This window comes from Acinetobacter sp. ANC 3903 (assembly GCF_002135315.1).
In the GTDB taxonomy this organism is placed as follows: Bacteria; Pseudomonadota; Gammaproteobacteria; order Pseudomonadales; family Moraxellaceae; genus Acinetobacter.
The window spans coordinates 172,374-227,230 of sequence record NZ_NEGA01000002.1; the positions used below are offsets into that span (position 1 = coordinate 172,374).

A 54,857-nucleotide genomic window follows, 5' to 3' on the forward strand; every position below is an offset into this window, starting at 1 on the left:
GCAGAACAAAGTCGCAAAGCTTGCTACTTTGGCAGATAAATACAGCGCAGCGAGTTCCTCTGGACTTAACATCTTTTAGCCATCTCCCCCGTGATCTGCCTAAGATTTCAGGCTAAAACCATATTTTTTAAATACTGCTTTGGCTTGAGCACTTTTTTCCACAAACTGTTCAAATTGCACTGCCTCTTTATTCTTTTCGCCCTGCTTGGTTAAAGCCAGTGGATACGCAATCGGGCTATGTGAGTTTGCCGGAAAAGTACCGATGATTTTTACTTTCTGGCTGATCAAGGCATCGGTTTTATAGACGATCCCCACTTCACATTCACCACGCTCAACAAAAGCCAAGGCCGAGCGCACATCATCCGTTCCGACAATCCGTCCATTTAAGCTATTCAGCCAGTTCAGTTTAATCAGGCTCTGTTTAGCATATTTACCCGCAGGCACAGATTCCATTTGTCCTGTGCATAAATGTCCTTTAAACGCTTGGGCAAACTTAAAATTGGACTGTGGCTTAAATGAAATATTTAAATTTTTTGGACTGATGGCCACAAGCTGGTTAAACAATAGAGGTCGAACCACAGCTGCATTGACCATTTTGTTTTGCACTAGATAACTCATCCAGTCCTGATCGGCCGAGAAAAATACATCACTGCTCGCCCCAGCCTGTACCTGTTTGGCCAAAGCTGAAGATGCACCAAATACCGGTACAATTTTTGTTTGAGGATGTTTGGCCTGGTAAATATGGGCAATATCGGTCATGGCATTGCTCAGACTGGCCGCAGCATAAATTTTCACTGTTCCGGCATGGGTTGCAGAAAATATCGATGCAAAACAAACTGATAAAAACAGAAAATTTTTCATGTGCATTTTCCTCATCAGTGAATAAATAAGCCTTGGACGATATCCCCTTCAGCCAAACTTTGCCCTGCGGGAATACGCACCAGACAATTGGCCTGCATTAAATTGCTCAGCATATGGGATTGCTGTTTGGACAGACTTTTTACTTTTAAAACCGACTGGTCAAAACTGGCGGACATTCTTAAAAAACGTTCTCTGCTGTCCATTTTTAAATCATGGGTGAGTACTGCACTAAACCAGTTGGGCTGCTGCTTTTGTCCTTGTAAGGCATTTAATAAAGTTGCCGTATAAATTTGCATGCCTACATAGACTGCTGCGGGATTGCCCGGTAGTCCCAATAAATAGCAACTTGTTCGGTCATTTCGGGTTAATTCTGCAAAGAACATCGGCTTGCCCGGTTTCTGTTTCACTTTCCAGAACAGCTGTTCAAAGCCTAAATCCAGTGCTACCGGTCGAATAAAATCATAATCTCCAACCGATACTCCGCCGGTGGTTAAAATCAGGTAATGACTTTCCGATAATTCCTGAATGAGTGCCTGAACTGCATCTTCTGTATCTGCGACATGGAATATTTCAACCTGTTGCCCTGCATTTTGAAACCATGCTTCAATCAAAGGCCCATTGGCATCGAAAATTTTTCCTGCTGTAAAGTCAGCTACACTTTCTGCGACCTCATCTCCAGTAATCACCACTGCAACTTTAGGATATTGAAAAACTTCAATGCCTTGAATGCCCGCCATACTTAAAGAGGCGATTGCACCTACAGACAGTTGTTGTCCTTTATTTGCCAATAATTGTCCAACTGAAATTTCTTCACCCACATCACGAATGTCGGCATTGGCTTTTAAGTGTTCCGTTATTTCAATTTTGCCTGAATCGATGAGCTTGACAATTTCCTGACGCGCCACCATGGTGGTTCCAAATGGAATTTTGGCACCGGTAAAAATCCGTACCGCTTGCCCATCTTGGAGTCGCAGTTCATCCTGTTGACCCGCCCGAATTTCACCGATCAGTTCAAATTCACTATGCGGCTCAATTGCAGACTGGGCAGATAGCGCATAACCATCTACCGCACTTTGCGAAAATAAGGGCAGATTGATGGCAGCATACACATCTTGCGCCAAATAGCGGTTTAAAGCCCGATTTAGGCCAAGACTTTCCGTGGCGAGGCTCTTGGTCTTCTGCAAAATTAAATTTAAGGCCTGATCTACCGTAATCAGGCCTTGTTCTGCTCCGCACCCAGACATTATGCTATTCATTGATAACCGCCTTGATGTGGAATATTTTTTTGCACATCAAATAAATGCACCAATGCAGGCAGCACGGCAATTAAGGATTCTTTGGCGCCTTGGCGACTTCCCGGCAAGGTCATGACTAGGCTGTTATCAATATAACCGGCCACACCGCGACTTAAGGCCGCATAAGGTGTACGTTTTTGACCAAAACTACGCGATGCTTCCATCAGTCCTGGAATCTCACGTTTTAATAAAGGCTGAATGGTTTCGACAGTTAAGTCTTTCGGCCCCAGCCCTGTTCCACCTACGGTTAGAATCAGCGGATAGTCATTTTTTTGCTGTTCAATCAGTGCCAGCAACTGTTCAGGGCTGTCAGGAATGACGCAGTAAGCAATATTGCTAAAATTGGCTTCCTGCAAGATTTCCAGCACATTTTGCCCTGCCGTATCCGGCTTTTTGCCTGCGGCCACGGTATCCGACAGCACAATGATAGACGCCGGCAAAGATTCTTTTAAGGCACGGGTAAAATGGGACTTGCCGCCTTTTTTCTTTTGTAATTTAACCTGATCCAGACATAGGTCTTCCGGTTCACAATGCGGTTTCAGCATGTCATACAAGGTTAACCCAGCCAGACTGACTGCGGTCAAAGCTTCCATTTCCACCCCGGTCGGCCCAATGGTTTCCACCGTGGCAATAATTTCCACATGTGCATCAAACAGTTCATATTCCACATCGGCACGGTAAATCGGTAGCGGATGACATAGCGGAATCAGTTCATCGGTACGTTTCGCCGCTAAAATTCCGGCAATCCGTGCAGTTTTCAGTGCATCACCTTTTTCAGTATTGCCATTACGTAACAACTCAATGCAATGTGGCGGTGCATGCAGAATCCCTGTGGCCACTGCAGTCCGATAACTCTCTGCTTTCATCCCAACATTTTTCATTGCATCTTTCCTGAATTCATTTTTACTTTAAATATTGCTGTTGACTGACATCTACTCGGGTTCAATAAGTAGATTAATCTGCTTTTAATGATGACAATGTGCATGATCAGCGTGTGCAGATTGTTTATCTGTATATGGTTTATCTGCATGATGATGTGCGTGCCCCTGCTGCGCTGTATCTTTACGGATACAGCAACCTTCTACATATTGGCTGCTGCCATCCATGTAAAATTCTTCTTTCCATACCGGAACTTCATGTTTTACCCGTTCAACGGCTTCTTCACAGGCAGCAAAGGCTTCGTGGCGATGTGCAGCATAGGCAATGGCAATAATGGCCTTTTCCCCAATATCCAAAGCGCCAATCCGGTGAATTACTCGCACATAAGAAACCGTATATTTGGCTTGAATCTCCTGCTCGATCTGACGGATCATTTTTTCCGCGACAGGTGCATAAGCGGTATATTTCAGCGCTTTAACCGCTTTACCTTCATGATGATTACGCACGGTTCCAATAAACACGCCAATCCCGCCACATTCAGGAAAATGTTCAATCGGGTCAAAGCTGTCTAGGCTTAAGGCGGTATCCTGAATTCTGGAAAATGTTTTCAATACTGTCATTTCAACCTCCGGCCACTGGGGACAACAGCACGAGGGTACTGTCTGCATTCAACTGGGTTTGACGTGGAATAATGTCCTCACCGATGGCACAGGCACAGCGTTCAAGCATGGTAAAAGCTGCCGGATAATCCTGTCCGACTTGTACTAAAACCTCGGCAACAGTGCTCCGAGCACTGCATAACAGGGCTAAATTTGCGGGTAACTGTCGTTCTACCGCACCGAAGGCTTCAATTTGAATTTTGATCTGTGGCATTTCAACCTCCAATCATATGCATGCTGATTTTACGGGATGGCTCATTTTTCAAGCGTTGTTGAATGGCATGAAAGCCCTGTTCTTTATTCCAGATATAATTTGATACAGTGCGATGCAAGCCCAGTTCACTCAAAGGTGTAGATGCAGCCAGGGCTTTAATTTCAGTTTTTAGCTGCAAACCTTGCGGTGCAAACAGGCAGTTATAAAATTCGCCTTGTGCGGTTAAACGCAGCCGATCACAGCTGCCACAAAATGAATGGGTAATGGTAGAAATAATGCCAATTGGATGACCATCAATCAGATATTGTCTTGCCGGATCGGAAGTCGAATGAGCTGCATGATGCTCTTGGCTAGTCACGATAAATTCAGTGCTTAGGGTATCTAAAATCTGCTGTTCGCTGACCACATGTGCAGTCGACCATTTACGCTCACCGTCCAGTGGCATAAATTCAATAAAACGGAGCTGGATATTTTGCTCAACGGACCAGCGTGCCAACGGCAAAATCTGATTGTCATTGATGCCGTTCATCAATACGCTATTGATCTTGATAGGCAAACCGACCTCTTGTGCTGCACGAATTCCGGCAAGTACGGGGCTTAAATCTTTTTGGGTCAGCTGTTTAAATTGATCAGCATCCAGACTGTCCAGACTGATGTTCAAATCATCCAGTCCGGCCTGTTTTAAAGCCTGTGCATATTGTTTGAGATAATGACCATTGCTGGTCATGGAGATGCGTTTCAGTCCCAAGGGTTTCAGGTTTTGCAGTTGTGCCACAAAATGCACTACCCCTTGACGCATTAAAGGCTCTCCCCCGGTAATGCGAATCGCTTCTATGCCACGATGCACCATAAAAGCACAAAAATGATAAAGCTCTTCAAAACTGAGCAAGTCGTGTTTTTTCATCCATTCAGGATGTTCCGGCATGCAATAGGCACACTTAAAATTACAGCGATCGGTCACTGAAATTCGCAATTTACGCTTGCTTCGACCAAACTGATCGACAAATCGCGCATCGGTTTCAAGTTCTGTCATCATATTCATGTGGAACATCCATCTTCAGGCATCTTGTTGTAATTGCACAGATGTTGTGCGCAAGATTTAAAGTGCCCAATCTTGTTATTGTTAGAATTGCAATAAGTGTTCCAACTTTGTGCCAAAGGCAAAAGATTCTGTTTTAATGCAGAAATTTAAGTTGTTGATGCTGCTGTAGCTCATCCAGTGAATTAATGCTGTGAAAAAATAGGGCACGATTTTTAAAACTTGCTACTTGGGCGTGCAAGTCGGCAAAACAGTGTTTTAGACTGCGCTGTTTTTGTTCGAGATGATTGATAAAGGTAGGTAGACTACTGCGTTTAAGCAGACAAAATGGATACAGGGCCGTACCATTAATTTCCACATAGGCCACCTCTGCCAGACTGTTTTTCGCCAAAACCTGATGCAACTTGAGTAGAACTCGTGAAGGGATATAGGTCACATCGCAGGGGACAAATAGCACATAGTCGGCCTGTACATGTGCCCAAGCGCTTTTCATGCCCATCAGTGGACCTAAAAAGCCGCTTTCATCATCCTGATAGCAATGAATGCTGGGAATAATTTTCTGGTAAATCGAATCATCCCGGTGGCTGTTAATCCAGACGTGCGCTACATCGGATTTTAACTGTTGATGGATTTTGATCAGTTGAATCTGGTCATCAAATTTCTGTAGCAGCTTATTGATGCCATTCATGCGCCGTGCCTGCCCCCCAGCTAAAATCACCAGATCGGTGCTGGGATAAACAGCATTTTTTAATGTTTTTCTCATTCTACCGCCTCCATTTGACAGGCTTTAATCAGGCCACGAATTTCAGGCAAACATGAACCGCAGTTACCGCCCGCTTTTAGGCATGCAGTAACCTGTTTTTCATCAGTGATATTTTTGGTTTTGATGGTATCAATAATTCGGTTTTTACCGACTTTAAAACAGCTACAGACCAGTGGACCTTCATTGTTCGCCATCGACATTGGCTGTCCTGCCAGTAAGGCTTTACGGTGCATTGCACTTAAACGTTCACGCTTAAACAGGCTTGCGACCCAGTCGCGGTCTGGCAATAAAGCCTTCGGTGCAATATACAGGCTGGCAATCAAGTGCCCATCCTTCAACACCACACTGTGACTGATATGCGCAGTTTGATCTTCAATGTTCAGCCATTCAAAACTTTCATCCTGAAACGGCAACAGCTCTTTTAACTGTTCAGTGGTCTGGGTAAATTTTTTACGGTCGGCCAGTTCATAACGCACAGCTTTGGCGGTGGTGATTTTGGTCCACCACACGGTATTTTGAATGGAAGATTGCACGATCTTTTCAAAACCCTGACGCACATAAAATACGCCTTGCCACTGGCTATAAAATGGGTGAATGATCACCGGGGTATGCTTAAATTCGGGTTCACCGGAAATGGCATCCACCACTGGATTAACGACCTTGCCAATCCGTGCATCCGATGCCACCTGATCATTCCAGTGAATCGGTGCAAAGACTTGTCCACGGCGAATGTTGTCACTCACCGTGGCACGAAGTACACAATTGCCCCACTTCGATTTAACTTCCACCAGCTCGCCATCTTTCACCCCATATTTCAAAGCATCATGCGGATGAATTTCACAATACGGCTCGGCGCGATGGCTAGCTAAATTGGCAGAGAGTCCGGTACGGCTCATGGTGTGCCACTGGTCACGAATCCGTCCGGTATTCAAAACCAGTGGAAACTCATTACAGGTTTGATGAACCGGATTTACCGCCGAAATAGCAATAAATTTGGCTTTAGCATCAGCATGACTAAATTGCCCTTTGGAATATAATCGAGCTACAGAGCCATCTGCCTGATCTTTGTTCCAGACTGGCCATTGCACCGGTTGCAGATCATCATATTCAACTGTATTTAAATCGCTTAAACCGCTTAGATTGAAATAACGGAAATTTTCCACTTCATGGCGATGGGCCAAGTCTGAGTTTTGTTCAGCCGACAATTGCGCATGTTCCAGGAAAATTTCATGACTATTTTTAAAATCAAAGCCATTGAAACCTAATTTTTTTGCGACCTGACTGATCGCCCACCAATCCACTTTCGCCTCTAGCGGTGCATCTAAAAAAGCACGCTGTCTGGAAATACGGCGTTCAGAGTTGGTGACAGTACCGTCTTTTTCACCCCAGCCCAGTGCAGGTAACAGCACATCGGCATATTGCGTGGTATCGGTGTCCTGACAAATATCGGACACCACCACAAACTCGCATTTTTCCAGAGCACGTTTCACTTGATCTGCATCGGGCAAACTCACCACAGGATTGGTGGCCATAATCCAGATGGCTTTAATCTTGCCACTTTCTACAGCATGGAATAGATCAACCGCCTTGAAACCCGCTTGCTTGGCAATATAGGGACTTTGCCAGAAGTTTTGTACCAGCTGTTGATGGCTCGCATTTTCCAGTTCCAGATGTGCTGCCAGCATATTCGCTAATCCCCCCACTTCACGCCCGCCCATGGCATTCGGTTGCCCGGTCATGGAAAAAGGTGCAGCACCCTGTTTGCCAATTTTCCCCGTAAATAAATGACAGTTGGTAATGCTGTTGGCCTTGTTCACCCCTTGGGAGGACTGATTCACCCCCATAGAAAACAGGGTCATCACTTTTTCGGTTTGGGCAAATTTTTCATAGAAAGTTTGCAGTTTTTCAATAGAAATACCGGTGCGATGAGCTACATCTTCAATTGAGACTTCGCTTTGGCTTTGTGCTAAAGCCTGTTCTAAACCTTGCGTATATTGATCAATAAAATGTTGGTTAGCATGACCATTTTTAAATAGATATTGTAATAGGCCATTAAATAGAGCGACATCCTGCCCCGGTAAGATCGGCAAATGTAAATCCGCAGCTTCACAGGTGCTGGTAAAACGCGGATCAATCACCACCACAAACAGATCACGCTGTTCTTTGGCTTGCATGATGCGTTGATACAGCACCGGATGACACCATGCCGTATTAGAACCGACCAATACCACCATGTCGGTATGTTCAAAATCTGCATAGCTGGCTGGAACGATATCTTCACCAAAGGCACGTTTGTGTGCCGCAACTGCGGAAGACATACAGAGTCGTGAATTGGTGTCGATATTGGCCGTACCCAAATAACCTTTAACGAATTTATTCACCACATAATAGTCTTCCGTCAGCAATTGCCCGGACACATAAAAGGCAATACTGTCACGCCCGTATTGATCAATGTATTGCTGAAACTTATTGGCAATTAAATCTGTTGCGGTATTCCAATCAGTCTTTTCACGCTGATTCTTTCGGCCCAGCATTGGATGAAGAACACGTGTTTCCAGGCCAATGGTATCAGCCAAATTACTGCCTTTAATGCACAGTTTTCCATAGTTGGATGGATGATTTACATCCCCGGTAACCGAAACTTTTTGACCTAAAGCTGTGTCCTGTACAGTCGCAGTGACACCACAACCTACACCACAATAGGGACAGGTAGTGTGCGTGGTCTTAGTTTGTAATTCTGTGGAGCTATGCAGTTCCATCACAGGGATACTATTCATAGAGACTCCTTAAGTTTTGAAATATACAATTTGATTCATTTCAAATAGATTCATTACGACGGTGTCTTTTCAATAGAACTTATTTTTCTGGATTAACCTTCGGTTCAACCTACTTTTCTTTCGGGAAAAGTAGGCAAAACCATTGTCATCCGCAAAACTCGTTCACATCCGTCATTTAACAAAAAATTCGCAGAAACATTCATTTTCATATTTTGTCCTGACTCAAACAGTTGCGGATGACGTTTCCGCGTATCCTGTTTTTTGGTACATTACAAAATGGATTTTTCTTAACCTGCTTTTTTTAATGCAAAATCTTTACCAAACAGCAATTTATTACGAATATTACTGATTGGTGTTTGATCAGAAATCAGTTCTGCATACCAAGCCCCATCTTCAGTATCACCAAACAATACTGCACCAATCACCTTATCTTTTTGAATAATAATGCGTTTATAGATCTGACGTTTTTCATCATTCAAGATAATATCTTCGTAATCGTCCTGCGGTTCGCTATTTTCTAAATCAATTCGGCCTGCTGAAAATACATCACAGCCGCTGACCTTGAGCTGGGTTGGAACCGTCGGTGCCTTAAAGGTCAGGCTGCCATGCTCTGCCAAATGTGATGCACAAATGAAAGCCTGGCCCCAAAGTGGTTCAACCAGACCGAAGGTTTGATTACGATGCTCGATACATTCACCCACCGCATAAATACTTGGGTCAAAAGTTTGCATGGTGTCATTCACCATCACGCCACGGTTACAGCGCAAACCTGCACTTTGTGCCAATGCCATATTCGGGCGGATCCCGACAGCAAAAACCACCAGATCAGCCTCTAAAACAGTGCCATCTTTAAGTTTAATGTGGGTCACATGACTGTCTTCGCCAATCAATTGTTCTGTATTGGCTTGAGTAATGATGGTGATACCCTTCGCTTCAATACTTTGCCTTAACAAGCTGCTTGCACGGCTATCCAGTTGACGTTCCATGATGCGATCCATCAAATGTAAAACTGTCACATTCATGCCACGTTGTTTCAGGCCATAAGCCGCTTCAAGACCCAACAGACCACCACCAATCACCACGGCATTCTGTTTGGTTTTGCAGTAATCCAGCATGGTATTCACATCATAAATATCCCGGAAACTGAGCACGCCTTTCAAGTCACTACCCGAAATGGGTGGAACAAACGGTTTCGAACCGGTCGCCAGAATCAGACGGTCATAATCCACGATTTCGCCTTTTTCTGTATAGACCTGCTTACGCGGACGGTCGATTTTGACCGCAGCATCACCGGCAATAAAGCGAATACCCTTCTCTGCATACCAGGCATGCGAATGCAGCATGATGTCATCAATAGTTTTATCACCTGACAGGACTGGCGAGAGCATGATGCGATTATAGTTACCCCAAGGTTCTTCACCAATCACGGTCACTTCATAACGCTCGGGTGCCATGTCGAGTAGGTCTTCCAGGCAACGCATACCCGCCAGACCATTGCCCACCAATACCAGTTTCATCTTTTCCTGAGCGGTGCCATTGTTGGTGATATAGGTTTTTTGCGGCGTTGGATGAACCCAGACTTTGCCTTGTTCAATTTTGCTTGGAAATACCAGCAGCTTTTGGTCTTTATCTTCCAGGCAACGCCCAGTTGCCAGACTGAAATGCTGTTTATAAATTGGAGAGGCAACCACACGCTCACCTTGTAAATCACCCACAATCCCGCGTGACATCACAAAGGCTTGGCTAAACGGATCCTGATTACTTAAGGCATAAACACGTTTTTCATTGCCGACACGGAACAGCGCAATTTGTTGATCGTTGATCAATGCACCCACCCCGGTATTGGGCGTGATGTCATCCAGACTACACACTTCGACCCAATCCAGCTCATTGGTTTTATTCATCTCTTTAAATATTGTCATCTTCTTTCTCCTTTATTCTTTTAAGCTTCAACAACAGGAATACGGGTCACATCACGTTCAGCCTCGGTTTTTGGGCGGATTTGACCGCGAACCTCAGCGAATTGGATGTGTGGATCGTTTTGTTGTTCAACTTTTGCATTGATAAAGGTTTTAAAGCGTTTACGCACTTCCGGATCTTCCACCGCAGTGCGCCATTCATCCTGATAGGTGCCGACGACATGCTCCATACGGCGTTCCAGTTCAGCAGCAATGCCTAAAGAATCTTCAACCACAACAGCTTTAAGATAGTCCAGCCCGCCTTCCAGATTGTCGCGCCATACCGAAGTACGTTGCAGGCGATCAGCCGTTTGGATATAGAACATAAAGAAACGGTCGATATAACGAATCAGGGTTTGTGTATCCAGGTCAGATGCCAACAGTTCAGCATGACGAGGCTTCATGCCGCCATTACCGCAGACATACAGGTTCCAGCCTTTTTCAGTCGCAATCACGCCCACATCTTTACTTTGTGCTTCGGCACATTCACGGGTACAGCCAGACACTGCCATTTTCAATTTATGTGGAGAACGCAAACCTTTGTAGCGATTTTCCAGGAAGATCGCCAAGCCCACTGAATCATCTACACCATAACGGCACCAGGTACTGCCGACACATGATTTCACGGTACGTAAAGACTTGCCGTAAGCATGGCCCGATTCAAAACCAGCATTGATCAGTTTTTCCCAGATTTCAGGCAATTGATGGACTTGCGCACCAAACATGTCGACACGTTGGCCACCCGTTAATTTGGTATATAAGCCATATTCTTTAGCGATTTGACCAATGGCAATCAAGCCATCTGGCGTAACTTCGCCGCCTGCCATACGTGGCACAACAGAGTAAGAACCGTCTTTTTGGATATTGCCCAGATAATAGTCATTGCTGTCTTGCAGGCCGGCATGGCTTGGCTTTAACACAAAGTCATTCCAGCAAGATGCCAAAATATTTGCCACCGTTGGTTTACAGATATCACAGCCCAGGCCATGACCATGCTGCCCGATCAGATCATCAAAAGTCTTGATTTCATTAACACGAACCAGGTGATACAGCTCTTGGCGTGAATAGGCAAAGTGTTCACACAGATGGTTATTGACCGTCACGCCTTGGCGTTGTAATTCAGACTTCAATACTTGCGTGACCAAGGGCGCACAGCCACCACAAGCTGTTGCAGCTTTAGTGCATTTTTTTAGTGCACCGAGTGAAGTTGAACCGTCTGCAATCGCACTGCAAATGTCGGCCTTAGACACGTTATTACATGAACAGATGGTTGCACTATCTGGCAGTAAATCGACACCGCTGCCACCGGCTTTGGCGCTTGATTGTGCATAGCCCGGCATAATCAGGCTTTCAGGATTTTCTGGAATGTCCAATCCATTCAGCATCATTTGCAGCAGGTCATTATATTCTTTGGCACAGCCCACCAGCACTGCACCAAGTAATCTGGTTTTTTCCGCATTCACCACAATCTTTTTATAGATCAGGGCATCTTCATCGGCATAAAAATAGCTGAGTGCATTCGGGGTCATGGCATGGGCATCACCCACCGATGCCACATCTACACCCATCAGTTTCAGCTTGGTACTCATGTCCGCGCCGGCAAATGTATTGCAGGCTTGGTCCATGACATGTTTTGCTGCAATACGCGCCATGTCATAGCCCGGTGCAACCAAACCATAGATTTTATTTTGCCAAAGCGCACATTCACCAATCGCGTAAATGTCCGCATCTGAAGTTTGGCAATAATCATTAATCACGATACCGCCACGCTCACCAAGCGCCAGGCCACTTTGACGCGCCAATTCATCCCGTGGGCGAATCCCCGCAGAGAATAAAACGATATCGGTTTCAAGTTCAGAACCATCGCCAAACTTCATCACGTGCGTGGTGTTACTGCCTGCCTCGATGCATTGAGTAGCTTTTTGGGTATGAACTTTTACACCCAGGTTTTCGATTTTTGCACGTAGAACCTTGCCCCCCAAGTCATCAATTTGCACCGCCATTAAGCGAGGTGCAAACTCGACCACATGCGTTTCCAAGTCCAGATCACGAAGGGCTTTAGCCGCTTCAAGACCTAACAGACCACCGCCAATCACCACACCGGTTTTTGCATTTAAACTCGCAGCACGAATGGCATCCAGATCTTCAAGGGTGCGGTAAACAAAACAGTTTTCACGCTCATTACCCGGAATAGGAGGAACAAAAGCATATGAACCGGTTGCCAGCACCAATTTGTCATAACTAATCACATCGCCATGATTGGTGGTAACCGTTTTATTTAAGCTATCAATGGCAGTTGCCTTGGTACTTAAACGCAGATCAATCCCATAAGCATCAGCAAAATCTGCACGGCAAAGTGTGAGGTCTTTGGCTGATTTACCGGTGAAATATTCAGTTAAATGAACACGGTCATAGGCTAAACGTGGTTCTTCTGCCAAGATGGTAATTTCAACTTCATCACCAGCATGCTCAAGCACGGATTCAATAAATTTGTGTCCTACCATGCCATGGCCAATCATTACCAGTTTCATATTGCTTCTCCTATTCTTTTAATCTATTGATTTAAGCCATGTTGTTTCGTTCAAGCACTGCTTGTTCATACAGTTTTTGTTCCTTCTCTTTATGTTCAACCGAGAAGCGGATCATCAGAACAAAACTTGCTGCAAGGACTACAAATCCCCCCAGAAACATAAGGCAGGTTTGAATATCCAGCATGCCTTTCAGCAAGAAACCAGCCGCAACTGCACCCACATTACCGCCTGCACCAATAATGCCTGCCACGCCACCCAAAGCATCCCGGTCAATGAATGGCACCAGTGCATAGGTTGCGCCACAAGCCATATGGGTGAATAAGGCAAAGATAGTCATGGTTAAAATCGCCAGCATTGCGCTGTTCATTTGTGAGAATACAATCAGGAACAAGCCTTCCATCAAGATCATGGTAAACAGCACTTTGGTACGGCCATCCAGACCTTTTTTGGTTGCCACTTTGTCAGAAATAATTCCACCTAAAGCACGGGCAAACAGCGCGAGCAAACCAAAGATCCCGGCAGCGAGTCCTGCTTCTTTCAGGCCAAAGCTGAAATGTTCAACGTAGTACATTGCCACGATGTTGTGAATGAAAATTTCGATACCGAAACACGCAGCATAGGCACCAAACAGAATCCAGACACGGTAGTTGCGCGCAGCATGCATCAGAATTGCCATACCGCCTTTTTTATCGCTGCCGACTTGAATGCCTTGCGCACGAAGTTCCTTAAAGTTACCTTGTGGACAGTCTTGGGTGAATTTCCAGTAAAGCGCACCGACAATAATCATCAGAATACCTGGCACCAATAAAGCAATTCTCCAGCCCATCGCCTGTTCAACACCAAACATCACCAAGGCAGCAAGCATTAACGGCATCAAGGCTTGTGTCGCGCCGCCGCCGGCATTCCCCCAACCTGCTGATGCCGCATTGGCAGTCCCGACCACATTCGGTGCGAACATGATACTGGTGTGATATTGGGTGATCACGAAGCTGGCACCAATCGCACCAATCAATAAGCGGAAAAACAGGAAGGATTCATAGCTGTTGGCAGAAGCCACACCAAAGACTGGAATACTGCCGATAATTAATAATGCGGTATAAGTTTTGCGTGGACCGTATTTGTCGCATAAAGGCCCGACAATCAGCCGGACAATAATGGTAATAGCCACGGCGGCAATATTGATATTGGCAATCTGGTCTTTAGTGAGATGAAATTCACCTGCAATGACCGGCATTAGAGGTGCACAGGCAAACCAGGCAAAGAAGCAGACAAAAAAGGCGAGCCAACTCATGTGGAAGGCTCTCATCGCCGCGCTGTTAAAACTAAAAAGACTTATTTTTGTTGCCTTTTTTTCATATAAATTTGAAGACATAACCTTCTCCTTCCTGAACTGAACGTATTGGGTTATCTGTTATGCGGATAGCTGCATAGCAGATTCGATCAGAACGGACATCGTTGGCCGTCTTACAAATTTTTTAGAGTCGTCTTTGACTCAGTAGAGATTAAGCAATGACTGTGCCAACAATAATAAAATATCTTTAAATTATTATTTTTTAACATTTTTTATTTAAGTTTTACCATGTTTCTCACAAACCAGTTGCTTCATCTGCCCTACTAAACAACAAAATGAGTATTCACAGCAACTACACTTGTGCTTCCTCGTAGCGCATTTTTGCATCAAGACAGTGCAATACGCTGTTCAATTCAAGTTTTATGTCTGATTCTTATAAAAAAAATAGAGTTTTATTAATTTTGGCATTTAAATTGCTTTCGATTAGATAGAAATTTTTCTGGCTCTGCTTAGATGGTATTTAGCTCAATATGCCAAAACTAAAAATTGCACTGATTGATGACGATCAAGAACGTGCCAACTATATAAAAGCTTCCCTGATCGAACATCATTTCGAGGTGGTGGCCTGCCTGACCATCGACCATTTAAGCCTGTTCCGTTTAGAACAGTTACATGCAGATGTGATTTTGCTGGATATGGATCATCCCCATCGCGACATTATTGAAAGTTGTGTCAGCCAGTTCGATTTACCCACCGTGCTGTTTACTAAAAACAGTCATAAAGACACCATTAAAAGTGCCATTGATGCCGGGGTCACAGCGTATATCGTGGACGGGATTGATCCGGCCAAACTGCAGAACATTCTGGAAATTTCAATTGCCCAGTATAAAAAACATAAAAAATTACTGGATGATCTGGAAGAAACCAAAAATAAACTGGCTGACCGTAAAGTGGTAGATCAAGCCAAAGTACTGATGATGCAATTGCATTCCCTCACTGAAGATCAGGCATTTCAATTACTCAGAAAAAATGCCATGAGCCATCGCATGACCATTGGAGAAATGGCACGGCGTTTATTGGATGCCCAACAACTGTTACAAAACCAATTCAAGGATTAGCCCATGACAGATTTAGAAAAAACCCAAATCCAGATTGGCTACATTCCTTTGCTTGACTGTGTGGCTATCCTTTGGGCCAAACAGCGTGGCTTTTTTGCAGAACTTGGTCTGGAGGTTACTTTAGTCAAGGAAGCCTCATGGGCAAGTCTCAGAGACCGGCTGGCCTTCGGCTTTTTAGATGCCGCCCATTGCCTGTCTGCCATGCTTCCTGCCGCAGCGCTAGGTGAAGACCAGCTCGGCATTCCCTTACAAACGGCATTGGTGCTCAGTCATAACCGTGCCTTTATCAGTTTGAGCCAGAAATTATGTTTCGACCTGCACATTTCAGCGCAAGATACTGCCCAACAATCGGCAGAAAAAATTGTCTCCGCGATACAGGCACAACAATCAATTCAACTGGCGCATGTGTTTAAGCAGTCCATTCATCATTATTGTTTAAGAGAATGGTTAGCCCTTGCCAATGCTGAGGTGGCCCAAAAAATCAAACTCACCACCCTTCCGCCTCCGTATATGGTGGAAGCCTTAAGCAATCATGTCATTGATGGTTTCTGTGTCGGGGAACCCTGGAACACCCAAGGAGAACTGTTGGGCATCAGCCAGGTTGTGGCAAGCAGTCAGGATGTTATTCCCAAGGTGGCCGACAAGGTACTGGCAGTCACGGCCGACTGGGCAGCACAGCATCCGCATACGCATCGTGCTTTAGTGGCTGCGATTGAAAAAGCACAGCAAGAATTGCAGACGCTGGAGGACTATACTGAAGTCTGGAAGATGCTGATTGACTTTAATATTGTTCAGTTCCAATGTTCCGACAGCATCCATGTGAAAAAGTTCCATTCCATTCAGTCTATTATCCGTAACTTTGTCATTGAATCTTCGGTGCCAAAGCTGGCAGATTTTCACTGGCTGATTCAGCAAATGCTGAAATGGGATCACATTAGCCTGAATCAGCAAAACATTGATCAGATCAGCCAGAACTGTATTTTATCTTTACAGAAATAGACCAACATCAGTATTGCCCCAGCGATATAAAAATTGACCAAACGCTGGGGCTAAACCATTCATTCTGATTGTTTTATCGCTATTATCGGATTTTTATCTTTTATTTTTATTTGCGCGATTTTCCACAATTTTTCTCCATATTTTTACGTTATCTTACGCACAAAACGACATATGGAACATTCAATAATGAAACGCATACAACCGCGTTGGAAATTAAGTGCATTAAGTTGTGCTTTGTTTACTTTTATGTCCCCAACTTGGGCTGCTGATAGCACAACAGATACAACTACAACAGACAGAACTGCGGCCCAAACCGCACCGGTACAAACCCTGGCGACCCTAAAGTTTCAAGCTGCCCCGGCTCAGGCCAAAGACCCTGATATCAGTGCAGTGGCCAAAACCATTGTCACCCGGGAAGAAATGCTGCAATTTGGTGATCAGTCCGTGAATGATGCCTTGCGCCGTGCAGCCGGTTTTCAAATGCCCACTCCAGGACAAGGTCCGCGTGGTGGTGGCGGTGCTTCAGGTATGCGTTTTCGTGGTGGCGGTGCCCCGGTATTTTTAATCAATGGTGAACCGGTTCAAGGCGGCCCACGTGGTGGCATGTCAGTCGTCGACAGCATTACGCCAGACATGATCGAACGGATTGAAATTACCAAACAGCCAAGTGTTGCTCAGGCCTCTGTGGCATCTTCCGCAGTCATCAATATTATTCTAAAAGAACCGCTGGATAATGCCCGCATCAGCGGAACCGTCCGTGCGGGATATGGCTTGGCAAAATCGGATCAAAAAGAAGATCAGCGTAAAAATATCAGTGTTCAGGCTGACGGTCGTGATAATGCCTGGTTATACAGCATGTCTGCCAACCAGATGTGGAATGACACCACCTCGATCACCCAGACCCAAACCAGCAGCGAAACCCGCGAACAAAAGCGCATTACTGAACGCAAGTCGCAAATGCTGGCACCGCGTGTAGAGTATCAGCTAGATGACCAGCAAAAACTGGTTGCCGAAGTGTTCTATCGTAATAATGAAAGTGACGGTAGCCGTGGCGATCAGACGCAAAATGACAAGAACGACAGTATCCGTTTAAATACCCGTTATGAACGCAAGGACAAGGGCAATTCCGACAAGATTCGTCTTTCTGTAGAACAACAGAATGAAACTGAATCGACCCAGTCACCGCTCTTCAGCAGCTATACCGATGAAACCGTGAATGAATATGGTGTGGCTTATGATGGTGTGCGTAAGTTTGGTGAAACCAGGCAACTGAAGTTTGGTAGTGATATTCGCTCGAGTGAGCTTGAAAGCAATATTAGCAATACACTGGATGAACAGCGTTATGCACTTTATACCGAAGGTAGCTGGAAGTTTAGCGACCGACAAACAGTAACCTTGGGTGCGCGTCAGGAATGGATTAACCGTTCAGGACTGGTGGATTATAGCGACAGTCACTTTAGCCCAGTCTTGGCACACCGCTTTGATTTTGATGATCACTGGTCATTACAAAGCAATATCAGCCAGGCATTCCGCAGTCCTAAAACCGACCAGCTGTTACCCACGGTTTCTGTTTCTACCGACAGTGATGCCGGCAGCCTGAATAACCCTGACCGTGGCGGCAATCCAAATTTACGTCCGGAAAAAATTACCGCCTTTGAGTCTACCTTGGGTTATAACACCCCGGCAGGCGGCATCAATATCACGGCATACCAACGCGAAATTGAGGATTATATTGAGAAAGTGATTCGTCAGGAAAACGGTCGTTTTGTTGAAAGACCGATTAATCAGGACAATGCTACTACTTATGGTGTTGAAATTGCTGCTCGTTATGCGTTAAAGCAAACTGAAAATGGTCATTCATTTATGTTGAATGGCCAACTGTCGACGGTACGTGCAAAAATTGAAGATGCCAATCATCAGCAACGTTTAGCCAGTGATGTGGCGCCTTATACAGCAAGTGCCGGTTTGTCTTATAACTATCAGCCTTGGCGTCTTTCCTGCAGTGTGAATCTGAACTATGTTCCCGAGTTTACCCGTGCCTTGGATAACCAGCCTTATGACCGTACCAGCAATGAACGGGTTAACATGGATATCAGTGTGACCAAACGCTTTAATGATGACTGGGCAACCACACTCAGTGCGCGCAATATTTTCAGCACCGATTATAAAGAGCGCTTGAACAATCAGTCCGATGGCAGCCTGTATGAATCACGGGTGAATCAGGCCATTCCAAGTGTACTTATCAGTGTAGAAAAGAAATTCTAAACTAAAAGGTAAAAACCGGTGCCAGACACCGATTTTTTTATAACACTTTATTTGTTGTATCTAGGCTTGTTTCCGATTGAGTCAATAGACTGCTTTCACAAATTATTTTAGAAACTAAAAATTGTTCGTAAAGTCAAAATTGAAAATAGATTTTTAGTAGGTATTGGATTCATGAATGTGACATGGATGCCACATGTTTCCCATCCCTTGCGCTGCATTTTAAAGCATTGCTTAAAACTGGCTCAGGAAGTCGTGTATGGGAAACAAAAAGTTTTTCTTACGGACTCAAAATATATTTTGAGATCCTCATTTTGACCTTTCAAAAGTAGAGAGATTGCCTACGAAAAGGTAAAAAAATTAAATCAATCAAATGAGGCCGTGCTGATTTAAAAAAATCTAATATTGAACATTTTTGAATTTATGAAAGAGATCTAATATATCCCTGGAATTTGGCATTTCTTTTGCATTTTTGTGATCAAGTTTAAGGGGGACTGTTCATGAAAATAATAAAGTATCTGTTGGGGTTGTTAACTGTATGTTCATTACCGGTATTTGCCAGTGAGGGGGCGGCAACTTCTGCCAATATTCAGGAAATACGCTTATCACTCGACAGTGTATGGGTGGTGATGGGCGGTATCTTGGTGTTCTTTATGCAGGCCGGTTTTGCGCTGGTCGAAAGTGGCTCGGTACGCAGCAAGAATACAGTGAATGTACTGATGAAAAACTATATGGATGCTTGTCTGGGGGGATTGATATTCTGGTTGGTAGGTTTTGGTTTGATGTTTGGGGTCAATGCTTCAGGTTGGATCGGAACCAGTCATTTTGCACCCAATGTCATGGATGGTTGGCATTGGAATCTATTGTTCTTTCAAATGATGTTTGCAGCAACAGCAACCACCATTGCCAGCGGAGCCATGGCTGAGCGTATTCACTTTGTCGCTTATGTGGTGAGTGCAGCAGTGGTCAGCGGCCTGATTTATCCTGTGTTCGGCAGCTGGGCTTGGGGCAGTATTTTTGATGGCTCAGGCTGGTTGAAAGCTTTGGGCTTTATCGATTTTGCCGGTTCCAGTGTGGTGCATTCAATCGGTGGCTGGGTCGCACTGGCCGGGATTATTGTACTGGGGCCGCGCTTGGGGCGTTTTGGGCGTAATGGACAAAGTCATTATCTGGCAGGGCATAACATGCCTTTGGTGGCTTTGGGCGGCTTTGTGCTTTGGTTGGCATGGTTTGGTTTTAATGCGGCATCGACCATTAATGCCAATGTCAGTATTGGCCGCATTGCCCTGAATACCCATCTGGCGGCTTGTTCTGGTGCGGTTGCTTATATGCTGTATGCCCTGATTCGTGGCAAAGCAATTTTAATGAAAACCACCATTAATGCTTCATTGGGTGGTCTGGTCGGTATTACCGCAGGTTGTGCCACCATGTCACCACTATTTGCCGTAATTACCGGCCTTGTTGCAGGTTTGCTGGTGAGTGTGCTGCCAAGTCTGATGGAAAAACTCAAACTGGACGATGTGGTTGATGCCGTGACGGTTCATGGTTTTTGTGGAGCGTGGGGAACGCTGGCAGCAGGACTATTTTTTGAAACAGACATGTTTAATTCACAAATTGTCTCGATTCAGCTTTTGGGCATAGGCGCTGCATTTGCATGGGGCTTTGGGGTTGCATTGATCGTTTTTAAAATTCTGGACAAGTTGCTGGGCGGGTTACGCGTGAGCAAACAGCATGAACAACGTGGCCTGGATTATACCGAACATGCCGAACTATCTTATCCCGAATTTCAGCGTGATGTGACTTTTGAAACAGATGATATTACCAAACGCCACTAAACCAACAAGGGGAGTTTCGCTATGCCAAATGAATTACTCACTGTGATGCAAAAGAAACAGGCGATTGAACGCGGTTTAAGTCATTATTTGCAAGGAACTGTACTGGAACGGGTGTTGAGTTATTGGGAACAGGAGTATGGTGATAAACCTTCATTTGTCCTCAACCGTTTTATGAATGACATTTGCAATACCGATGAATTGCGTATTCATCGCAAAGAAATGTTAAAACAGGTGTTATGTGAGATGTCGGCGGTTGAAAAACAGGTGCTACTGGATACCCAGCCAAAAGTGCAAACGGAGGTGCCGATTTCAGCCGATTTTGCCGATGCTTTTGTTGATTTAATCAATAGTGTGGTCGCTACAGTTGTTCCAGCTGATCTGAATGATTTTAATGCGGAAGTCAAAAATCATGTCCAAGCCTTGGGCATTGCGATTGAAAAATCAGCAAATCTGAATGACGCTGCTTTTGCAGAATGTTTACCGCTCACCAGTTATGCTCAGGTGATAACCGCATCATATGAATGCTATTGTGAATTCTATGGTCCAAGCAAAGCAGATCAGGTTTATGCCCGGGTAAAAATGGATATTAAGAACAAATATCCAGAGGTAGATTTACATCAATTATTATAGTTTTGCTCTGTCTTGATCAGATGGTGGCTCAGCCTTAATCCAAGGCTTGAGTGACCTGATAAAAAAAGCGACCTTATGGTCGCTTTTTTAATTTAAATTTTTAAGCTACTGATTCTGGAGTCGCGCGCCATAAGCTTTCAAGGTCGTAAAATTTACGCGCTGTTGGAAGCATCACATGAACCACCACAAAACCAAGATCGATTAAGATCCATTCAGCATCACGTTCGCCTTCAACGCCGATAGGGCGGAAACCCGCTTTACGTGCTTCTTCAGCAACGTTGTCTGCGAGGGCTTTAATGTGACGGGTTGATGTACCGCTAGCAATAACCATGGCATCTGCCACATTGCTGATTGCGCTGACATCAAGTTCTAAAATATCTTTTGCTTTTACATCTAATAGGGCTTCATGTACAACTTTTAAGCAAGCTTGTACATCTTTAGCATGAGCATTCATTGCGTGTTCGAGAGAATTAGAAGCGCTGGGCGATGGTTCTAAATTCATAAAGGGTTTAATTTCCGGACAATATCTCATCGTGTAATATAGCGGTTTTGGTGCCGAATTTCAAATCAGTTCATAATTTAACTTTGCGGATGTTTTGCAAAATATTTATCTTTCCATGCAAAAGAATGGTTTGAATGCGCCTGTGGACGGTATTCTGCCGCAGTAAAACCGCCATAAGTGCTTTGATTTAACCACTGAAAAATTTCTGCATATTGAATTTGTGCAGTATCGGGCTGATGTCGTCCCGGACAGTCTGCAAATTGGATATGTCCAATATCCTGAATATTTTCCTTTAAGCCTTGCAGTACATCTTCACCCATCATCGCCATGTGATAGCAATCATATTGCATTTTCAGCGCAGGGTGTTGAACAGCTTCCAGCATCTCCTGGGCCTGGGCAATATTCTGCACCAAAAAGCGTGGCATATCAGTGCTGTTAATCATTTCAAACACTGGTTGGATGTTATGTGCAGCAAGCATGGAACAGGCCAGTTTTAAATTTTTTGCCAGGGTATTTAAGCAAGGCAACAAGTCTGCATCTAGCGGTTGCTTGCCGGCCAGAATATTCACACTGGGTACATTCAGTGCTGTGGCGTATTGAATTGCCTGTTCCAGGGCATGATGAAACTCGATTTCTTGACCCGGTATGCCAGCCAGACCATTGCCACCTTGCATCAGGTCACCTGCAGGCACATTAATCAGGCACAGGCTAAGATCATGCAGGGTCAGTTGGGTCTGAATCTGTTCAATGCTGAGTTCATAGGGAAACTGAATTTCTACATGCTGAAATCCGTGTGCTTGCGCTAGAGCAAAGCGCTCAAGCAAAGGCACTTCAGTAAAAATCATCGATAAATTTACCGCCAGCTTAATCATGCTTTACTCCTTGCTCGCTAAAAAATGTTTTGCTCAAGATTCAACCAGTTGAATCACCGTCGCCAGATCAGCTTCAGCATAGCCTTTATTTTGATGCGTTTTCAATTGTGAAAGTGCCTGTTTTGCTACAGGAATATTTAAATTGAACTGTTCAGCCAGCTGTACGGCATTATTTAAGTCTTTGGACAGGGTTTGAACTTTCCATTGCACCGGTTCAAAAGTATGCGTGGCCATACGTGGGGTTAAAATCTGGAACGGTTTTGAGTCGGCAAAGCCACCGGCAAGTGCAGGGGCAAGCAAAGTGGTATCCACACCAGCTTGTCCAGCTAAAGCCACCGCTTCAGCAATAAGAGTACTGTTGGCTGCCACAATCAGCTGATTACAAATTTTGGTCGCTTGTCCGGTGCCCGTTTCACCCATACGGGTCACACGTTGCGAAAGTACATTGTAAATTAGTGATAAATCCTGGATGGTTTGCCTGTCCCCACCGGCAAAGATCACCAGTGTGCCTTGTTCGGCACCTGCCGTGCCACCGGAAACAGGGGAGTCAATCCACTGGACTTGACGAGTTTGAGCCTGCTCTGCCAAAACTTTGGTTTTATCCACAGACAGGCTGGAGAAGTCCACAATTACTTGACCAGCCTGTAAATTGCTCTGAATCTGGTCATAAACCGCTTGTACGGCAGCATCATCGGCCAGACAGGTCAGAATCACCGGATATTGTCCAATATTTTGCAAGTCTAGGGCAGTGGCGCCCATATCAATCAGCACGTCACAGGCGGATGCCGTTCTGTTCCATACAGCCACTTCAAAACCGGCTTGAATCAGCCGGGTCGCCATTCGGCTTCCCATGAGACCCATGCCTAAGAATGCAATTTTTGTATTACGATCAAAACTCATGTGTTTTTCTCTGAACGATCCTGTTATGTCTCTATTTTACTTATATTGACGTGGTAAAAACTGAACTTCAGGGTTCTTGTCTTTTTTACGAGCCAATTTACTGTTTTTACCTAACAGTAATTTCAGCTGCCAGATTTTCTCCAGACGTAACGATTTTTTCGGTTCATGTTCCATGGCATCCAGTACGCGTTTGGCTGCAGCAAGTGCATCTGGAGACCGTTGCAACATTTCTTCTGCAAGGGCTTGAGCTTTAGTTACAGGAGAGGCATCGAGATGGGTGACCAAACCAATTTCTTTGGCATAGTTGGCATCAAAAATACGTCCAGTCAAGGTCAACTCTTTGGCCAGATCAACACTGATAATGCCTTTAATTGAACGGGTCAGTCCCATGTCCGGAACCAGTCCCCAGCGGCTTTCCATAATTGACATTTTGGTATCCGGATGGGCAATACGAATATCCGCAGCTAGTGCCAATTGCATCCCGGCACCCAGACAATAACCTTCAATCGCTGCAATCACAGGAACAGGCAGTTCTTGCCAAATCAGAAAGGCTTTTTGGAATAAGCTTTGTCCTGGTTTAATCAGCTCCCAGGCGGCGTAGGCGGTATTTTTCGGTGCATTTAAATCGGCCAGATCAATTCCGGCACTAAACACATGTGCTTCGCCAGTTAAAATGACACAACGAATCGAGCGGTCTTTTTTGATCTGCTTGGCGGCATTCACCAGTTCACGTAATAAAGCAAAGCTCATGGCATTGCGTTTTTCCGGACGGTTTAAAGAAACGGTTGCGATACCATTGTTTTTTTCTATGCGAAGTAACGCCATGAGATAGACCTGTATTTTTATATGCTTTTGAGCATAACATGGACATTTCTATGATACATGCCAAGATACATGACAGCAGAGTCACATCTAAGGATGGACGTTGCCGGCAAAATTAGCATCAGTCCCGATCAGATATTCTGTTTGTTTAAAATTTGCTGTGAAGCCTGTTCAACCTGCTGAATGGCTGACTGCAATTCAGCAAAGCGTGTCAGGGTTTCCTGAATAAAGGCTTCATCTGCTTTGCGTCGTTCTTTACGTAAGGAAGAAACAAACTGCTCAAATCCACCGGTTACTTCTTGCAAGTGCGGCACACCTACATAACGGGTTGCACCATATAAACGGTGCAGCACATGTTCCAGTTGCGGAAAATCTTCCATCTCGATTAACTGCTGCATTTCATCCAGTTCGGTCGGAAAACTGTCCGTCAGCATTTTCAGTAAATCGATGGCTAAATCTTCTTTATTGGCTGCCAGTTGCAGGCTTTGTTGCCAATCCAGAATAGTTGGATCCAGCGCTTCAATCAGAATGGATTGCTCTACACTTTTAGCCTTTTTAAAGCTTTCCGAAGTCCAGTGGGTCAGAATCTGAGTAATCTGTTCCATCTGAATCGGTTTGGTGACGTAATCATCCATGCCCACCTGCAACAGTTTCTGCTTTTCATCCGCCAGTGCATGGGCAGTCAGGGCAATAATTGGCAAGCGTTTATGGTCTTCCAAGGTCGATTCTAGCGAGCGAATGGCACGGGTGGTATCAATACCGGACATGACCGGCATTTGAATATCCATAAACACCACATCAAATGCAGGCAACCCTTGTGCTATACGCTGCTGGATAATATCAATGGCTTCCTGACCACTCAGAGCTTTGGTGGTAGTGACATTGAGTTCTGCGAGCAGCGCTTCCAGAACAATCAGATTCGGTAAATGGTCATCCACGGCCAGTACATGCAGACCTTGTCCATTAAACTCTTCATGTACATCTTGCTCGAAAATAGGCTGATTGCTGAGCAGCTGGATCAAGGCACTGCGGCTTAGCGGTTGATACAGTGGGCGTGCACGGTACTCGTTCAGCATGTTTGGATCAAGCGCCATCTGATAGCCATACACCGCAATATTGCCATGATAGCGGTTGCGTATTTCTTTCAGCAAAGCTTCACTATCGCCACTATGATCGACAATCAGCCAGGTATTTTCATCGCTTTTCGAGAATTTATTCAGCTGACTGAACAAGTCCAGAATCGAGGTGGTTTCGACATGATGAACATCATAATTTTCAAGATAATGCCGTAAAATATTGGCTGTTGCAGGGTGGGCCAAATAGGAAACCACCTGCATTTGATTAAAGTGCGGATGCACAATTTCAATATCTTCCTCCACGACAAACATGGCGGTGAACCAGAAAGTGGAACCTTTTTCAGTGGGTGCACGTTCCTGATTATCTTCAAAGCCAATTTGCCCTTGCATTAAATGCACCAGCTGTTTGGAAATAGCCAGGCCGAGTCCTGTACCGCCAAATTGACGGGTCACTGAAGCATCGCCTTGCGAGAAGGATTCAAACAGTTTTTTACGGTCTGTACCGCTCAGGCCGATACCACTGTCCTGCACGCTAAAGTGCAATAAACATTGCCCGATATCATCATGTTCCATACGGGCACGGACAATAATTTCACCATCCGGGGTAAATTTGATGGCATTAGAAATCAGGTTGGTCAGAATCTGCTTGAAGCGCAGGGCATCGCCAATGACTTGGGTGGGTACGTTATCGGCATAATAAAAGGCCATATCGATATGCTTTTGTGCCGCCAATGGCGAGAGCATATCCATCACGTCAAAAATGGCTTCTTCCAGATCAAACGGTGCAGTTTCCAGTTCCAGCTTGCCGGCATCAATTTTGGAGAAATCCAGTACATCGTTAATCAGTGCCAGCAGGTGGGCAGATGATTTACGAATGGTTTGCAGATACAGATTCTGCTCATTGCTGAGGTTGCCTTGACGCAGCAATAAATGAATAAAGCCATCAATACTGTTCAAGGGAGTACGCAATTCGTGGCTGATATTGGCCAGAAACACCGATTTGGACTGGTTGGCTGAAATCGCCTGGTCGCGTGCCTGACGGTAGGTAATGTTTTGCACTTCCAGGGTATCCAGAGTGCGGCGCAAATCATCTTCAGTCTGTTCGGTATGTTCTTTGAGTTCCAGAAAGCTGAAGTGCAGGCGTTTGACTACATTGGCAATATCGCGCTGCAATAAGCGCAATTCACCGGTACTGTTAATCACCATGTGTTGATCAAGGGTGTCGGCATTCAGACGCTGTAACTGCATCCGGATTTCGTACATCGGCGCAATCCAGCGCCGTGAATAGAAATTCAGGCACAGTAACAGCAGCAATAAAGTCAATAAACCTGTGGCGATCAGTACAATCATGACCCGGTAGTGGGCAATTTCCAGCGGCTGGTTATCCAGCTCAATCACCAGTCTGGCCGGGTTATCGGTATGTTCATTAATTTTTAAGGCATAGATATGATTGTGATTATGCAGGATAGGGCCGACAAAATCGGCTTTAGCGTCAATCTTGGGCCAAGCTTCCTGATCTTGAAAACCAATACTTAAACGGTTTCTGCCTTGGGGATCGATAATTGCGGCACGAATGAGATGTTTTTCATCCAGCATCACCTGCAGGGTATTACGGGCCTGATCATATTGCCAGGGATAGCTGTTGAGCAGATCGAATGCAGCTTCGGCGGTAAGCTGATAGCGAGCCACAATGGCAATCGCCATTTGACGTTGCTGCGCACGTGATGCATTGGATGTTTCGGATAAAACCAGCAATGCCCCCACACATGCCAAAACCATAATGGGGACAAAAATCATGGCGATGAGTTGTCCATAAGCATGATTTAAGTGTAGACGCTTAAATAACTTTTTATTGATATTTGACATGGTTAAAGCAGTTGATTCCCTATGCTTTGCATATTAGCACGCTTTATTTAAAACTGGCTGCGCTTTAATCACTTTCAATAAAAAGCCTGCTAAATGGGTGCAGGAGGAAGCATTTTTTCATACAATAGGCGCACCTCGATATAGGTGCAAATAATGAGTAATACTACCCCTGATTTCCAAGCTGACGAATTTTTACTGGACCACTATGTAGGAAAAACTCCTCTGGTGCGTTTACAACGTTTGGCAAGTCATACTCAAGCAACAGTATTGGCTAAACTTGAAGGAAATAATCCTGCAGGTTCGGTAAAAGACCGCCCAGCGTACAATATGATTATGCAAGCTGAAAAACGTGGTCAAATCAAGCCAGGCGATACATTGATTGAAGCGACCAGTGGAAATACGGGAATTGCCTTGGCGATGGTGGCTGCTATGCGTGGCTATAAAATGAAACTCATTATGCCTGCCGGTTCCAGTCAGGAACGCAAAGATGCCATGCGTGCTTATGGCGCCGAGCTGATTGAATCTGAAAATATGGAACAGGCGCGTGATATGGCGCTACAAATGCAAAAAGAAGGGAAAGGACTGGTCTTGAACCAGTTTGGTAACCCGGACAATGTTGAAGCCCATTATCTCACCACCGGTCCAGAAATCTGGCAACAAACCGGTGGTAAAATTACCCATTTCGTCAGTTCCATGGGAACCACAGGCACGATTATGGGGATTTCCAAATATCTGAAAGAGCAAAATCCTGATATTCAGATTGTCGGTTTACAACCTTCTGAAGGTTCAAATATTGCCGGTATCCGTCGTTGGCCACAAGAATATCTTCCAACCATTTTTGATCCAAAACGCGTTGACCGCATTATGGATATTCCGCAAATTGAAGCGGAAAAAACTGCACGTCAATTGGCGCGCAAAGAAGGCATCAGTGCCGGAACTTCTTCGGGCGGTGCTGTTTGGGCCTCCATTAAACTGGCGGAAGAAAATCCGGGTGCCGTGATTGTCTGTATCATTTGTGACCGTGGCGACCGCTATCTGTCTACCGGTTTATTCTCTGTAGTCGATCCTGAATAATTCAAAATTGTGAGATGAAATGCGCTTACCTGTCTTAATTTTCGATATCGAAACGCTGACCGATTTAAAGTCAGGGGCGCATTTATATCATCTGGATTTACCCGAAGCAGATCTTGAGCAGGCGTTAATGAAATTGCGCCGTCAGGAATCCGGTATGGATTTCCAGCGTTTGCCGCTGCATGAAATTGTCTGTATTTCGGGTCTCTGGATTGATGAAAATGGCGCAATGAAGCTGTTTTCATTTAGCCGCGAGCAATACGGCGAAGCGGAAATCTTAAAAAAATTCCTGTCCATTTTTGACAAGCGTCATCCGACATTGGTCAGCTGGAATGGCTCGCAATTTGATTTGCCGGTGATCCTGTTTCGTGCCATGTATCATGGTCTTTCGGCACCAAGTTTGTTTGATCAGGGCGAAATTGATCAGCAAAAGCGCTATAATAATTACCAGAATCGCTACCATCAGCGTCATGTCGATTTAATGGATGTCATGGCCATGTTTAATGGTCGTCATTTCCAGAAGTTGGATGATGTTGCACACTTACTCGGTTTCCCGGGCAAACGCGGTGATGGTGCTTACCATGTTCCGGAATATGTCCGTGCAAAAGAGTGGTCAAAACTGACCAGCTACTGTGAAGGCGATGTGCTGAATACCTGGCTGATCTATTTACGCTGGTTATTGCTGAAAGGCCAGTTACTGACTGAAGACCATCGTTACTGGATTCAAACCACCATCCAGTATTTACAGCAACAACCGCAGCATGCGGATTTTCTCCAGGTATGGCGTGAAACCTCACAACATACCGAATTTACCACTGCAGATTTTTTTTCTCCCACACTCTAGGTATTCATGAAACATAGAACCAAGCCACGTCCAGCTCAACATCCGATTTATACGTTTCAGGTTGAGTCTCTTTCACATGAAGGACGGGGGATAGCACACTATGGATCACATCCCGATCATCCGAGTGACAAGCACGGTAAAAAAGTTTTTATTGCTTATGCCTTGCCTGGTGAGACGGTGAGAGCCCAAATTACCAATGTGGTGAAACGTTTAGAAGAAGCAGATTGTGTTGAAATTCTGAGTGAGCCTTCGCATTTGCGTGTTCAACCGCCATGTCCGCATTTCGGTGTCTGTGGGGGCTGTAATATGCAGCATATTCAGCAAGATGAGCAAATTCGACTCAAACAGGATGTCTTGAAATCTCATCTGGAACATTTTGCCGGCATTCAACCTGAACAATGGTTGGCACCATTACGTTCCAAGCGAGAGGATTACCGCCGTAAAGCGCGTATTGGTGTGCGCTATATTCCGGCTAAAGATCAGCTGGTAGTGGGTTTTCGTGAGCGTCAAAGCAATAAACTGACTCCGATTGACCGTTGTATGGTACTAGACCGTGAATTTGGTTCCATCACCGAGTTAAAACAATTACTCCAAAGTCTAAAGGGCAAAGCAGCGATTGGTCATGTAGAATTGGCCATGGGGGATGAGGACATTGCGCTGCTGGTTCGTCATACTGAAAAATTGTCATCCGATGATGTCAACCAATTAAAACAGTTTACGTTAAACAGACAGTGGCAGTTGTATTTGCAGCCTGCAGGTAGCGACAGTTTGCATCGAGTGGATGATCCGACCGCGGCGATGCGTTTGCATTATGCTTTGGATGAGTTTGATGTGAAATTTGGCTTTAATCCGCTGGATTTTACTCAGGTAAATTCGACCATTAACCCGCAGATGGTGAAGCTGGCATGTGATTTGCTTCAGTTGCAGCAAGGTGAACGCGTTCTCGACCTGTTTTGTGGTTTAGGAAATTTTTCTTTACCCCTGGCTCGTTGTGTCGGTGAAACCGGACAAGTGGTCGCTGTTGAAGGAAGTGAAGAAATGGTACAACGTGGGGCAGAAAATGCTAAACAAAACGGCATGACTCACGTTCAGTTCTATTCACAAGATTTAACAAAAGATTTTTCGCAGCATTCTTGGGCAAATCAAGGATTTGATGCATTATTGATTGACCCACCACGTTCCGGTGCGGAAGAAATAATGTATTATGTGCCCAAGTTTGGTGCAAAAAGAATCGTTTATGTATCATGTAATCCTGCAACATTGGCGCGAGATGCGGGTGTACTGGTGAAACATGGTTATCGATTAAAAAAGGCTGGGGTAATGGACATGTTTACCCATACGGGACATGTGGAATCTATTGCCTTATTCGAAAAATATAAAGAAATAAACGATTTATAATATGAAGTGTAAAAAAGTAGGAGTAGGGTATGGTCACAGTACGTGAGCAACTTCCTGGACGTCTCAATGAGTTGTCGGAGGAAGCGACTGTAGAACATGCCGAACAAGCTCGACATGATTTGGCCGAATGGTTAAATCGGGTTCGTGGCATATTAGATGATACGGCGCTAAAACAACTCGAAGAAGTTGCACATCTGACTTTATATAAAGAGCTACAAACGACTGTCGATCATCGCTCAAATACCTTTTATACCGGCATTGAAATGGCGGATATTTTGGCGCATCTGCATGTCGATGAAGCGACCTTGTCTGCCGCAATGCTGTATCGTAGCGTTCGTGAAGGCGTGATGACGTTGGAAGAGGTACAGCAACATTTTGGTGAGCAAGTCTATAGTCTGGTGCAAGGCACACTGGCGATGGGTAAGCTTTCCGAGCTGATTGAAAAGAACAAGCGCCTAGAAGATCATTTTAACAACAACCAGCGTGAACATTTAAGCGGCATTTACAAAATGCTGATTTCAGTGACTGAAGATGTTCGCGTAGTACTGATCAAGCTGGCAGAACGTACCTATGCCTTGCGGGAGCTGACCAAAGCCTCTAGAGAGCGTCAGGAACGTGTGGCGCGTGAAATTCTGACCATTTACTCGCCTTTGGCGCACCGTCTGGGGATTGCCCAACTGAAATGGGAGCTTGAAGATTTAGCTTTCCGTTATCTGGCACCAGAACGCTATAAAGAAATTGCCTCTTTACTGAATGAAAAACGGCTTGAGCGTGAACAATATATCCAGTTTGTGATTGATAAACTGAAGAATGAGCTGGCTCAGTACAATATTGAAGCTGAGATTAGCGGGCGGGTGAAACACATTTATTCGATTTATCGAAAAATGAAAAGCAAGAACCTGAGCTTTGACCAGCTTTATGATATTCGTGCGGTTCGGGTATTGGTCAAAACCGTCCCTGAGTGCTATCACTCTTTAGGGATTGTGCATCAAATCTGGCGTCATATTCCGCATCAGTTTGATGATTACATTACCAACCCGAAAGCCAATGGCTACCGTTCATTGCATACTGCCGTGATTGCCGAAAACAAGTCCCTTGAAGTGCAAATCCGGACTAAGGATATGCATGAAGAGGCTGAGCTTGGAGTATGTTCGCACTTTAACTATAAAGAAGGCGCGAAAAATACCGATCATTCCTTCAATCATCGTTTGCATTCTTTACGTGCCGTACTTGAACATTATCAGGAACGTAACGATGCGAGTGCGCATAAATCAGATGATGAAACTGAAAATTTTGAACAGATTCAAGATTTCGAAGGCTTTGAAAAAATTTACGTGTTTAGCCGTGATGGGGATATTAAAGAATTACCGCGTGGCTCGACCGTTTTAGACTTTGCTTATCACGTCCATACTGAAGTGGGCAACAAGTGCTATGCGGCACGTGTGAATCAGCGCTATGTGCCGTTGACCTATACTCTAAAAACCGGTGAACAGGTCGAAATTTTAACCAAGAAAGATCGCGAGCCGAATCGCGACTGGCTGGTAAATTCGCTCGGCTACATTAAGACCGCACGTGCTCGTGACAAACTGCGTCATTGGTTCAGACAGCAAGACCGCAGTAAGAACCTGGAAGTGGGCCGTGAAATTCTCAATAAAGAACTTTCACGTCTGGCGATTCATCCTAAAAGTATTGATTTAAGTGACTATTGCAATCACTTCAATGTCAAATTGGGTGAAGATATTCTGATTGGACTGGTGAATGGTGATATTAGCCTGCATGCCATGATCAATCAGATCAATCGTCATATGCACATTGGTCAGGATGAACCTGAACTGGTGCTTAAACCGACCTTGAATCCACGTGCCAGTCATACCTTGTCTGCACATGGTATTTTAATTGACGGTTTGGACAATGTGGAACTGCATATTGCACAGTGCTGTCAGCCGGTGCATGGTGAATCGATTGGCGGTTATATCACCCTGAACCGTGGTGTCAGTATTCATAAGGTGGCATGTCCGGATTATGTCCGCATGATTTCTCAGGAACCTGAACGTGCAGTGGAAGCTGACTGGGAAATGCAGCCGACCCGTGGTCAAAGTGTACAGATTGTGGTGGAAGCATATGACCGCCGCGGTCTGCTCAAAGATCTGACTCAAGTTATTTTCTCGGATCAGATCAATATCCGTCAGGTGAATACCATTTCTGAAGCGGACGGTATTGCCAACATGAAACTGTTGATTGAGGTCAAAGGTCTGGCACAGCTTTCACGTCTGCTGGCACGTCTGGAGCAGCAACCAGGGATCATTAGTGCTCGCCGATTGGTACAGGGCAATTAATTGAATCCTTAAATTCAGAATTGAAAAAACCAGCACCGTGTTGCTGGTTTTTTTTATGTATAAGCAGTTTTCAACTCAATTATCAATAAAATACGCAATTAAATCAAAACTATAAGTTTAGATAATTAATATTCTACAAGATACTTTTTGTGTAATTTTTATTACAAATGCTATAATCCCGCCAATAAAATGGCCTTGAGCCAAACGATTAAAGGGTGTGGAAATTACGGCAATGCTTCAAATTAATGTGTCACAACTGTGCATGAGTCGTGCCGATGAAACAGCTCCCGCCCTCGAAAAAATTCCGGCCATGCAGCGCAGACGACTGTCGGGGATTGCCAAATTGGCATTAAGCAGTGCCATTCAATCGCTGAATTTCGAAGCGGTAGATTATATAGTCTGGGCATCGCAGTATGGTGATGAACATAAGACGCTAAAAATTCTGGCCGATGTACTGCAAGATCAAACGCCGTCACCGACCCAGTTTTCAACTTCCGTGCATAATGCCATTGCCGGGCTGTATTCAATTTTATGTCAGGATGCGACACCATCAACCAGTTTGGCTGCATCGTGGAGTGAAGCATTGATTGAAGCCTATGCCTGGTTAAAGACCAATGGTCAGCCCAATGCACGTGTATTGGTGGTGTATTACGATGAAGCTTTACCGGAAATTTATCAGGAAGCTCAGCCTTTCAATGCTTTTGCCATGTCGGCAATCATTGCTCTTGAAGCAGCAAACCTGCAACTGGACATGCATGCATTAAGCAATCATCGTCATAAATATATCGATGCTCAGAATTTCTATGATTTTTGGCAGCAATCTGAACAGGATTTAAAACATCCTCAAACTCAGGCATGGCAAAAATGTTAAAACGCGATCAGATTAAACAAAAAGCCAACTATCTGTGGCGTGTTGGCGCAACCGGTTTTAGTTTTGCCAGTTTTGGCATTGGTGGTGTGGCCATTGGTGCGCTGGTGGCGCCTTTGGTGAATTTATCTACCCAGAACCCAGGTTTAAGACAGCAGCGTACCCAAAAAGTCATTCAGCACAGTTTCAAGGGCTTTACCGAAATGATGGTAAAACTTGGAATTATGACCTATGACATTGAAGGTCTGGAAAAATTACAGCACAGTAAGCAGGAGCTGGTGATTGCCAATCATCCAACTCTGATAGATGTAGTGGTACTGATTGGTTTGATGGAGCAGGCCAACTGTGTCGTGAAACAGGCACTGTGGTCGAATCCGTTTACCAAAGGTCCGGTGCAAAATGCCGGCTATATTTTAAATGCCGGTTCTGAACAGTTTATTCATGACTGTGTGGAAAAATTACAGCAGGATCAATCAGCTTCGTTGCTGATTTTTCCGGAAGGTACACGTACGGCAAAAGGGGAATTGCTGAATGAGTTTCAGCGCGGGGCTGCGAATATTGCGATTCGTGCCAACGTGCCGATTCGTCCGGTACTGATTACTTGTACACCTTCAACCTTAACCAAGAATGAAAAGTGGTATCACGTTCCTTCACGTCCATTTCATATTCACGTGAAAGTACTGGATGCCATTCAAGTCGATGATCTTTTGGAGAATACCAGTGTAAATCCAAAAAATGTGCGTCAGCTCAATCATCAATTACACCAATTTTTTAACCAAGAGTTATCTAAAAAATGAGCAATCTTGCTGATGAATTAAAGCAAATGATTATTGATGTTCTGGCCCTTGAGGACATCAGCATAGAAGATATTGAAACCGATGCCCCTTTATTTGGTGATGGCTTGGGTTTAGATTCTATTGATGCATTGGAACTCGGTTTGGCTTTGAAAAAGCGTTACAACATTCATTTGAATGCTGAATCGGCAGAAACCAAACAGCATTTTAAATCAATTCAAAGCCTGGTGGCTTTGGTTGAAGCACAGCAACAGGCATAAGAGGTTGGGATGTTAACTCAGGAACAAGTACTGGAAAAACTTAGAGAATGGATGGAAGATCTGTTTGAAATTACCCCTGAAGATGTTCAGCTGGATGCAAATTTAGCCACAGATCTGGATGTCGACAGTATTGATGCGATTGATCTGGTGGTTAAAATCAAGGAATTGACCGGTAAACAGGTCAATCCTGAAGATTTTAAAAGTGTACGCACAGTGCAGGATGTGGTGACTGTGATTCAGAACATGTCTGCTGCATGAAACTGATCTTTAAAGGGATAGTGGCAATCGGGTTGATGCTCTATCCCTTTTTAGTGGGCTATAGTTTGGCACATGGACAATATGTCTGGGTCAGTAGCCTGCTGATTGTCTTGGGTCTAGTGCGCCTGTTCAGTAAGGGCAATGCCTTGCTGTGGCCCTTAACCGGATTTGCGATTTTGTGTGGCAGCTTAAGCCTGATTTTAAAAGATCATGCCTGGCTGAAACTGTATCCGGTGTTTATGAGTGTAGGGGCATGTATAATTTTTGCCTCGACTTTAATTCGACCACCGTCAATGATTGAGCGTTTTGCCCGTTTGGCAGAACCGGAGTTACCCGAAACCGGGGTGATCTGGACTCGTAAAGTGACCATCGTCTGGTGTGGTTTTTTTGTGCTAAATGCCCTGATTGCTTTGGCAACCGTGCTGTTTGCCTCTATGCAGACCTGGGTGCTGTATAACGGCTTTATTTCCTATGTGTTGATGGGGCTATTACTACTGGGCGAATTTATCTTGCGTAAACGACAGCAGCGCTTAAACCAAATTCAGGAATAAAAACAGAATATTATGTTGTGTCATTTTCAAAATCATCTTCATTCACTGAAACCGCTGTGTATTCAGCCCGATTTAAGCCAGGTCTGTTTTCAGGATTTCTGGCAGGATGTGATACAACAAAGGCATGAAATTAAGGCACTTTCACAGGACAGTTGGGCGCTTTGGGAGCCTGACAGTTATCAATTTTTAGTGCTGCTATTTGCGGCACTGCTGGCCAAAAAACAGGTGCTGTTGCCACCCAATCGGGTCAGTGATCTGGAAAAAGAACTGGCCGAGCAGAATATTTATTTTTTACAGCGTCAGCCAGTCTCTGCTTCACAAAATCAAACGATTGAACTGAATCTGGATGATGCTTTTTTAAATCAGGCGCAGATCTATTTTTACACTTCCGGTTCAACCGGTCAGCCTAAAAAAATCCCGCGCAGCTTGCGTCAGTTACTCAATGAAGTGCAGGGACTGGATGCCAGTTTTCAGTTAGCTGAACAGGCGATTGCCATCGCGACAGTGAGCCATCAGCATATTTATGGTTTGCTGTTTAAGTTGCTATGGCCACTGGCAAGCGGGCGCTGTTTTTATCAGGCACAGCTGGCTTTCCCGGAAGATGTCGCGGATATTCAGAAAAAATTAGCTGCTTTTAAGCTAGAGAATTATGTGATTTCCAGTCCGGCATTGTTAAAACGCTGGACTCAGGATGTGCTGTTACAAGATTGCTTAACGGTATATTCATCCGGTGGAAAACTGGAATCCGGTGTACGGCCGTATCTGAACCGGCCGATTACCGAAGTCTTTGGCAGTTCGGAAACCGGCGGGATTGCCCATCGCCAGCAGGATGATGCCTTGTGGACACCGTTTGCCAATGTCGATATACAGGCTACTGAACAGCAGGAACTACAAGTTAAAACCAATCAGGCTTTTAGTGCAGACTGGATTTTGACTGGCGATAAAGTTGAACTGCTTGAAGCAGATAATTTAAAAAGCCCATTCCATTTGTTGGGACGTTTAGACCGCATTGTCAAACTGGAAGAAAAGCGCTTAAGTCTGGATGCAATTGAACAGAAAATTGTCGAGTTGGATGACATGCTGCAATGCCATGTGCTGATTCTGGAACGGGAACATCGTCAGATTTTAGCCTGCGTTGCGGTATTGTCAGAGCAGGCTAGACAGCAGCTGCAAAATAGCAGTAAAGCCCAATATGTCGCGGCCTTAAAGGCCCAGTTGAAAGCCAAACTGGAAAGCATTGCCATTCCAAGACAGTGGCGTTTTTTGACACAATTACCGCAAAATTCCCAATCTAAGCTGAATAAACAATACATGAAATCCTTATTTCAACCTATGTTATTGCCTATTGTATTGGAACAACAGAATGATGCGGATTCAGCGTCATATCGTTTAGAGTTTTCACCTGAACTGGAATGCTTTAAAGGGCATTTTCCGGACTATCCTATTTTCCCGGGTGTAGGTCAGATCGGGTTTATTCAGCATTTTGCCCGCCAGACTTGGGTCGACTTGGAATGGTGTAACGGTTTTGAGCAGTTGAAATTTCAGGATCTGATCAAGCCTTTTATGGTGCTGCAATTAAAATTAACCAGAAAATTGCACAAAGTCAGTTTTGAACTCAGCCATGCAGATCAGACCTTGGCCTCTGGACGATTGTTGTTTAAAACACCGAGCGATCAGATTTAAAGGTAAATGTATATGCAGCAATGTTTTGTGATTCCAGTTTATAACCATCCTCATTATATTGAGGCCCTGGTTGAGCATTTGGATCATTTTCAGAAGCCGATCATTCTGGTCAATGATGGCAGTGATGCTGCATGTACTACGCTTTTACATCGCATTGCTGAACAGCATCCAAGCGTGGAGCTGGTTGAACATAGCCATAACCAAGGTAAAGGACAGGCGGTGATCACCGGTTTGCGTCATGCGCATAAACTAGGTTTTAGCCATGCCTTGCAGCTTGATTCGGATGGTCAACATGACTGGCAGGATGTCGCCAAATTCCTTGATATTTCAGCACAACATCCAGAGGCGATGGTGATTGGTCAGCCAATTTTTGATGAGTCTGTACCGAAAAAACGCCTTTATGGCCGTTATGCCACCCATATCTGGGTGTGGATCAATAGCCTGTCTTTAGATATTAAAGACAGCATGTGCGGTTTCCGGGTTTATCCTTTAGCCGCTACCATTAAGGTGCTGGATTCTGCAAAATTTCAGCCGCGTATGGGCTTTGACAGTGAAATTCTGGTGCGTCTGAAATGGGCCAATCTGCCTTTTATCAATGTGCCGACCAAAGTCATTTACCCTGAAGGCGGTATTTCTCATTACCATGTCTGGCGAGACAATCTGGGCATGAGTAAGGCTCATGCCAAATTGCTGGGCGGGATGCTGATTCGTTTGCCAAAATTGCTGGCACAGAAAGTAAAAGGTTAAGTTTGTGGCCGAGCTAAATTCAAACAAATGGAGTGACATTCAAGAACGTGGTGGCATGACCTCACTGAGTCTGGTACTGGCATTCTATCGTCTGGGTGGCCGATGGCTGTGTCGGGCACTGATGTATTTTGTGATTCTGTGGTACTGGCTATTTTCGACCGTCGCACGTCAGGCTTCGCTGCAATATTTAACTCGATTACACCATTTCGCAGGCAAAAATTCTCCCTTTTCGCACACCCCGAGTCTGGCCCATAGCTATCAGCATTTCATGCAGTTTGGTGAATGCATTCTGGATAAAATTGAGGGCTGGCTGGGAAAAATCCCGGAGCAGCAACTGGTTTTGCATGGACACGAACATTTCCGTGCACATTATCAAAAAGGTGCGGTGATTGTGGTGTCGCATTTCGGCAATATTGAATTGCTGCGTGCTATCAAGTCGGAACATCCGCAGAAAATTAATGTCTTGGTCTATCAAAAACATGCCACCAAATTTAACCAGTTTTTGAAAAAACTCAATGATCATGCCGATGTCAATCTGGTTTCGGTAGATGAACTGGGCATTGAAACGGCCTTGGTATTGCAAGAAAAACTGGATCGCGGTGAATGGGTCATAGTTGCAGCAGACCGTGTGCCAGTGGAATCGGATCGGGTACAGCCAATTTCGTTTTTAGGCGAACAGGCCAACTGGCCACAAGGCGCGTGGATTCTAGCCAGTCTGCTTAAAGTTCCGGTGCTCGCCGTGTTTTGTTATCGCGTGGCCGACAACTTTGAAGTGCATATTCACTCGATTGCCGAGCAATTGAATTTTCCGCGTAAAAGCCGTATTCAAGCCATGCAAACGACGACCCGTCAATATGTGACCTTACTCGAGCAGCACTGCATTCGTGCGCCCTATCAATGGTTTAATTTTTATAATTTCTGGAACAAACAATAATGCAAGTGTTAGTTGTTGGGGAAAATCCACTTTCAATTGAAGATGTCGTCGCTGTAGCGCGTCAGGAAAAATCAGTGGCTTTGCCTGCCAGTGCTGAATGGTCTGAATTGATTCAGCGCGGCGCCGATTTTCTGGATCAGTTGCTGCAAGATGAAGGCGTGATTTATGGCGTGACTACCGGTTATGGTGATTCCTGTCTGGTCGAAATTCCTGCGCATCAGGTCAATGAATTACCTTTGCATTTATCCCGCTTCCATGGTTGTGGGTTAGGTCAAAATCTGGATTTAATCACTGCCCGTGCAGTGGTGGTAACCCGTTTATGTTCGCTGGCACGTGGTTATTCAGGTGTTTCGCATGCGCTGCTGCAACGGCTGGTGTGGATGCTGAATGAAAATGTAATTCCGGTGATTCCCTCAGAAGGTTCGGTCGGTGCCAGTGGCGATTTAACCCCGTTATCGTATATCGCGGGTGCTTTGGTCGGTGAACGTGACGTTTACTATCAGGGACAAATCGTTCCGGTCAGTCAGGTGTATGCAGAAAAAGGCTTACAGCCTCTGGTGATGCGTCCTAAAGAAGGTCTGGCATTGATGAACGGCACCGCGGTAATGACCGCCATTGCCTGCTTGAACTATAAAAAAGCTGAACAGATCAGTTTGGCCAGCACCTGCATTACTGCTCTGAATGTATTGGCTTTAGAAGGCAATCCGAGTCATTTTGATGAAGTGCTGTTTGCGCAAAAGCCGCATCCGGGTCAGCAAAATATTGCCGCGCAATTGCGGAATTGGCTAAACAGTGAAGTGCAAACCGAACATCAGAGTTCACGTTTGCAAGACCGTTATTCACTACGCTGCGCACCGCATATCATTGGTGTGTTTGAAGACTCCAAACCCTGGTTACGCCAGTTTATTGAAAATGAACTGAACTCCAGTAATGACAATCCGCTGATTGATCCGGTGAATTTACGTGTGTTGCATGGCGGTCATTTCTATGGCGGTCATATTGCTCAGGCCATGGATAGCCTGAAAATCATGATTGCCAATATTGCCGATTTAATGGATCGCCAATTTGCGCAACTGGTGGATTACAAGATGAATAATGGTTTGCCACGCAATCTGACAGGTGCAACCGATGAGCGTTTACCGCTGAATCATGGCTTTAAAGCGGTACAGATTGGCGTGTCGGCATGGACGGCAGAGGCCCTAAAACAGACGCTTTCTGCATCCATTTTCTCGCGCTCGACCGAATGTCATAACCAGGACAAGGTCAGCATGGGCACCATTGCCGCGCGTGATGCCAGTCGCGTGATTGTATTAACGGAACAGGTGATTGCAGCATTGTGCTGTGCCAGTGTGCAGGCCATCCATTTAAGAACTTTGGATGGCAAATTGTCGGAAGTGCTCGATACATTTAAGGCCTGGGTGTTACAGACATTTGATTACGTGGTAGAAGACCGTCCATTGCAGCACGAGTTGCAGCAACTGGTGGATCGTCTGGAAAATTTAGAATTATTGAATAGTGCACTTGTTCGCTAAACCTGATGGGAAACAGACTATGCATACCGATGTGATGATTGAAGTGCCCTTTCATGATGTAGATACCATGGACGTGGTCTGGCATGGGCATTATTTAAAGTATTTTGAAATTGCGCGCTGCAAGTTGCTGGATCAGTTTGATTATAACTATAAGCAGATGCGCGCTTCTGGCTATGCATGGCCTGTGATTGAAAGTCATGTGCGTTATGCGCATGGCATCCTGTTTGAACAGAAAATTCGCGTGCGTGCCATTTTAAAAGAATGGGAAAACCGCCTGAAAATTGAGTATCAGATTTTTGATGCCGAAAGTGGTAAAAGGCTGACTAAAGGTTATACCACGCAAGTGGCGGTGCATATTGAAAGCCGTGAAATGTGCTTCCAGTCACCGCAAATTTTATTGCAGCGTTTACACGCTTGGTCTGAGTTTAAACCGGAGTAAAGCAGATGACATCTATCAATCTACAACGTGCAGCAGGATTATTCCTGGCAGGACTGCTGTCTCTGATCACGTTGCTGTCACAAGCAGTACATGCACAAAATCCGCAGCTCAAACAAATTTTTAGCCAGCTCTCCGAAACTCCAACCGTGCGGGCCAATTTTGAACAGCAAAAAAAACTGGCGAGCATGAACAAAACCTTTGTGTCCAAAGGCACGGTTTTGTTTTCCAAGTCACAAGGGGTGATCTGGAAAATTCAAAATCCGGTCAAAGCCGACCTGATTGTGACGCCGCGTAAATTGGTACAAAAAACCCAGCGTACTTATAGCCAGATTGAAATTGATAAATCCCCGTATGGTTCGGTCGCGACCATGTTCTTGCAATTGATGTCGGGTAATGAAGCCGCGATCGCCAAAAACTTTAATGTTGTTTCAGCCAGTTATAGTCCTGCACAGTGGAATGTGGCTTTAACCCCGAAAAGCAGTCTGTTTAAGAAATTGTTTGTTCGTGTCGATGCGCAAGGGCAGCGTTATGTTGACCGTATCGTAATTCGTGAGAAAGCCAATAACAGCACCACAATCCGCTTTAGCCAGCAAACCACTCAATCCCAAACTTTAACGGCTGAGGAAAATGCACTTTTCCAACTGGCAAAATAAATTTACCGCACTGTGGTTGATTGTACTCAGCGTGATTGCCATCGCGCTGGGTACGGCATGGCTGAAAAAAGATATTCACATTCAAACCAATATCTTTGCCTTATTGCCGGAAGCCCATCATGATCCACGGCTGGAACGGGCACAGCAATATGTCAGTCAGCAGCTGAATGACAAAGTCTTTGTAGTACTGAATGCCAAAGATGATGCCGCCCTGAACAAAGCCACTACAACTTTTAAACAGAGTGTGGCAGCAACCAATTTATGGCAACCGCTACATCCACAGCTGGATAGTGAAAAGTTTGCCCAGGTTTTATATCAGCATCGTGCCGGTTTACTTACCCTGGCTGATCAGAAGCTGTTAGAACAGCAGGATTATGCCTCCCTGACTGAGCAGGGCTTGTTACAGATTATGAGCCCGGGCATGCCGGTGACTACAGAGCTGTTACAACAAGATCCTTTATTACTATTTCCACGTTATGCCGTGGGCTTATCCAGTTTACAGGGTGATCAGGATATCGAGCTGGAAGATGGCTTTGCCACCATTCGCGATGAGCAGGGCATTTCCCGTCTTATTGTCTTGCAGCTCAAAAATAGCCCTTACAATATTGATTACCAGGAAAAAACTTCAGCCTGGATTGAGCAGGTAAATTTAAAACTGAAACAGATGCAGGTTGAGCCGCACTGGACAGGAACTTTGCTGTTTGCCCAATTCGGTACCACTTCAGCTGAAAAGGAAATTTCCACCATTGGGGTAGGTTCGACCATCGGGATTTTCTTCCTAGTGCTATTTGGTTTCCGCTCGGTTCGTCCGATGCTGACTGAAATGATTGCGGTAGGGACCGGATGTCTGGTGGCATTCGCCATGACGCATTGGGTATTTGGTGAAATTCACCTGATGACGCTGGTGTTTGGTGCCAGTCTGGTCGGGGTCTGTGTCGATTTTTCATTTTACTTTATGGCCATGCAGTCGCAGCATCGGCATATCGATGGCTTCGCAGTACTTAAACCGCTGCTGCCAAGTCTGTTTATGGGCCTGATGACCACCTTGGTCGCTTATATTTTCTTGAGTTTTACTCCATTTCCAGGCTTTAGGCAGATCGCGGTATTTTCGATGGTGGGGCTGGCTGCGGCATGGATTACCAGCATTTTATTGTTGCCAAGATTGCCGCCTTTAAATGCCGAGCCAGCGATTCGCCGCTTAAGTTTTATTGGCAAAGCACGCGCCTGGGTACAGGCCAGAAATAGTTTACGTTATGGCATGATCGCCGTTATTACCGTGGTCACTGGCAGCAGCTTGATGTTGCTACAAAGCAATGATGATATCCGTAACTTGCAAAGTATGGATAAGAAGCTGCAGCAGGAAGACCAGTACCTACGTGAACGCTTTATGCAACAGCAAAGCAGCGAATACTTTGTGGTGCATGGCAACACGGCTCAGGAACTGGAACAAAACGAACAGCAACTGCTACAGAAGCTGCAAGTTTTACAGGCGAAAAACAAGCTGGACGGTTTTCAGGCTTTAGGGCAGTGGTTGCCATCAAAAGCTATACAGCAACACAATATTGCGTTGTTGCAAGCCATTCCAGCCAGTGCCTTGCAGGACTATGCAACAGCCTTACAACTGAATCCGGCAGAAGTACTGGCTTGGCAAAAACAACTTGCCCAGCAGCCTTTACTCAGTTCTGCTGAAATGAAGCAGCATCCTTTGGCCTTTTTACAAATCAGCCCAACCGAGCGTCTGGTGCTGTTGCAAAATGTGCATGATGTAACTGCCTTGCAGCAGCTGAATAGTCCGCAGGCCCAATTATTGCGTCCGGTGAACCAGTTGTCTGAACTGTTCCAGCAGCATCGTATTCAGGCACAGTGGTTACTGGTTTCTGCTTTAATCTGCCTGATGATAGGTCTGGGCATTATTTATGGCATCAAATCGATTTTGCCTTTGGTGCTACCGGTGAGTCTGGCGTTGATGACCACCTTTGCGATTCAGGCCTGGCTGGGTGTGGAAATCAATCTGTTCAGCATTATGGGCACTTTCCTGATTATCGGGATTGGCGTGGACTATGCCATTTTCTACCGCCACGGACATGATCATCCGCAAGTGGTGGGCATGGCCTTATTCCTATGTATGATGTCGACCTTGCTCGGTTTCGGGTTATTATCCTTTAGCCATACCTATGCAATTCACTGCTTTGGTCTGACCGTGTTACTTGGGGTTATTTTTTCATTTATCTATGCAACATTGTTTACATCATCCGATGCCAAACATGTTGTGCTTCAACAGTATCAGCCAAAAGAGCTGAGAAAATAAGGTACCGTGCAATGAGCACTATGCAACATACAGACGTATTAATTATCGGCGCAGGGCCATCGGGGAGTTCGGCAGCAGCATTACTGCGCCAAAAGGGCTATCAGGTCACGATCATCGAAAAACAACATTTTCCACGCTTTTCCATTGGCGAATCATTGCTGCCACAATCGATGGTATTTCTGGAAGAAGCTGGCCTGCTGGATACAGTACGTGAGCATGTCGAACAGTTTGCCTTCCAGTTTAAAAATGGCGCAGCCTTCTTAAAGGGCAAGCAGCGCAGTTTTTATGATTTCCGCGAGAAATTCAGCGATGGTCCAGGCACTACCTGGCAAGTACGCCGTGCCAATTTTGACCATTTGCTGGCACAGCAGGCAGAAAAATACGGTGCAGACATTCGTTTCGGTCATGAAGTAGTCGATGTTGATGTTGCGCCAGAACATCCGTTGTTAACCGTAAAAGATGAACAGCAAAATGTGTATCAGATTCAGGGTAAATTTTTACTCGATGCCAGTGGTTTTGGCCGAATCCTGCCAAAATTTTTGAATCTGGAAAGCCCATCCGATTTTCCGGTGCGCCGCGCAGTGTTTACCCATATTGAAGATGGCATTCTGGATGATCCTAATTTTGACCGCGAAAAAATCCTGATTACGGTGCATGCCAAAGATCCACGTGCCTGGTACTGGCTGATTCCATTTGCCGATGGCCGTTCATCTTTTGGTGTAGTGGCAGAACAGGATTTCTTTGCGCACTATGGCTTTGATGGCAGTGCCGATGATGATCTGGAAGCTTTGTTCAAGCGTATTCTGGCAGATGAGGAAAGCCTGTCGCATGTACTGTGCAATGCCAAATTTGACACGCCAGTACGTACACTGGTGGGCTATTCTGCCGATGTTAAACATCTGGCAGAACGTAACTATGCCTTGCTCGGCAATGCCGGTGAATTCCTCGATCCGGTGTTTTCTTCCGGTGTAACGATTGCCTTGAAATCTTCAAGTCTGGTGATTCCTCTGGTCGATCAGGTGCTGCAAGGTCAGTCGGTCAATTGGATGAAGCAATACGAGCAACCGCTGCGTGCGGGCATTCAGGTGTTCCGCGCCTATGTGGAATCGTGGTATAGCGGTGAATTTCAGGATGTGGTGTTTTCGAAAAATCAGGATGACAAAATCCGCCGTATGGTGTCATCGCTATTGGCAGGCTATGCCTGGGACAGTAGCAATCCAATTTATAAAAATGCCAAAAAGCGTTTAAGCACGCTGGCAGAATATTGCCGTGATCCGCAGTTACAACACATCGAGATAAACGGTGCCTAGAATGAAACTGAAATGGACGGTGATGTTAATCAGTGCAGTGCTACTGTGTGGCGGCTGTCAATCCATGCTGCCTCAAGCACCAGGTCTGGCCACGGCGGCCTGGGCTGCACAGAATTATCAGCGTCAGGATCAGTTGGAAATTCAGTGGAAAGAGCAGAGTTTTAGCTTTTTACTGTATCAGCAACAACAGGGTTCCAAGCTGGAAATGCTGGCTTTAACCCTGACTGGGCAGCAGTTATTCAAGCTCAGTTTTGATGGCCGCAAGGTTCATGTCGAACAGCGCATTGCACCAATGAAGTTGTTGCCATTTGAATTTGTAGTGCGCGATATTCTCTATGCAACTTATCCGAATTTTGCCCAGTTACAGCAGCAGAATGTCCGTATTGAAACTTCAGCTCCGGCCCGAAAAGTATTTATCAATCAGCAGCATGTGCTCAATATTCAGCAGCAGGGTGATGCCATTGAGCTGAACAATGTACAGGTGCCGTATCAAATGGTGATTAGTCCTATTAATGATGGTTTAGCGAATACTGATGCGGACAGCACTGAATAATAAGGGATGATTATGGACGATAAAATCACGACACAACATTCTGCGGTGGGCATTCAGTTTAGCGTCGGCTTATCTGCACTCGGAAATACGGCTGAACAGATCAAACAGACGCTGATTACACCGCAAAATACCTTGAGCTTGGTTTCAGGATTTATTCCAGAAAAACAGGTCTGGGTGGGTGCCTATCAGCAGCCTTTAATCGAAAACATTCCTGAGTTTTTGCAAGATGTAGATTCGCGTAATCTACGTTTTGCCTTAACCGCTTTAAGTGCTATTGAAAGCGAAATCCGCAACTATACCGCGCAATTCGATCGTAAGCGTCTGGCGATTATTCTAGGCACTTCAACCTCAGGCATTGCTGATAATGAAAAGTTGCTAAAACAGTATTTTAATAATCAGGCGAATGTAGAGGTTCAGCACTACAAACAGGAAATGGGTAGTCTGGCCAAAGGCCTGCAAATGTATCTGGGCTGGGAAGGTCCTGCATACACCATTTCCACCGCTTGTTCTTCCAGTGCCAAAGCCATGGCAGCAGGACAGCGTTTGATCAATGCCGGTCTGGCTGATGCGGTACTGGTCGGTGGTATTGATACCCTATGTAAGCTAACCCTGAACGGTTTTCACAGTCTGGAAAGCCTGGCTCATGATTTATGTCAGCCCTGTGGTGCACAGCGTGACGGCATTAATATTGGCGAAGCGGCCGGGCTGTTTTTATTGTCCAAAGAAACCGCCCCCGTGATGCTGATGTCAGCCGGCGAGTCGATGGATGCCTGGCATATTTCTGCGCCGCATCCGGAAGGAAAAGGCGCGGCCGAAGCCATGCAAAAAGCGCTGGATATGGCAGGTGTTACAGCCAGCGAGATTGGCTATTTAAATATGCACGGAACGGCAACCCCGCAAAATGATGCCATGGAAATCAAAGCCGTGCAGACGGTATTTCAGTCACATGATGTTCCTATCAGCAGTACGAAACATAAAACCGGACATTGTCTGGGTGCAGCAGGTGCCATTGAAGCAGTGATCTGTCAGCAGGTGCTAGCCGACCAATCCTGGTTACCACTGCATCATTCAGGCAATATCGACCAGGAACTGGACGAAGCCAACTATGTGCTGGAAGCAGCATTACAACCACCGATTCATTATGTGATGAGCAATTCATTTGCCTTTGGTGGCAGTAATATTAGTTTGATTTTTGGAACAAAACTGAAATGATGGATGCAGTACAGTTTATCCCGCATGAACAGCCCATGGTGTTTGTCGATCATCTGATTGAAGCCAATGATGTGTTTGCCATTGCGGAATTGGTGATTCGGCCTGAACTGATGTTTTGTGAAGCTGAAGGCCTACCGACCTGGACCAGTATTGAGTTGATGGCACAGACTATTAGCATCTATGCTGGGCATAAAGGAAAAATGTCGGGCTTGCCACCGAAAATCGGGTTTTTATTGGGCACGCGTAAAATGCAGTTGCCCGTGCCTTATTTTGCTTTAGGGGAAAGCATCAGGATTAAAGCCGAACAAGGCTATTTACATGAGGGGCTGGGGCAGTTTCACTGTGAAATTGAATACCGGGAACATCGCTTTAGTGCCATGTTGAGTGTATTTGAGCCGCCAGAAATGAAAGAAGAGATCAGGAAGTCAGTGTGAATAGACGAATTTTAGTAACAGGCTCAAGCCGCGGAATTGGTAAAGCCATTGCCTTGCAACTGGCACAGGCAGGATTTGATGTCACCGTCCATGCACGCTCCAGACTACAAGAAGCCGAACAGGTCGTTCAGGAAATTCAGGCCTTGGGACAATCCAGCCATGCACTTTTATTTGACGTAAATGAGCGCGAAAAAGTCATGCAATTGCTGGAGCAAGATGTTGCAGAACATGGCGCATTTTATGGTGTGGTATTGAATGCAGGTTTAACCCGTGATGCAGCATTTCCGGCTTTAACCGACAGTGACTGGGATGAAGTGGTCTCGACTTCACTGGATGGTTTTTATAATGTTTTAAAACCGCTGGTGATGCCGATGATTCGTCTGAAAAAAGGCGGACGTATTGTGACTTTATCTTCTGTGTCAGGCTTGATGGGTAATCGTGGACAAGTGAATTACAGTGCGGCAAAAGCCGGTTTAATTGGTGCGACAAAGGCTTTGGCGCTGGAATTGGCGAAACGCAAAATTACCGTTAACTGTGTGGCACCAGGTTTGATTGAAACAGAAATGGTCACCGAAGAAGTCAAAGAACATGCCTTGAAGATGATTCCATTACAACGCATGGGGCATGTTGATGAAGTGGCCAAGGCCGTAAAATTTTTATGCAGTGATGATGCCAGCTATATCACCCGACAGGTGATTTCAGTCAATGGGGGCTTGATTTGATGAAACGTGTTGTGGTCACGGGCATGGCCGGGATTACCTCTTTGGGTGAAACCGCAGAGCAGATTTTTAGTCAGTTTGAACAGGGCAAAAGTGGTATCCGCTACATGCCCGACTGGGAAGTGTATACCGACTTGCGCAGTAAACTGGGCGGTCCAGTTGAATCCTATACCATCCCAAAGCATTTTAATCGTAAGGTGACCCGCGGCATGGGACGAGTCGCTTTAATGTCAACCGTATGTGCGGAAAAGGCTCTTGAAGATGCAGCGCTGTTAAATGACCCAATCTTAAGCAGTGGTCAAGCCGGTGTGGCATTTGGTTCATCCGCAGGCAGTGTCGATGCAATTGGCGAGTTTGGCAGCATGTTGATTGATAACAACATGAACAAGCTCAATGCCACTACTTATATCCGCATGATGTCGCATACCAGTGCCGTCAACATGACCGTTTATTTTGGCTTAAAAGGCTTAACCTTGCCGACTTCAAGTGCCTGTACTTCGGGTTCCATGGCGATTGGCCAGGCCTATGAAGCGATTAAATATGGCAAGCAGACGGTAATGCTGGCCGGTGGGGCAGAGGAACTCAGCGCCGCAGGTTCTGCGGTGTTCGATGTACTGCTGGCCACCAGTAGCCAAAATGAATATCCAGAAAAAACACCGCGTCCATTCGATGCTAAGCGTGATGGTCTGGTGGTCGGTGAAGGGGCTGGCTGTTTAATTCTGGAAGAATATGAGCATGCCAAAGCACGGGGTGCCAAAATTTATGCAGAAATTATCGGTTATGGCAGCAATACCGATGGTCAGCACGTCACCCGTCCAGATTCAGATATGATGGGACGTTGTATGCAACTGGCATTATCAGATGCGCAAATTCCGGCAGATCAGGTGGACTATGTCAATGCGCACGGTACATCCACCGATCAAGGCGATATTGCGGAAACCCAAGCCACTGCTCACGTACTGGGCAAAAAACCGATCAGCTCACTGAAAAGCTATTTCGGGCATACGTTGGGCGCCTGCGGGGCAATTGAAGCGTGGCTCAGTATCGAGATGATGGCACGGGATACTTTCATCCCGACTTTAAATCTGGATGAAATTGATGCGGCCTGCGGCGATCTGGATTACATCGTCAAACAACCAAGAAATATGCATGCCGATATTATTATGAGCAACAATTTTGCTTTTGGAGGAATCAATACCTCCCTGATTTTTAAACGTGTCTAACAACAACTAGAGGGTACATCATGTTCATTAAAAAATTAGCACTTACAGCTGCATTGTGTTTGGGTGGGGTCGTTTCAGCTCAGGCCGCAGATCAAATGCATGACTTCAACTTTCAGGAAGCGGTCAGTCGTGCCGTTGCTGACGGTACGCTGGACGGTTCGGTTAAGTTTTATTTGGCAGGAACCAAAGCGGGGGGCAAGGTCATACAAAAAGGTTTGGTGACCAACAAGAAAACCAATGGCTTTGCCAAATCTGCCGAAACATCATGCGATCATGTTTTGCGTTCAGCCTTAATCCAGTTCCAGAACACTGCCAAGGCAAAGGGTGCCAATGCCGTGATCAATATCGTGAGTTTCTATAAATCCAATGAAACCAAGAGCAGCACGACTTATCAATGTGCCAAAGGCATGGCGGTTGCAGGGGTAGCATTAAAAGGGGATATTGCCAAGCTATAAGCTTGAGCATTTCAATCTATAAAATGTCTAGTTAAAGGTACAGCATTTTGTATTTTTGACCTGCATAAAAAGGCCCATCATCTGATGGGCCTTTTTTATATCTATTTAAAGAAGAATGAACCGAAACGACTTAGATCACTTAGACCTCATAGATCATTTAGGAATTTCTTCTTCTTCAAATTCAGGTTTAACCTGAACAATAAAGTCCTGACGGTTCAGACCGCGCCATAAGGCAAATGCAGTACCAATATAAATTGAAGAATAAGTACCGACAAACACCCCAATAAACATGGCGACAGAGAACCAGTGCAAACCTTCACCACCCAGGAACATCATTGCCACAACAACCAGCAATAAAGTCATTGAGGTATGAATGGTACGACGTAAAGTTTCAGTCAAAGAAATATTGACCACTTCACGAGGCGTAGCACCGCGAATCTTACGGAAATTTTCACGGATACGGTCAGATACCACGATGTTATCGTTTAGCGAGAAGCCTAATAGTGCAAGAATGGCTGCCAATACGGTTAAGTCAAATGGCCATTGCATCATGGCAAAAACACCAATGGTTACAATGACGTCGTGGAATAACGAAAGCACCGCACCTAAAGCCAGCTTAAACTCGAAACGGATGGTCACGTAAACCAGCATTAACAGTAATGCCAGTGCTACGGCACCTGCCGAACGAATATAAAGCTCATTACCGACTTGTCCACCGACAGAATCTACCTTGTGGACTTCAGCCGGATTGTTAGGTAATTGCACCGCTTTGGTGATGGCGTTATTCAGATCTTCTACTTCAATGTCTTGAACGGGCATACGAACCAAAAGATCTTTGTTGCTACCCAGGGTTTGCACTACAGCATCTTTAAAACCGGCCTGATTTAGCGCCTGGATCACTTCAACCTGATTGGCCGGTTGTTTATAGTTCAGCTCGGCAGACACACCGCCAGTAAAGTCCAAACCGAGGTTTAGACCTTTGGTGGCAATAAAGAAAATGCTGGCCAAGGTTAAAAGAATAGAGATGATTGCCGCAGGTTTGGCAATCTTCATAAAGTCTATGATGCGCTCATCATCTGGGCGACCGTATTTCTTTTTCGGTTGAGTCATATCAGTCATCTTCGATCTCCTAAATGCTCAACTTTTTCAAGTTACGTTTTTTGCCATAAATAATTTGCACAATCGCACGGGTTACAGTAATGGCTGTAAACATCGAGCAGACAATACCAATCATCAAGGTGACCGCGAAGCCCTTAATCGGACCGGTACCGATGGCAAACAGAATAAACGCAACCAGGAAGGTGGTTAAGTTCGAGTCAAAAATGGTGTTATAGGCTCGATCATAGCCCGCGACAATCGCCTGTTTGGGTGAGGCACCCCATTTCATTTCTTCCCGTATCCGCTCACAGATCAGTACGTTGGCATCGACCGCCATACCAATGGTAATCACGATACCGGCAATACCCGGAAGGGTGAGGGATGCGCCAATCCATGACATCACTGTCAGGATCATGGCCAGGTTAGCCACCAGGGCGAAGTTGGCAATCAGACCGAATAGACGGAAGAACACCACCATCCAGATTGCGACCAGAATGAAACCGATTTGAGTCGATAACACACCTTTGTCAATGTTTTCCTGACCCAGGCTAGGACCAACCACACGTTCTTCGACGAAGTACATCGGCGCAGCAAGGGCACCGGCACGAAGCATCAATGCAAGTTCAGCGGCTTCCTGAGGTGAATCCAGACCAGTAATACGGAACTGGGAACCTAATACTGCCTGAATGGTAGCAGCATTGATGATCACGGATTCAGCATAAGGGGTACGAACTTCAGTTTGCGCACCAGTCACAGGATCTGGAACATAACTGATCTTCTGCTTGTTCTCGATGAACAATACCGCCATGCGTTTACCAACTGCATTACGGGTTGCATCGGCCATCAGCTTACCGCCAGCGCTGTCCAAAGTAATGTTTACTTCAGCACCACCGGTATCCTGACTAAAGCCACTAGAAGCATTCTGTACACGTTCACCGGTCAAAATACGGTTGCGGTTGAGCAGTAATTGACGACCGCTATCCAGCGATTCATAAGCAAAAGCTTCTGTACCTGGTGGAAGTGTGCCTTTTACCTGACCCGTATATGGATCGATATACTGGTCATTCAAATCGGAAACGATACGGAATTCCAGGTTCGCTGTACGACCCAAGACACGTTTCGCTTCAGCAGTGTCTTGCACCCCTGGCAGTTCAACCACAATACGGTTGCTACCTTGGGTTTGAACCAATGCTTCCGCTACGCCTAACTCGTTAATACGGTTACGTAAGGTGGTTAAGTTCTGATTGACGGCATAAGACTGAATTTCCTGCTTGCGTACATCGGTATAGTTCAGACGTAAAGTTGAACCCGAAGCAGAAGCAAGCGCCTGCTGGTTAAATTCATTACCATTACGGCGCAAGAAGTCCATCACCGCTTCACGGTCGCTGTTATTGGCAAACTGTACGGTAATGGTATTGTTATTCAAAGCAAGGCTGTTGAATTTTAACTTGTTGTCACGGAATTGACGGCGTAAATCGGTCGCTGAGGTTTCCATGCGCTGGCTAATGGCCTTGTCCATATCCACTTCCAGCAAGAAGTGCACACCACCACGTAAATCCAGACCCAATTTCATTGGTTTGGCACCAATTTTTTGTAGCCATTCCGGAGTGGTTGGAGCAAGGTTCAATGCAACAACATAATTATCACCAAGCCCACGACGTAACACTTCTTTAGCTTTTAGCTGTGCTTCAGAAGAGTCGAGACGTAAAAGGGCAGCATTATTGCTAAAGCTGTTGTCATGGCTGGTAATTTTTTCACTTTCTAATAATTGCTCTGCTTTTTGTACGATGCTTTGGTCAATCTGGGTACCAGCTTTGGCACCAGAAATTTGAACAGCAGGTTCATCGGGATACAAACTAGGCAGGGCATATAATGTACTGATCAGCAAAACCACGATGATCAGCAGATATTTCCATGCTGGGTAACGCATCTATTTTCTTCTTAAAATGAAAAAGTCGTGCAAGGGCACGACTATTTTTGATTAGAGATTATTTAATGTGCCTTCAGGCAGAATTGAAATCACACTTGCGCGCTGAATTTTTACTTCTACGCCACGGCTTAATTCAACCACTGCAAAATCACCTTCAATTTTAGTGATTTTGCCCATCAGACCACCCGCAAAAACCACTTCGCTCCCTACACCCAGGCTTTCAACCAAAGTGCGGTGTTCCTTGGCACGTTTCGCTTGAGGGCGCCAGATCAGGAAATAGAAGATTGCGACAAATACCGCAATCATCAAAAGGTTGGTCACCAAACTTGGTTGTTGTGCAGCTTCACCTGCTGCGTGAGCAGTAGAAATAAAAAGGCTCATTTCAATTTCCTAAACTAAAAAATGTATTATCAACTACATGATAAATAAACTGACTTGTTCTGCAATTTACCTTGTCTTTTTCTTCAGCGCAAATGCTGAGAGATTAATCTTCAGGACAAGGCGGGACTTCTAGACCACGACGCGCATAAAAATCCTGAACATATTCATCAAAAGTACCATTATCTAACGCATCACGGATGTCTTGTGTAAACCTTTGGTAATAACGCAAGTTATGAATGGTACCCAGCATGGAACCTAGCATTTCACCGCATTTTTCCAGATGGAACAGGTAGGCACGGGTGAAGTTTTGACAGGTATAACAGTCGCATTCAGAATCAAGCGGACTTTGGTCATGACGATATTTGGCATTACGGATACGTACCAGACCGTCTGTCACAAAATAATGACCGTTACGTGCATTACGGGTCGGCATCACGCAGTCAAACATGTCGACACCACGGCGGATCCCTTCCACGATGTCTTCCGGTTTACCCACGCCCATCAGGTAGCGTGGCTTGTCTTCCGGCATTTTTGGTGGCAGATGATCCAGGATCTTGATCATTTCCTCTTTAGGTTCACCGACAGAAAGACCACCAATGGCAAAACCATCAAAGTCAATTTCTTTTAAGCCCTTCAATGATTCATCACGAAGATCTTCATACATACCACCCTGAATAATACCGAACAGGGCATTTTTATTTTTTAACACATCATGATGATGGGTTTTACAACGTTTGGCCCAGCGTAGAGACAGCTGCAAAGATTTTTGCGCTTCTTCACGAGTGGCCGGGTAAGGCGTACATTCATCAAAAATCATCACGATATCTGAATTCAAGGTATGTTGAATATCCATTGAAATTTCAGGTGATAAAAAGACTTTTGAACCATCAATTGGCGAACGGAAGGTTACACCTTCTTCTTTAATTTTACGCATTGCACCGAGGCTGAAAACCTGGAAGCCGCCTGAATCGGTTAAGATCGGTTTATTCCATTTCATGAACTCGTGCAAGCCGCCATGTTCACGAATTACGTCCAGACCTGGACGTAAATAAAGATGGAATGTGTTACCCAAAATAATCTGAGCTTTAATATCTTCTACATCACGTGGGAGCATGCCCTTGACTGTACCGTAGGTACCGACCGGCATAAACACAGGGGTTTCCACCACGCCGTGTTCAAGCGTTAAACGACCACGACGGGCACGACCCGACTGACCTAATTTCTCAAACTTCATAAAATATCCTGAACAAGCGCAAAGCACTGCGTGCAGTGCAAGAGCGAAAAAACAGTTCGCCGCTAAAAGTTCGCTATTTTCCTTGATTACGCACATAAACGCCAGTGTTGTCGAATTTTAACTCGATTCTTTTTGCTGAAGAAAATAAGCTAAAAGTGAGGCTGTGCTTGACCTGCTGAGAGGCATACAGAAAAGATGGTTTTCTGCATGCTGAGTTTTTTATTTAACCCGAATCGCGGATAAGACTTAACTTGAAAAACGGGAGGACTAGAGCCATCAGTTGAGTTACCACACCAAACTCACAACTCTAGTCCTTATGTTCAATAGTACCGAATTATTCTGTGTAATTGATGATTTCTTTCTTAAATTTGAAGCAACTTATTGGAAATTTCTAAAGCAAAGCAATCACTGCTTAAGAATCCGAAAAGCACAACTGAGTATCTCTGAAATCACCTTTATCGCCATTTGGTATAAGTGTTCTCA

General features: G+C 45.2%; 48 protein-coding genes and 2 pseudogenes (1 of these 50 only partly in view). 29 read left to right on the forward strand and 21 right to left on the reverse strand.

The features are described 5' to 3' along the window. The 12 genes from modB to B9T29_RS02240 form a co-directional block, all read right to left on the reverse strand. Positions 1-72, reverse strand: the 5' portion of a protein-coding gene (gene modB, locus B9T29_RS02185; protein WP_086174352.1) for a molybdate ABC transporter permease subunit. Its footprint begins 612 nt before the window's first position; the window shows 72 of its 684 coding nt (coding positions 1-72); its start codon is at positions 70-72; its stop codon lies off the left edge, out of view. A 27-nt stretch (positions 73-99) separates the two neighbouring features. After that, positions 100-861 (reverse strand): molybdate ABC transporter substrate-binding protein, encoded by a 762-nt coding sequence (gene modA, locus B9T29_RS02190; protein WP_086174353.1) that lies wholly within the window; start codon positions 859-861, stop codon positions 100-102. Positions 862-875: 14 nt separating this feature from the next. Further along, the gene (locus B9T29_RS02195) at positions 876-2,117 is read right to left on the reverse strand and encodes a molybdopterin molybdotransferase MoeA (RefSeq protein ID WP_171263952.1); all 1,242 of its coding nucleotides are present in this window, start codon (positions 2,115-2,117) and stop codon (positions 876-878) included. Next, positions 2,114-3,037 carry a bifunctional molybdenum cofactor biosynthesis protein MoaC/MoaB gene (gene moaCB / locus B9T29_RS02200; protein ID WP_086174355.1) on the reverse strand — a complete coding sequence of 308 codons (924 nt, stop codon included), beginning with the start codon at positions 3,035-3,037 and terminating at the stop codon, positions 2,114-2,116. Before moaCB ends, B9T29_RS02195 begins: the two co-directional genes overlap by 4 nt. Positions 3,038-3,121: 84 nt before the next feature. After that, positions 3,122-3,655, reverse strand: a complete 534-nt coding sequence (locus B9T29_RS02205; protein ID WP_086174356.1) for a molybdenum cofactor biosynthesis protein MoaE — start codon at positions 3,653-3,655, stop codon at positions 3,122-3,124. Position 3,656: 1 nt separating this feature from the next. Then, positions 3,657-3,908 (reverse strand): MoaD/ThiS family protein, encoded by a 252-nt coding sequence (locus tag B9T29_RS02210; protein ID WP_086174357.1) that lies wholly within the window; start codon positions 3,906-3,908, stop codon positions 3,657-3,659. A 1-nt stretch (position 3,909) separates the two neighbouring features. Further along, entirely contained in the window at positions 3,910-4,950 is a 1,041-nt protein-coding gene (gene moaA / locus B9T29_RS02215; RefSeq protein ID WP_086174358.1) for a GTP 3',8-cyclase MoaA, read from the reverse strand. Between the two features lie 133 nt (positions 4,951-5,083). Further along, positions 5,084-5,710 carry a molybdenum cofactor guanylyltransferase gene (mobA, locus tag B9T29_RS02220; protein WP_086174359.1) on the reverse strand — a complete coding sequence of 209 codons (627 nt, stop codon included), beginning with the start codon at positions 5,708-5,710 and terminating at the stop codon, positions 5,084-5,086. After that, positions 5,707-8,487 (reverse strand): nitrate reductase, encoded by a 2,781-nt coding sequence (locus B9T29_RS02225; RefSeq protein ID WP_086174360.1) that lies wholly within the window; start codon positions 8,485-8,487, stop codon positions 5,707-5,709. The genes mobA and B9T29_RS02225 overlap by 4 nt, the downstream gene beginning before the upstream one ends. Positions 8,488-8,774: 287 nt before the next feature. Further along, a complete protein-coding gene (gene nirD, locus B9T29_RS02230) occupies positions 8,775-10,409 on the reverse strand; it encodes a nitrite reductase small subunit NirD (RefSeq protein ID WP_086174361.1) in 1,635 nt (544 codons plus the stop codon). A gap of 20 nt (positions 10,410-10,429) precedes the next feature. Beyond that, complete coding sequence (gene nirB / locus B9T29_RS02235; RefSeq protein ID WP_086174362.1) at positions 10,430-12,976, reverse strand: nitrite reductase large subunit NirB; 2,547 nt, start codon at positions 12,974-12,976, stop codon at positions 10,430-10,432. Positions 12,977-13,007: 31 nt separating this feature from the next. Further along, positions 13,008-14,348: an MFS transporter gene (locus tag B9T29_RS02240; RefSeq protein ID WP_086174363.1), complete on the reverse strand. Its 1,341-nt coding sequence runs from the start codon at positions 14,346-14,348 to the stop codon at positions 13,008-13,010. Positions 14,349-14,797: 449 nt separating this feature from the next. On the opposite strand from B9T29_RS02240, the gene B9T29_RS02245 reads away from it, so the two are divergent. The 5 genes from B9T29_RS02245 to B9T29_RS02265 all read left to right on the forward strand — a co-directional run bounded on the left by B9T29_RS02245 (position 14,798) and on the right by B9T29_RS02265 (position 21,111). Beyond that, positions 14,798-15,385: an ANTAR domain-containing response regulator gene (locus B9T29_RS02245; RefSeq protein ID WP_086174364.1), complete on the forward strand. Its 588-nt coding sequence runs from the start codon at positions 14,798-14,800 to the stop codon at positions 15,383-15,385. A 3-nt stretch (positions 15,386-15,388) separates the two neighbouring features. Then, positions 15,389-16,384: an ABC transporter substrate-binding protein gene (locus B9T29_RS02250; RefSeq protein WP_086174365.1), complete on the forward strand. Its 996-nt coding sequence runs from the start codon at positions 15,389-15,391 to the stop codon at positions 16,382-16,384. A 186-nt stretch (positions 16,385-16,570) separates the two neighbouring features. Further along, positions 16,571-18,649, forward strand: a complete 2,079-nt coding sequence (locus B9T29_RS02255) for a TonB-dependent receptor plug domain-containing protein (protein WP_086174366.1) — start codon at positions 16,571-16,573, stop codon at positions 18,647-18,649. 497 nt (positions 18,650-19,146) lie between these two features. After that, a complete protein-coding gene (locus B9T29_RS02260; protein ID WP_086174367.1) occupies positions 19,147-20,481 on the forward strand; it encodes an ammonium transporter in 1,335 nt (444 codons plus the stop codon). Between the two features lie 21 nt (positions 20,482-20,502). Further along, positions 20,503-21,111: a hypothetical protein gene (locus B9T29_RS02265; protein ID WP_086174368.1), complete on the forward strand. Its 609-nt coding sequence runs from the start codon at positions 20,503-20,505 to the stop codon at positions 21,109-21,111. Between the two features lie 100 nt (positions 21,112-21,211). Here B9T29_RS02265 and rsfS read toward each other — a convergent pair whose 3' ends face one another. The 5 genes from rsfS to B9T29_RS02290 form a co-directional block, all read right to left on the reverse strand. Continuing rightward, positions 21,212-21,613, reverse strand: coding sequence for a ribosome silencing factor (gene rsfS, locus B9T29_RS02270; RefSeq protein ID WP_086174369.1), 402 nt, complete (start codon positions 21,611-21,613; stop codon positions 21,212-21,214). Between the two features lie 77 nt (positions 21,614-21,690). Next, on the reverse strand, positions 21,691-22,485 hold the full coding sequence (locus B9T29_RS02275) for a hydroxypyruvate isomerase family protein (RefSeq protein ID WP_086174370.1): 795 nt from the start codon (positions 22,483-22,485) through the stop codon (positions 21,691-21,693). A gap of 33 nt (positions 22,486-22,518) precedes the next feature. Continuing rightward, positions 22,519-23,385: an NAD(P)-dependent oxidoreductase gene (locus B9T29_RS02280; RefSeq protein WP_086174371.1), complete on the reverse strand. Its 867-nt coding sequence runs from the start codon at positions 23,383-23,385 to the stop codon at positions 22,519-22,521. Positions 23,386-23,421: 36 nt separating this feature from the next. Continuing rightward, a complete protein-coding gene (locus tag B9T29_RS02285) occupies positions 23,422-24,210 on the reverse strand; it encodes a crotonase/enoyl-CoA hydratase family protein (protein WP_086174372.1) in 789 nt (262 codons plus the stop codon). Between the two features lie 128 nt (positions 24,211-24,338). Further along, a complete protein-coding gene (locus B9T29_RS02290) occupies positions 24,339-27,149 on the reverse strand; it encodes an ATP-binding protein (RefSeq protein WP_086174373.1) in 2,811 nt (936 codons plus the stop codon). A gap of 153 nt (positions 27,150-27,302) precedes the next feature. Between B9T29_RS02290 and cysM the strand changes: the two genes are divergently transcribed. From cysM to B9T29_RS02405, 23 genes and pseudogenes are all read left to right on the forward strand, one after another. Next, positions 27,303-28,223 carry a cysteine synthase CysM gene (cysM, locus tag B9T29_RS02295; protein ID WP_086174374.1) on the forward strand — a complete coding sequence of 307 codons (921 nt, stop codon included), beginning with the start codon at positions 27,303-27,305 and terminating at the stop codon, positions 28,221-28,223. A gap of 19 nt (positions 28,224-28,242) precedes the next feature. After that, positions 28,243-29,064: a 3'-5' exonuclease gene (locus tag B9T29_RS02300; RefSeq protein ID WP_086174375.1), complete on the forward strand. Its 822-nt coding sequence runs from the start codon at positions 28,243-28,245 to the stop codon at positions 29,062-29,064. Positions 29,065-29,070: 6 nt separating this feature from the next. Further along, complete coding sequence (gene rlmD / locus B9T29_RS02305) at positions 29,071-30,462, forward strand: 23S rRNA (uracil(1939)-C(5))-methyltransferase RlmD (protein ID WP_086174376.1); 1,392 nt, start codon at positions 29,071-29,073, stop codon at positions 30,460-30,462. A 29-nt stretch (positions 30,463-30,491) separates the two neighbouring features. After that, the gene (locus tag B9T29_RS02310; RefSeq protein ID WP_086174377.1) at positions 30,492-32,798 is read left to right on the forward strand and encodes a RelA/SpoT family protein; all 2,307 of its coding nucleotides are present in this window, start codon (positions 30,492-30,494) and stop codon (positions 32,796-32,798) included. A gap of 232 nt (positions 32,799-33,030) precedes the next feature. Then, positions 33,031-33,669: a beta-ketoacyl synthase chain length factor gene (locus B9T29_RS02315; RefSeq protein ID WP_086174378.1), complete on the forward strand. Its 639-nt coding sequence runs from the start codon at positions 33,031-33,033 to the stop codon at positions 33,667-33,669. Then, a pseudogene (locus tag B9T29_RS02320) lies at positions 33,663-34,476 on the forward strand (lysophospholipid acyltransferase family protein). Before B9T29_RS02315 ends, B9T29_RS02320 begins: the two are co-directional and overlap by 7 nt. After that, complete coding sequence (locus B9T29_RS02325) at positions 34,460-34,720, forward strand: phosphopantetheine-binding protein (RefSeq protein ID WP_086174379.1); 261 nt, start codon at positions 34,460-34,462, stop codon at positions 34,718-34,720. The pseudogene B9T29_RS02320 and the gene B9T29_RS02325 overlap by 17 nt, the downstream one beginning before the upstream one ends. A 9-nt stretch (positions 34,721-34,729) precedes the next feature. Next, complete coding sequence (locus B9T29_RS02330; RefSeq protein WP_086174380.1) at positions 34,730-34,978, forward strand: acyl carrier protein; 249 nt, start codon at positions 34,730-34,732, stop codon at positions 34,976-34,978. Continuing rightward, positions 34,975-35,529, forward strand: coding sequence for a septation protein IspZ (locus B9T29_RS02335; RefSeq protein WP_086174381.1), 555 nt, complete (start codon positions 34,975-34,977; stop codon positions 35,527-35,529). Before B9T29_RS02330 ends, B9T29_RS02335 begins: the two co-directional genes overlap by 4 nt. A 12-nt stretch (positions 35,530-35,541) precedes the next feature. After that, positions 35,542-37,212: an AMP-binding protein gene (locus tag B9T29_RS02340; RefSeq protein WP_086174382.1), complete on the forward strand. Its 1,671-nt coding sequence runs from the start codon at positions 35,542-35,544 to the stop codon at positions 37,210-37,212. 12 nt (positions 37,213-37,224) lie between these two features. Next, complete coding sequence (locus B9T29_RS02345; protein ID WP_086174383.1) at positions 37,225-37,959, forward strand: glycosyltransferase family 2 protein; 735 nt, start codon at positions 37,225-37,227, stop codon at positions 37,957-37,959. A gap of 55 nt (positions 37,960-38,014) precedes the next feature. After that, positions 38,015-38,893: an acyltransferase gene (locus B9T29_RS02350; protein ID WP_086174406.1), complete on the forward strand. Its 879-nt coding sequence runs from the start codon at positions 38,015-38,017 to the stop codon at positions 38,891-38,893. Then, positions 38,893-40,425 (forward strand): HAL/PAL/TAL family ammonia-lyase, encoded by a 1,533-nt coding sequence (locus B9T29_RS02355; protein WP_086174384.1) that lies wholly within the window; start codon positions 38,893-38,895, stop codon positions 40,423-40,425. Before B9T29_RS02350 ends, B9T29_RS02355 begins: the two co-directional genes overlap by 1 nt. A gap of 19 nt (positions 40,426-40,444) precedes the next feature. Continuing rightward, complete coding sequence (locus B9T29_RS02360; protein WP_086174385.1) at positions 40,445-40,864, forward strand: acyl-CoA thioesterase; 420 nt, start codon at positions 40,445-40,447, stop codon at positions 40,862-40,864. A 5-nt stretch (positions 40,865-40,869) separates the two neighbouring features. Beyond that, positions 40,870-41,517 (forward strand): LolA family protein, encoded by a 648-nt coding sequence (locus B9T29_RS02365; protein ID WP_086174386.1) that lies wholly within the window; start codon positions 40,870-40,872, stop codon positions 41,515-41,517. Then, entirely contained in the window at positions 41,492-43,825 is a 2,334-nt protein-coding gene (locus B9T29_RS02370; RefSeq protein ID WP_086174387.1) for an MMPL family transporter, read from the forward strand. Before B9T29_RS02365 ends, B9T29_RS02370 begins: the two co-directional genes overlap by 26 nt. A gap of 11 nt (positions 43,826-43,836) precedes the next feature. Beyond that, on the forward strand, positions 43,837-45,135 hold the full coding sequence (locus tag B9T29_RS02375) for an NAD(P)/FAD-dependent oxidoreductase (RefSeq protein ID WP_086174388.1): 1,299 nt from the start codon (positions 43,837-43,839) through the stop codon (positions 45,133-45,135). A gap of 1 nt (position 45,136) precedes the next feature. Next, positions 45,137-45,688, forward strand: coding sequence for a DUF3261 domain-containing protein (locus tag B9T29_RS02380; RefSeq protein WP_086174389.1), 552 nt, complete (start codon positions 45,137-45,139; stop codon positions 45,686-45,688). 12 nt (positions 45,689-45,700) lie between these two features. Next, the gene (locus B9T29_RS02385; protein WP_086174390.1) at positions 45,701-46,900 is read left to right on the forward strand and encodes a beta-ketoacyl-[acyl-carrier-protein] synthase family protein; all 1,200 of its coding nucleotides are present in this window, start codon (positions 45,701-45,703) and stop codon (positions 46,898-46,900) included. Then, complete coding sequence (locus B9T29_RS02390; protein WP_086174391.1) at positions 46,897-47,334, forward strand: 3-hydroxylacyl-ACP dehydratase; 438 nt, start codon at positions 46,897-46,899, stop codon at positions 47,332-47,334. Before B9T29_RS02385 ends, B9T29_RS02390 begins: the two co-directional genes overlap by 4 nt. After that, positions 47,331-48,056, forward strand: coding sequence for a 3-ketoacyl-ACP reductase FabG2 (locus B9T29_RS02395; RefSeq protein ID WP_086174392.1), 726 nt, complete (start codon positions 47,331-47,333; stop codon positions 48,054-48,056). Before B9T29_RS02390 ends, B9T29_RS02395 begins: the two co-directional genes overlap by 4 nt. Further along, positions 48,056-49,276, forward strand: coding sequence for a beta-ketoacyl-ACP synthase (locus B9T29_RS02400; RefSeq protein WP_086174393.1), 1,221 nt, complete (start codon positions 48,056-48,058; stop codon positions 49,274-49,276). The genes B9T29_RS02395 and B9T29_RS02400 overlap by 1 nt, the downstream gene beginning before the upstream one ends. 20 nt (positions 49,277-49,296) lie before the next feature. Further along, a complete protein-coding gene (locus B9T29_RS02405; RefSeq protein ID WP_086174394.1) occupies positions 49,297-49,731 on the forward strand; it encodes an excinuclease in 435 nt (144 codons plus the stop codon). A 153-nt stretch (positions 49,732-49,884) separates the two neighbouring features. On the opposite strand, the gene secF is transcribed toward B9T29_RS02405, so the two are convergent. From secF to tgt, 4 genes are all read right to left on the reverse strand, one after another. After that, positions 49,885-50,850, reverse strand: a complete 966-nt coding sequence (gene secF, locus B9T29_RS02410) for a protein translocase subunit SecF (protein WP_086174395.1) — start codon at positions 50,848-50,850, stop codon at positions 49,885-49,887. A 10-nt stretch (positions 50,851-50,860) separates the two neighbouring features. Next, a complete protein-coding gene (secD, locus tag B9T29_RS02415) occupies positions 50,861-52,759 on the reverse strand; it encodes a protein translocase subunit SecD (protein ID WP_086174396.1) in 1,899 nt (632 codons plus the stop codon). 51 nt (positions 52,760-52,810) lie between these two features. Continuing rightward, positions 52,811-53,140: a preprotein translocase subunit YajC gene (gene yajC, locus B9T29_RS02420; RefSeq protein ID WP_086174397.1), complete on the reverse strand. Its 330-nt coding sequence runs from the start codon at positions 53,138-53,140 to the stop codon at positions 52,811-52,813. 103 nt (positions 53,141-53,243) lie between these two features. Further along, the gene (gene tgt, locus B9T29_RS02425; protein ID WP_086174398.1) at positions 53,244-54,374 is read right to left on the reverse strand and encodes a tRNA guanosine(34) transglycosylase Tgt; all 1,131 of its coding nucleotides are present in this window, start codon (positions 54,372-54,374) and stop codon (positions 53,244-53,246) included. 316 nt (positions 54,375-54,690) lie between these two features. Here tgt and B9T29_RS02430 point away from each other — a divergent pair. After that, positions 54,691-54,857, forward strand: a pseudogene (locus tag B9T29_RS02430) (IS982 family transposase); the annotation flags it as partial.

What these genes read in the sequence shown, in the direction of transcription:
- modA (WP_086174353.1), bottom strand. Translation starts at nt 861, where the DNA reads ATGAAAAATTTTCTGTTTTTATCAGTTTGTTTTGCATCGATATTTTCT.
- B9T29_RS02195 (WP_171263952.1), bottom strand. Translation starts at nt 2,117, where the DNA reads ATGAATAGCATAATGTCTGGGTGCGGAGCAGAACAAGGCCTGATTACG.
- moaCB (WP_086174355.1), bottom strand. Translation starts at nt 3,037, where the DNA reads ATGAAAAATGTTGGGATGAAAGCAGAGAGTTATCGGACTGCAGTGGCC.
- B9T29_RS02205 (WP_086174356.1), bottom strand. Translation starts at nt 3,655, where the DNA reads ATGACAGTATTGAAAACATTTTCCAGAATTCAGGATACCGCCTTAAGC.
- B9T29_RS02210 (WP_086174357.1), bottom strand. Translation starts at nt 3,908, where the DNA reads ATGCCACAGATCAAAATTCAAATTGAAGCCTTCGGTGCGGTAGAACGA.
- moaA (WP_086174358.1), bottom strand. Translation starts at nt 4,950, where the DNA reads ATGAATATGATGACAGAACTTGAAACCGATGCGCGATTTGTCGATCAG.
- mobA (WP_086174359.1), bottom strand. Translation starts at nt 5,710, where the DNA reads ATGAGAAAAACATTAAAAAATGCTGTTTATCCCAGCACCGATCTGGTG.
- B9T29_RS02225 (WP_086174360.1), bottom strand. Translation starts at nt 8,487, where the DNA reads ATGAATAGTATCCCTGTGATGGAACTGCATAGCTCCACAGAATTACAA.
- nirD (WP_086174361.1), bottom strand. Translation starts at nt 10,409, where the DNA reads ATGACAATATTTAAAGAGATGAATAAAACCAATGAGCTGGATTGGGTC.
- nirB (WP_086174362.1), bottom strand. Translation starts at nt 12,976, where the DNA reads ATGAAACTGGTAATGATTGGCCATGGCATGGTAGGACACAAATTTATT.
- B9T29_RS02240 (WP_086174363.1), bottom strand. Translation starts at nt 14,348, where the DNA reads ATGTCTTCAAATTTATATGAAAAAAAGGCAACAAAAATAAGTCTTTTT.
- B9T29_RS02245 (WP_086174364.1), top strand. Translation starts at nt 14,798, where the DNA reads ATGCCAAAACTAAAAATTGCACTGATTGATGACGATCAAGAACGTGCC.
- B9T29_RS02250 (WP_086174365.1), top strand. Translation starts at nt 15,389, where the DNA reads ATGACAGATTTAGAAAAAACCCAAATCCAGATTGGCTACATTCCTTTG.
- B9T29_RS02255 (WP_086174366.1), top strand. Translation starts at nt 16,571, where the DNA reads ATGAAACGCATACAACCGCGTTGGAAATTAAGTGCATTAAGTTGTGCT.
- B9T29_RS02260 (WP_086174367.1), top strand. Translation starts at nt 19,147, where the DNA reads ATGAAAATAATAAAGTATCTGTTGGGGTTGTTAACTGTATGTTCATTA.
- B9T29_RS02265 (WP_086174368.1), top strand. Translation starts at nt 20,503, where the DNA reads ATGCCAAATGAATTACTCACTGTGATGCAAAAGAAACAGGCGATTGAA.
- rsfS (WP_086174369.1), bottom strand. Translation starts at nt 21,613, where the DNA reads ATGAATTTAGAACCATCGCCCAGCGCTTCTAATTCTCTCGAACACGCA.
- B9T29_RS02275 (WP_086174370.1), bottom strand. Translation starts at nt 22,485, where the DNA reads ATGATTAAGCTGGCGGTAAATTTATCGATGATTTTTACTGAAGTGCCT.
- B9T29_RS02280 (WP_086174371.1), bottom strand. Translation starts at nt 23,385, where the DNA reads ATGAGTTTTGATCGTAATACAAAAATTGCATTCTTAGGCATGGGTCTC.
- B9T29_RS02285 (WP_086174372.1), bottom strand. Translation starts at nt 24,210, where the DNA reads ATGGCGTTACTTCGCATAGAAAAAAACAATGGTATCGCAACCGTTTCT.
- B9T29_RS02290 (WP_086174373.1), bottom strand. Translation starts at nt 27,149, where the DNA reads ATGTCAAATATCAATAAAAAGTTATTTAAGCGTCTACACTTAAATCAT.
- cysM (WP_086174374.1), top strand. Translation starts at nt 27,303, where the DNA reads ATGAGTAATACTACCCCTGATTTCCAAGCTGACGAATTTTTACTGGAC.
- B9T29_RS02300 (WP_086174375.1), top strand. Translation starts at nt 28,243, where the DNA reads ATGCGCTTACCTGTCTTAATTTTCGATATCGAAACGCTGACCGATTTA.
- rlmD (WP_086174376.1), top strand. Translation starts at nt 29,071, where the DNA reads ATGAAACATAGAACCAAGCCACGTCCAGCTCAACATCCGATTTATACG.
- B9T29_RS02310 (WP_086174377.1), top strand. Translation starts at nt 30,492, where the DNA reads ATGGTCACAGTACGTGAGCAACTTCCTGGACGTCTCAATGAGTTGTCG.
- B9T29_RS02315 (WP_086174378.1), top strand. Translation starts at nt 33,031, where the DNA reads ATGCTTCAAATTAATGTGTCACAACTGTGCATGAGTCGTGCCGATGAA.
- B9T29_RS02325 (WP_086174379.1), top strand. Translation starts at nt 34,460, where the DNA reads ATGAGCAATCTTGCTGATGAATTAAAGCAAATGATTATTGATGTTCTG.
- B9T29_RS02330 (WP_086174380.1), top strand. Translation starts at nt 34,730, where the DNA reads ATGTTAACTCAGGAACAAGTACTGGAAAAACTTAGAGAATGGATGGAA.
- B9T29_RS02335 (WP_086174381.1), top strand. Translation starts at nt 34,975, where the DNA reads ATGAAACTGATCTTTAAAGGGATAGTGGCAATCGGGTTGATGCTCTAT.
- B9T29_RS02340 (WP_086174382.1), top strand. Translation starts at nt 35,542, where the DNA reads ATGTTGTGTCATTTTCAAAATCATCTTCATTCACTGAAACCGCTGTGT.
- B9T29_RS02345 (WP_086174383.1), top strand. Translation starts at nt 37,225, where the DNA reads ATGCAGCAATGTTTTGTGATTCCAGTTTATAACCATCCTCATTATATT.
- B9T29_RS02350 (WP_086174406.1), top strand. Translation starts at nt 38,015, where the DNA reads ATGACCTCACTGAGTCTGGTACTGGCATTCTATCGTCTGGGTGGCCGA.
- B9T29_RS02355 (WP_086174384.1), top strand. Translation starts at nt 38,893, where the DNA reads ATGCAAGTGTTAGTTGTTGGGGAAAATCCACTTTCAATTGAAGATGTC.
- B9T29_RS02360 (WP_086174385.1), top strand. Translation starts at nt 40,445, where the DNA reads ATGCATACCGATGTGATGATTGAAGTGCCCTTTCATGATGTAGATACC.
- B9T29_RS02365 (WP_086174386.1), top strand. Translation starts at nt 40,870, where the DNA reads ATGACATCTATCAATCTACAACGTGCAGCAGGATTATTCCTGGCAGGA.
- B9T29_RS02370 (WP_086174387.1), top strand. Translation starts at nt 41,492, where the DNA reads ATGCACTTTTCCAACTGGCAAAATAAATTTACCGCACTGTGGTTGATT.
- B9T29_RS02375 (WP_086174388.1), top strand. Translation starts at nt 43,837, where the DNA reads ATGAGCACTATGCAACATACAGACGTATTAATTATCGGCGCAGGGCCA.
- B9T29_RS02380 (WP_086174389.1), top strand. Translation starts at nt 45,137, where the DNA reads ATGAAACTGAAATGGACGGTGATGTTAATCAGTGCAGTGCTACTGTGT.
- B9T29_RS02385 (WP_086174390.1), top strand. Translation starts at nt 45,701, where the DNA reads ATGGACGATAAAATCACGACACAACATTCTGCGGTGGGCATTCAGTTT.
- B9T29_RS02390 (WP_086174391.1), top strand. Translation starts at nt 46,897, where the DNA reads ATGATGGATGCAGTACAGTTTATCCCGCATGAACAGCCCATGGTGTTT.
- B9T29_RS02400 (WP_086174393.1), top strand. Translation starts at nt 48,056, where the DNA reads ATGAAACGTGTTGTGGTCACGGGCATGGCCGGGATTACCTCTTTGGGT.
- B9T29_RS02405 (WP_086174394.1), top strand. Translation starts at nt 49,297, where the DNA reads ATGTTCATTAAAAAATTAGCACTTACAGCTGCATTGTGTTTGGGTGGG.
- secF (WP_086174395.1), bottom strand. Translation starts at nt 50,850, where the DNA reads ATGACTGATATGACTCAACCGAAAAAGAAATACGGTCGCCCAGATGAT.
- secD (WP_086174396.1), bottom strand. Translation starts at nt 52,759, where the DNA reads ATGCGTTACCCAGCATGGAAATATCTGCTGATCATCGTGGTTTTGCTG.
- yajC (WP_086174397.1), bottom strand. Translation starts at nt 53,140, where the DNA reads ATGAGCCTTTTTATTTCTACTGCTCACGCAGCAGGTGAAGCTGCACAA.
- tgt (WP_086174398.1), bottom strand. Translation starts at nt 54,374, where the DNA reads ATGAAGTTTGAGAAATTAGGTCAGTCGGGTCGTGCCCGTCGTGGTCGT.